Here is a 57,671-nt window from a genome sequence, read left to right on the forward strand (position 1 = left end):
AGGGCACTAAAGTTTTACAATCATTTGATATTATTAAAGTATTAGTTGTTATCTTAATACTTTTTACAAGCCACTGGATTATGAGAAATACCTCTATGAAGGCTGTTTCTAAAAAATCAAATCCAATTTTGTTTGGAGTGTTTTGGGCTATTTTGGTTTTCCTAATTGTTATTGCCCAAGGCAGTGGCGAACAATTTATTTATTTTCAATTTTAAAAAACCACTTCATGAAAAAATCACTTTTACGTTTATGTTTATTTCTTATATCAACTACTGTTTTTTCACAAATCTATATCACAAATGTTACCATTATAGATGTTGAGAATCAAAAATTAATTCCCAGTCAAACTGTTGAAATTACAGGTAATAAAATTTCAAATATCCAATCCAGCAAAAAAGTGAAAATCCAAGAATCATCCACAATTATTGATGGCACCAATAAATTTTTAGCGCCTGGTTTGGTTGATGCTCATGTTCATTTCTCTCAAAGTGGTGGTTTATATACAAGACCAGATGTCATTGACCTAAAAAATGAATTGTCTTATGAAACAGAAATAGCTTGGACACATGATAACATGGAAGATGTTTTAAGACGATATCTTAAAAATGGTATTACTAATGTTATTGATGTGGGTTCTACCTTTAACTTTTTAAAGCAACGTAAAGATTTTGAAAATTCAGACCACTCACCAATCATAAACATGACTGGGCCATTACTCACTACTTATGAACCAGCAGCATTTAAAGGATTAGAGAATGATAACCCGTTTATCTTGGTCAAAACTGAAGAAGAGGGTATAAAAATGGTTCAAAAAGAACTAAAACACAATCCCGATTTTATTAAAATTTGGTATATCGTAGGAGCGGATGGTTTAGATATAGAAACCAGTGCACGTAAAAATCTACCAATTATTAAAGCCATAATAGAAGAATCACATAAAAACAATTTAAAGGTCGCTGTTCATGCTACACAGCGTATTACAGCACAACTAGCAGTTGAAAATGGCGCTGATTTTTTGGTTCATAGTGTTGATGACGAGTTAATAACAACTGAATTCGCTAACCTTCTTAAAAAGAATAACATTATTTTATGTCCTACGCTTATAGTGCATGACAGGTATTTGAAAACATTTGCTCAAGATTATAGCTTTGACAATCATGAATTAATGGAATCCAATCCTTATCAATTGGGTTCTTTAATGGATTTATCACATATAGACAATAAGGAATTGGTTGACGGATATAAAACTATGGCCAGTTCACAACAATCGAAAACCCGGTCTGAAAACATGAACTCCAACATGATGACCAATCTAAAAACATTAGTTGATGCCGGTGTTACAATTGCTACAGGAACTGATGCTGGAAACATAGGGACTATGCATGCTTCATCATACCAAGCAGAAGTTTTAGCCATGAAAGAAAGCGGTATGACCAATTGGCAAATTATAGAAGCTTCTACCATAAATGGTGCAAAGGTATTAGGTCACGAAAACAATCTTGGTTCTGTAAGTGTTGGCAAACAAGCAAACTTGATACTTTTAGATAAAAACCCCATTGAAAACATAAATAATTTAACGACTATTGACCAAGTTATTAATAAAGGCCAGGTATTTAAGGTAGATTCAATTGTTGAAGACACACCTGAAGTATTAGCACAAAGGCAATTAAATGCTTATAACTCAAGGAACATTGATGCTTTTTTAGAGCCTTATGCTGATGACGTTGAAGTTTATAATTTCCCTGATAAATTATTATTTAAAGGAAAAGATGCCATGCGCTCTGGTTATGAAGCTATGTTTGAAAACACGCCTAATTTACATTGCGAGTTAGAAAACAGAATTGTTCAAGGCAATGTGGTTATTGATGAAGAACGTGTTCGGTTTGGAGACAGATTCATGGAAGCCACAGCCATTTATCACATTGAAAAAGGAAAAATCAAAAAAGTTTATTTCGTCAATTAATGCAATTTCTTTCTTGTCATAATTATTAGTTAAAGCGCTCCTTATATGCTTTCAGATATGCTAAAGCCCGTATCTTTGTAGCAAATAATTGTTATGGACGGTTTTAGTATAGTTATGGCATTTGCAATTATCCTGTTTGCAAGATTGGGAATGCGGCTGATAACTAAATATTTTGAAATGAAGCGTGAGGAAAAGGAAGAAAAACAGTCTTAAATAGTTACTCTCTTAATTTCCCTGTAAAAACGCTGGCCTTTGAATTAAAGGGGTTCCCAGAAGATCTTCTTAAAAGCACAACCTGTCCACAATGCCAAACAGCATCCTCAATAGGTCCATTAATTTGATTCCAAAATGGAAATTCCCGATCGCTGAAAATAAGTTTGTATTGACTAATATCATCGCTATTTCTTAAAATATCGGCTGCAGTTTTAAAATTCATCAACGTGGCTTTTCGCATGTTTTCAAAACTCATAGCTAATTCATCATTTTGACTATTATCTTTCTTTAGCGTCGCATTCACAATAACTTTAGACAGTCCATAAATATGCTCGATGGTTTCCATAGAGGAACGCGCATCATCATTAGGTTTAAAATTCAAATCCTCTGTTCTTAAACTCTCTGTTGCCCAATAATACCGAAAACCTAAACCATCAATCGCTCTTGCCGCTACAGTTCCAGCCGTAAAGGATTCAGGGTATTCAGGAATTTCGTAGTAAGGTAGTTGATTGTCATTGGTCTGCGAGATAGCACTCATGAAGATGAAGAAAAAACATGTGCCTATTATATTTTTTATCATTGTTTTATAATTTTAGTGGTTTTTGATTTAAAGCCATCTCCTTCAAAAACAAAAAAGTAAATACCCTTGTCAAGAGATTCAACATTGATAATTGAATTTTGGTCACCTTCAAGCATTTCAGAAAACATTAATCGACCCTGTAAGTTATACACATTAACCTTGAGGTCTTTAATAGTATTTATCTTCTCTACGGTCAATTTATTAATCATTGGATTCGGGTAAGTTTTTATTTTGGATGATTTAAACTCCATAACATTAAGCCTAACACTACCATAGATAGCTTGATCTCCATTTGAAGCAGTAATAATAAGCGTACTCATACCAGAATCATTGGTGATTTCATAGGTAAATGGATCAGATTGATTACTGCCATAAAAATTAAAATATGATGACTCGTAAACATTGTTTTCGGTTAGATTACAATTAATTAAGGTAATTCCAATCCCAATAAATGTGAACGTAGATTCGGCATCATCAAAATTAAGCGTACCGAAAAAATCATTACAAACTACGGAATGAAAATCTTGTCCATCAAAAAAATCTAATGTAATATCCGTAACTTCAACATTCACAGGAGGAATGTGATCCTCTCCATTTACAATCACATTATATAAATACCAAGTGTTATCATCTAATTGTGGGTCTTGGGCAAAACTCTTGACCGAAATAAAACATATGAATATGAGTAATAGTTTTTTCATGCCATCAGTCTTTTATTTTTTCATTGTTAGAAATTGGTGATATGCCGTATTTATCAATCAAATACACCAAACTGGTCATAGTAGCAGCTCCTAATTCCAGCTCACGTTTGTTCACATGCTCAAAGGTGTCATTGGCAGCATGATGATGATCAAAATAACGTTGTGAATCCGGACGCAAACCAGCACAAACATTGGTTTCGGTCTTTAACGGACCAACATCGGCTCCACTGCCACCTTGCTCAAAATAGTGTATTAAATACGGCTTAAATAATGATTTCCAGCTTTCAATTTTATTAAAGACGGCATCAGAACAATCAAAACTAAAACCACGAGGCGTAAAACCGCCAGCATCACTTTCTAATGAAAAAATATGATTCTCTCCTTTTTGCTTGGCTACTTCAGCATATTTTGTGGCACCTCTTAAGCCATTTTCTTCGTTCATAAACAAAACGACTCGGATACTTCGCTTTGGCTTTATGCCACTTTCCTTTAACAAGCGTAACACATCCATGGACTGCACACAACCAGCACCATCATCATGAGAACCATCTCCCAAATCCCAGGAATCCAAGTGTCCACCAACAATTATGTATTCATTTGGATATTCGCTTCCCGTTATTTCGCCGATGACATTATAAGATTGTACTTCTTTAAGCTGTTGACAGGTTTGATTGAAAAAGAATTTTAAGTTTTTATCTAAAGCCAACATGCTACTTAATTTTTCAGCATCATTGGTGCTGATTGCAGCCGAAGGAATACGTTGTGAATTAGGTAAGTCGCCATAACTCATACTCCCTGTGTGAGGTAAATCGTCTAAACGTAAATTCATAGATCGCACAATTACACCTACAGCACCCAATTTTCCAGCTTCCATAGCTCCAGAATATCGTTGATTGACACAACCTCCATATGCTTCAAACGTTTGGATTAAATCGGCTTGCATAGGTCGGTTAAAGAATACGATTTTGCCACTTACCTTTTCCTTACCCATGGCTTTTAATTCATCAAAATCCTGAACCTCAATTACGGGCGCTTTAATTCCTCCAAACGGTGTTGCAATAGAACCTCCCAGCGCACAAATGTTCACGGTAGTAGTCACACCTGTATTCGATTCAATAAAAGCATATTCTTTCGTTCCACGAACCCATTTAGGAACCATTACTGGTTGCAACCAAACTTTATCAAGTCCTAATTTTTCAAGTTCTTCTTTAGTGTATTGAACCGCTTTTTCAGCATTGAGTGAACCCGAAAGCCTGCCTCCTATTTGATTGGATAAATAATCAAGCCATTCATAGCTTTTACCATTGGTCAATGACGTAGTATAAATAGTTCTTAAAGTCTCTGTATCTGATTGTGCTTGAATATTGGCTGCCAGCAATAAAAGCATCAGCCCAAGAAATTGCTTCATGAATTTTAATTTATAATTATGAAATAAAGATAGGCTTTCTAGTAGACATCAATTCTAAAAGAAACCTTAATTTATTCGTTTTGCAGTTGCGTTCTGTAAATTTCAATATTAGCTTTCACTTCATCATCCAATTCAGGCTCTTTGATATCCTTATAGGTTTTCAAGGTGTCCAATAGAACTCTGGCGACTATATATCGAGCTGTCGCTTTATCATCTGCTGGTATGGTATACCAAGGCGCATGCGGTTTAGATGTTCTATTTATGGCATCTTCATAACATTCTTGATAGGCATCCCAAAGCTCACGTTCTTTTAAATCTGATGGTGAAAACTTCCAATTTTTATTAGGTTTATCCAATCTTCTCAACAACCTATTTTTTTGTTCATCTTTGGATAGATGTAGGAAGAACTTAAAAATAATGGTGCCGTTTTCAGCAATGTGCTTTTCAAAATCATTAATCTGCCGAAATCGTTTTTCCCAGAATTCGTCATTTATATCATCCAATGAGTTTACATGAGGCAGGTGTTCTCCCAAAATATATTCCGGATGTACCCGAGTTACCAATACATTTTCATAATGGGTTCTATTAAAGACACCGAACTTCCCTCGAGCGGGAAGGGCTATATAATGTCTCCAAAGGTAATCATGTTTCAACTCCAATTCGGTAGGAACCTTAAAACTATGCACGACCACACCTCTAGCGTTAAGATCTTTAAAAACTTCACGAATCAAACTATCCTTGCCAGCAGTATCAGTACCTTGAATACAAATTAATACGGCATATTTACCATGAGCATACATGGCGTTTTGAATTTTGCCTAATTTTTTACAGACATCCTCCAATCCATCTTCTATTTTCTTTTCCGAAGCATCCAAATCAAAAGATGTTGGTAGGTTTTTTATTTTAACAGGGGTCTCAATTTTAAACTCTTGAATATTGATATCTTTCATAAATGCATTTTAATGGTTCATAAATATAATAATTCTGAAATCTATAATTAAATACCCTTGTTAGGGCATCAATCGAATGATATTTTAAAAATAAAAAGCACCTATTTTAGGTGCTTAATGAGTGAATTATAATAACTTATTTAGAAGCAAACATCTTAACATCTGCTTCACTGACTTCTTTGCCTCCGAGGATAATTAACCGTTCAACCACATTTCGTAACTCTCTAATATTACCCGTCCAATCATACTCTTGTAACAACTTGATTGCTTTATCAGAAAAAGATTTTTTAACTGTTCCTTGCTCTTGAGCTATTTTATCGGAAAAATGCTCAACCAACAACGGAATATCCTCTCGCCTGTCGTTTAATGCTGGGACCTTAATCAAAATAACAGCCAACCTGTGATATAAATCCTCACGGAAATTTCCGTCTTCAATTTCTTTCTTTAGGTTTTTGTTTGTGGCAGCAACGACCCGAACGTCAACTTTTATGTCCTTATCATTTCCAACGCGCTGTATTTTGTTTTCTTGTAAAGCTCTTAAAACTTTGGCCTGAGCGGATAAGCTCATATCTCCAATTTCATCTAAAAAGATTGTGCCGCCATTTGCCGCTTCAAACTTTCCTGCACGATCTTTAACAGCACTCGTAAAAGCACCTTTCACATGACCAAACAACTCACTTTCAATCAATTCAGCTGGAATTGCAGCACAGTTAACTTCAATGAGTGGTCCCTTTGAACGTTCACTTTTTTGATGTAACCAATGAGCAACCAACTCCTTACCTGTACCATTAGGCCCTGTTATTAAAACACGTGCATCTGTCAAGGCCACCTTGTCTATCATTTCTTTGATTTGATTGATAGCATCACTCGCTCCAATCATCTCATAGTTTTTACTGACCTTTTTCTTGAGCATCTTGTTCTCTACAACAAGTTCCTTTCTGTCTAAAGCAATGCGGACAGTATTCAACAAACGATTTAAATCGGGTGGTTTTGAGATATAGTCAAAAGCACCCAAGCGCATCGTATTGACGGCTGTATCCAAATCGCCGTGACCAGAAATCATCACGATTGGTATTTCAGGTTTTATCTTTTTAACGGCTTCCAGAACTTCAACACCGTCCATTTTGGGCATCTTAATATCACACAAGACCAAATCATAATCCTCTTTTTTTATAGCCTCAACTCCTTGGAGGCCATCTTCAGCTTCCTCAACTTGATAGGTATCACTTTCTTCTGATAATATTTTAACTAACACACGACGAATAGCCGCTTCATCTTCTATTACTAATATTTTAGGCATTGTTTTTTATTTCTTATTTTCAATAATATGAATGTCCCTTTGTGGAAATGGTATGGTAACATTATTTTCCCTGAACAATCTATCTATTTCAAAACGAATATCACTTCTTGGAAATTGTGCTTTAAAACTGTCATTAATTGTAAAAATGACTTTAAAATTTAAGGAACTGTCTCCAAAATCCGTAAATAAAACAGTAGGTTCGGGATAGTCAATAACATCTTTATGGGAACTTGCCGCTTGCAATAACAATTTCTTTACCAACTGTACATCACTACCATAAGCAACGCCCACGGTAACACTTTCTCGAGTTGACACGCCATTTTGAGTCCAGTTGTACAGGCTATTTGTTAAATATAAATGGTTTGGTATAATAAGTACTTTATTGTCTATGGTTACCGCTCTGGTTGTTCGTAATTTAATTTCTTCAACACGACCCACCTTGTCTTCAATCTCAATAATATCACCAACATGAACGGATTGATCAATCAAAATAAAGACACCTGAAATAATATCTTGGAACAAGGTTTGCAATGCCAAACCAATACCGATCAATAATGCTGCCGAAGCTGCAAATATGGCTGTAACATTAACACCTACCGAATCAAATACAATCAATAAAACAACCAAATAGACTACCCACCTTGCAAAAGAAAAAACTGTATTAAACTTGGCTTTATCATCTTTAGGCAAATTCCTTGTAAACAAACGTTTAACAATATTTAATACAACCGTTGTCACCAAATAGATGACAACAACCAATAGGATAAGACCGATTGTTATTTTAATGGTTTTATCCTCATTGACGTAAAGTACTGTTCCTAAAAAGTCAACAAAAGTTTCCCAAATGGAACTTTCTTTTACAATATCCTCTATATCGGTTAGTTGATTTTGCATAGTCTATCAATATTTAATCCACTTTATAAGTTCTTTGTAGCTTGGTTTTTTTCCATACATTAAAATTCCAACTCTATAAATTTTTGCAGCAAACCAAACTGTAAACATAAATGTTCCCAACAATAGTAACAAAGACAACAATTGTTGCCAAATAGGAACTCCAAATGGTATCCGCATAAGCATGACCACAGGTGAGGTAAACGGAATAAAGGAAAATACCGTTGAAACTGTTCCATGTGGATCTTCGATTACTGTAAAAATACCAATATAAACAGCCAAAATCAAAGGCATCAGAATAGGTAACAAAAACTGTTGTGTATCAGTTTCATTATCAACAGCTGCCCCAATAGCAGCATATAATGAACTGTAAAGCAAATACCCGCCTATAAAAAATAGAATGAATGCAAAAATCAAGTTGGTAATCGGTAAATTATTAAAAGCCACAATGATATTTTGCATTTCCATAGTCATGTTATTATTATTCATAGCCTGATTCATCAATTCTTCTCTAGGCAATTGAGATTGCATGAGATCCAAACCAAAAACAGCTGATACAATGGATAGCAATACACCACCCAGCAGGATCCAAATAACAAATTGAGTAATTCCTGCCAATGACGTACCTATAATCTTTCCCAACATGAGTTGAACGGGTTTTACCGAAGAAATAATAACTTCAATAATCCTGCTCGTTTTTTCTTCAATAATACTTCTCATAATCATATTACCATAAATTATGATAAACATAAAGAGTAAGTAACCAGCAGCACCACCGAATGCCAATTTCATAATGCTGTCAATCTTTGACGTTTTCTCGCCAGCAAAACTCTCCTGCTCAATATCAACTCTCACTTTCGCTGACTGGATCTTCTTGATATCAACGCCAACAGCTTCCAATTTTAAATCGGTTAAACGTTTTTCCAATTTACCCTCTAAATCAGAAATTAGGGTTATTGAAGGTGATTCTTCAGAATAGAACTTAATGTGTTTTGCTATGTCACTAATATCAAGTTGTTTTTCAACATATAAAAGTCCATAGTTTTCTTGTTCCTTAACTATGTCCATGGCATCATTGAGGGACACATTTTCTAAAACAGTGTACGTGATATTATCGGAATCTTCGAATATGGAACTGATTTTACCTGATTCATCCAAAATAGAAATATGTCGCTTTGAATTATTGTTTAATTGCGACAAATAAGCAACTACTGCTATTAAAGCAATCATGATAACTGGGCTCAAAATAGTCATAATCAAAAAAGACTTATTCTTAACCTTGGTTAAATACTCGCGCTTTATTATAAGTGGTAAATGATTCATGCTTAATGATTCTTGACTGCTTGAATAAATATATCATTGGCTGATGGCACCAATTCAACGAAATGAGAAACTTCTCCTTTTGAAGTTAAGTAACTTAATAAATCGTTGGGCGATAAATTATCAGTTAACTTGACCTTTAGTTTTAACTCATCACCTATAGTTCTAAAATCTGCAGGCGAAACCACAAACTTATCAGCAATTTCCTTTTGAAGACTGCTGTCATCATTGGTTCTAATACCTATTTCAAATGTATTGGTCTTAAACTGCTTTTTTATGTCGATTAGTTTTCCATCAAGAATTTTATTGGATTGATGAATTAATGCAATATGATCACATAATTCTTCAACGGACTCCATGCGATGTGTTGAAAAAATAACAGTGGCACCTTCATTTTTTAATCTCAAGATTTCATCCTTGATTAAATTAGCATTAATAGGGTCAAATCCAGAGAACGGCTCATCAAAAATCAATAGTTTTGGGTTATGTAAAACAGTTACCACAAACTGAATCTTTTGGGCCATACCTTTAGATAGCTCCTGAATTTTCTTATTCCACCAATCACCTATCTCCAATCTGTCAAACCAATACTTCAATCGTACTTTGGCCTCACTTTTACTCAAACCCTTTAATTGTGCCAAATACAATGCTTGCTCACCAACTTTCATAGATTTATACAAACCTCTTTCTTCAGGCAAATAGCCTATATCCCTGACATGGTGTGGCTGTAATGGCTCATTATCCAAAATCACGTGGCCACTATCGGGCATAGTGATTTGATTAATAACTCGAATAAGGGTTGTTTTACCAGCACCATTTGGTCCTAACAGACCAAAAATACTTCCTTTTGGAACAGCTATAGAAACGTTGTTTAAGGCTGTAAAGTGTCCAAATTTTTTGGAAACAGCATGCGCTTCCAATAAGTTTTCCATACTGGTTTTATTATGATTTAGTTGGATGTAAATATATTAAATGTAAGCCGCAAACTAAATTTATTTATCTTTTAATTGGGCTCTAAAAAAACAAAACCCATCCTAAAAAATTAATTAAAGGATGGGAAAAAATTGCTATGAAAAAGAAAAATTACCACTATTATTAAATAGTGATGAATCAAATATAGTATTATTTTCTGATATAGAGGCCAAAAGCTAAAAAATATCTTTAATAAAAATCTTACAGATATTCTTTAGATAATTGAATTACAGATGTTTTGGACTCAATAATTATTTTATGAAAACATATCTTTCACCTTTTCAAAGAATGATTTATCACCACTTTCAGGTTTTGGATCAAAATGATCATCCTCACGCATAGCTTCAAAAAATTCCTTTTGCTGCTTATTCAATGTTTTTGGTGTCCAGACATTTACATGGACCAATAAATCGCCTTTACCATAGCCGTTTATGGAAGGTATTCCTTTTCCTCTTAACCTTAATATTTTTCCTGATTGTACACCTGCTTCAATTTTAATACGCACTTTTCCAGTAACCGTATCTATTTCTTTAGAAGTACCTAAAACAGCATCTGGAAAGCTGATATATAAATCATAATGTAAGTTGTCACCTTCTCTTTGAAGCGTTTCATGAGTTTCTTCTTCAATAGCTACCAATAAATCTCCAGAAATTCCATTTCCTGGGGCTTCATTCCCTTTTCCAGTAACTTTTAACTGCATACCATCAACCACACCTGCAGGAATTTTTATAGAAACCGTTTCTTCCTTAACAATCATGCCTTGAGCATCTGCATCATGAGGTTTTTTATCGATAGTTTGGCCAGCACCGCCACAAGTATTACAGGTTGTAGCCGTTTGCATACGACCTAATATGGTATTTGTAACGCGCATAACTTGACCAGAACCATTACAGGTTGGACAGGTTTTATAGGTTGTTCCTGAAGCTTGAACTTTACGTCTTACTTTCACCTTCTTCTCAACACTATTGGCAATTTCTTCCAAAGACAGTTTCACACGAATTCTTAAGTTACTCCCTTTTACACGACGTTGACCGCCACCAAAGCCACCGCCAAACCCAGAGAATCCGCCGCCACCAAAAGCTCCACCAAAAATATCGCCGAACTGACTAAAAATATCATCCATATTCATGCCGCCACCACCAAAGCCACCAGCACCTTCAAAGGCTTGGTGACCAAATTGGTCGTAACGCGATTTTTTATCAGCATTACTCAACACTTCATATGCTTCTGCAGCTTCTTTAAATTTAGCTTCAGCTTCCTTATCATCTGGATTTTTATCCGGATGATATTTTAAAGCCAGTTTTCGGTAAGCTTTTTTAATGTCTGCTGGGCTAGCACTTTTATCAACACCTAATACTTCGTAAAAATCTCTTTTTGCCATGTCCTTATTGTCCTATAACTACTTTTGGAAATCTGATTATTTTGTCTCCTAATTGATAACCTTTTTCAACAACATCAATAATTTTACCTTTTAAATCATCTGTTGGTGCTGGAATTTGTGTAATGGCTTCATGCACATCAGCATTAAAATCATCCCCACTTGTTACAGTCAAAGGCTTCAAACCTTTTTGTTCCAGAGTATTCATCAATTTTTGGTAAATTAATAGTACGCCTTTACGAAGTTCTTCGGCTTCCTTGTCCTCTTCAATATGGGTTAAGGCGCGCTCAAAATCATCTAAAACAGGCAACATGGCCAACATAACATCCTCACTGGCTGTTTTAAACAAGTCTATACGCTCTTTGGCTGTACGTCTTTTATAATTTTCAAATTCCGCAAACAATCGCAGAAATTTATCCTTTTCTTGCTCTAATGATTCTGTAAGCTTTTCTTCAACGGTTGATTCATCCTTCTGCAATACTTGCTCTTCAACCTGCTCTGAAGATTCTACTTCTTTATTATCTTTTTTGCTCATTGCTTTACAATCAATTATTTTAACATAAAAACGATGGCAAAAGTACTGCCATTATGATTAAAATGTCAAAATGTCACCAATTATTTTTTAAGTTTTTTTTAAACAAATCTTACTAACAAATGATTATTTTTGTTGCTTAACACTAAAAGAAATTATTATGACAAAAAGATTTTTGACCTTTGCAGGTATCGCTGTATTCGCACTTGCATTAACCAATTGTAAAGATAAAGCCAAAGAAGCTGAAACAACAGCTGCTGAAGAAACTGCGGAAATGACGGCTGTTTCAACAAAATATTTAGCTGATGCTGCCAATTCTACTATTATGTGGAAAGGATTTAAGCCAACTGGCACGCACACAGGTACTATTTCTATCGAAAATGGTGTTTTGACCATGAAAGGTGATGCTATAGAAAGCGGTACATTCTTAATAGACATGAATTCTATTACAGTAACTGATATTCCAGCAGAAAAAGAAGGAAATGCTAAATTGACTGGTCACTTAAAAAGTGATGACTTTTTTCATGTAGAACAATATCCTTCTTCAGCATTTACAGTTACTGGTTTTGAAATGAAGGACGGAAAAGGGATGCTTTCAGGAAACTTAAAAATGAAGGATGCTGAAAATAACATTACGATTCCTGTTACCATCACTGAAAATGGTGACACGGTTACTTTAACCAGTGAAACGTTTACAATTGACCGTTCTAAATGGAATGTAAAATATGGTTCTAAATCCTTCTTCGATGATTTAGGTGACAAGTTTATCAATGATGAATTTGAATTACAAATTACATTGGTTGCTAACAAAGAATCTTAAAAAATAAAGAGCTTGAATTTAAAAGCCGCTTCACATGAAGCGGCTTTTTTTATAATAGAAAACCTTTTGCTTCTTAACACAAAAGGTTTTCAGTTTAGTGTTGTTACGCCCTAACGTAACGATTTCAATTAATAGCCCACTAAAAATCTGTTGTAAGAGCACTTGCTCCCGGAAAGTCATAACTATGGGTTGGCTCACAGTTACAATTATCCATTGGTATATCAAACACCAAGAATTTTTGTTGTGCGCGTTCTGCTACATAAATAGCTCCCTCTTGAGCACGCACAACAACATCAACTGGATTACCCAATTGCGTTAAATCACCTGCAATGCGAATCTGATCAGACAAACTAATAGTCCCACCATCGCCTGCTTGCATAAATTTATTTTTAAAATCGGTTATAACCACCAATGCACCATCATCAGGCGAACCCGCTGATCCAATATCTGTCAATACCATGATATCTGATGATTCATCATAATTCAATCCGTGTGTACGCACCAACCCTTCTATAGCCACTTCACTGGTTGCAGGTAAATCACCGCTTGGCGCATTGTGGAAGTTTTCAAAATAAGCCAATACGTTTGAGACATCTTCTATAGCCCAAAGATCTTTACCTGTAGATTGGATTCCCCAAACTTCAAAACCAACATCATAATTTCTAAAATCACTGATCTGTCTGGTGTTAACGTGGTAACTCGATAACCTGCCTGGTGTTACATCATCTACAACAACCACTTTGTTATTGTAATAGGTAGCTTCACGGCCGTTTGTAAATGAAGTCGGCCCCATAGCTGTTGGCATGACCATATCACCTGTCATGGCGTTACTAATATTGGATATAGCTACCAATCTTGAATCGCTTCTATTAACATGATAAATCGCATCGCGGCTACCATCATATACAACGCCGTCAGCATCAGCATAAGGGAGTCCAATCATTTTAGAGGACCCATTTTCAATGTTGAATATTCCCAACATCCCTGACGTGTTTGAGGAGACATACACGGAAGAACCCGTTTTTGAAGCTTTTTTGAGACTTGATATGTTGGAAGGTTGATTTGTGGCGTCAATCGATTCCGTTTCGCAACCAGTTGCAAAACATAGCATTATGGCACAGGCCAATAGAGATACTTTTTTCATAATGTTTGGTTTTAGGATTAATAATTAATCTGGCAACAAGTACCATTGCCAACACTTACGAAAAAACTTTTGGGAGGGTTTTAAAAAATGTATTATTTTTTTCAATAAAGCTTAATAACCCTATTTTTAAAGGGATTCAAAGCTTTATAAAACTAAATTTAAACTTCAAAACGCTTATCAAAATGGTTTTTTAATAACGGAATTTGGACAAAAAGCATCAATCCAAAGAACAAGATTGAATACAACACCGTTTTGGATACACTCATTGAAAATAGGCTTTCCATAAATTTAAAGTTAAATAGCTTATTGAAATTTATTGTCTGTAACCAACCGGACTCTTGAGAAGATGCATTAGTAAAAATGAGATACACAATCAAGATAAAAGCTAAACAAATACCAATCCAGCCTTGTTTTGATATTAATGGTTTGTATTCAGTTATATGATTAGATGAAATACCATGTACACTTTGCATTACGGAATCCGTGAAATTGAAAGACGGTTTTTCAACGGTGCTTTCTTTCATTAACTTGTCCGTTACTTGCTCTATCTTTTTATCTAAATGCTTTTCCATACGATTCAATGATTTCTGGTTCTAATTGCTGGCTGAAAATAACCGCCAGCTTTTTACGGCTTCTGAATAATTTCACTTTAACATTATTAGCTGCCAGACCCGTAATTTTTGATATTTCTTCTAATGACTGCTCCTCAAAATAATACAAGGTCAATAAAAAACTATCCTCACTGGGCAATAATTGCAAACAGTTCTGAATGGCCTGCGCTCTTTCTTCCTGTTCCATCCTATCCAGCGCATTATCAATTGTTTTGATATGACGCTCGGTAAACACATCAATAGGAATATGAGTCTGACTCCGTTTATGTTTCTTAATTCGATCTAAACAGGTATTATAAGCAACCCTATAAACCCATGTTGAAAATTTAGAATCCCCTTTAAACTTACTTAGGGATTTGTAAATTTTAATAAACGAGTCTTGAGACACCTCTTCCGCTTCCTCTCGATTCTTCAGCATTCTTAATGCCAAGGTGAACACCATATCTTTATAATTATCAACCAATACAGCAAAGGCATTGGTATTACCTGCTATAATGTCATTGATTACAGTCTGTTCGTTGTTGGTGGTCATCTGTTTTTTAGACGACATCTCATGTGTAGCGGTTACATCAAAAAATGAAAAATAATTTAAAAAAGTTGTAACCATAAATTACAAGTTGTCGTCATAAGCTATGAACACATTAAAAGTAATCAATTAAAAACAAACACTTATGGGATCAGAATTAATAATAATACCGGTTATTTTCGGGGCAGTATTTGGAGTATTTTACTTATACTTCTCTACTAGAAACAAAGAACGCTTGGCTCTAATAGAAAAAGGTGCCGATGCCAGTATCTTCATGAAAGGTAAGCAGCATACGGCGCCAATCTGGAAAGTCATTATCTTAAACTTGGCTTTACTGTTAATGGGCATTGGATTGGGAACCTTTATTGCCTCCTTACTGGATAATTACACCACTTTGGATAGCGATGCTATATATCCTGCTACCATTTTCTTTACAGCTGGAGTGGGATTATTTATCGGTTTCAACATGACCAAAAATTTGGACAAAGACTAACCAATTACAATTAAACACTCCTTGAAGCTACAGTCATTTAGATTGTAGCTTTTTTTTTGCTATAGATTGAATAATAGAATGTGTATCTTTAGCTTTCAAATTTTGATTTTAATACTTTATGAGAACCCTTTTAACCTTTTGTTGCCTCCTTTTTGTTTTAACATCTTGCAAGGAAGAAAAAACTACAGAAAACACCGAAACAACCATGACCATGCCAAATGAAGCTTTTGATACCTTATTGGACAACTATTACGAAGATGGATTGAAATTAAACCCAGTGAGTGCAACCTATGCTGGAGATAATCGTTATAATGACCAATATCCCAATACCCTATCTGACGAACATATTTTAAAGCGCAAAAACTATTACAGTCAATACTTGAATGACCTCATGGCATTTCCAGACAGCACCTTGACTGATAGTCAAAAAATGTCTAAAGCTATTTTAAAATGGGAAGTTGAAATTGCCTTGGAAGATTTTAAATTCAAACAGCGTGAACTGGTGCCAATCGATCAAATGTGGTCCCCTCATCTTTCTGTGGGTCAATTAGCAAGTGGTGCAGGTGCACAACCTTTTGAAACAGTTGAAGATTATTACAATTGGTTAAAGCGTTTGGATGGTTACACCGAGTGGCTACAATCCGTTAAAAGTAATATGGAAAAAGGGATTGCCGAAGGTTATGTATTACCAAAATCATTAATTGTCAAAGTATTGCCACAAATAGAATCTGGTGCTTCAGAAGATATTGAAAACCACCTATTCTACTCACCTATCAAAAATATGCCAGATAGTTTTAGCGACGAAGACAAAACAACACTAAAAGAAGCTTATACAGCCAAACTGAATGACAAAATTATTCCTGCTTACAAAAGTCTTTATGATTTCTTAAAAACGGATTATCTCCCTGCTGGTCGGGAATCCTCTGGAATTGACGATACGCCTTATGGAACGGCCTATTACAACCACATGATTAAGTTGTTTACGACCACCAATATGACAGCCGATGAAATCCACAAACTTGGTTTAAGTGAGGTAGCGCGTATTTCAGCGGAAATGGAAAAAGTGAAGGAACAAGTTGGTTTTGAAGGCGATTTAAAAGCGTTTTTTGATTTTGTTAGAAATAACAAGGAATTGATGCCGTTTACCGAGCCTCAACAGGTTATTGACAATTTCAATGCGATTCATGAAACCATGAAACCACAGATAGAAAAATTGTTTGACGTCAAACCGAAAACACCTTTTGAAGTCCGTCGTACCGAGGCTTTCCGTGAAGCTTCCGCTAGTGCGGAATACAATCAAGGGTCATTGGATGGCACCAGACCGGGTATTTTTTATGTACCTATTCCAGATGTGACGGCTTACAATACCTTTAGTGATGAAGCCTTATTCCTGCATGAAGCTATTCCAGGCCATCATTACCAAATTTCGTTGCAACAAGAAGATACCGATTTACCAGAATTCAGAAAAACCCTGTGGTACAGTGCCTATGGCGAAGGGTGGGCTTTATACTCAGAATCACTAGGTAAAGAACTGGGTTTATACACCGATCCGTATCAATATTTTGGAATGCTCGGTATGGAAATGCATCGTGCTATTCGTTTGGTGGTTGACACAGGCATGCATACCAAAGGCTGGACACGTGAACAAGCCATTCAATATTCGTTGGATCATGAAGCGGAAGGTGAAGCCAGTATCATTTCTGAAATTGAACGCTATATGGCTATGCCAGGGCAAGCACTATCCTATAAAATCGGTCAATTAAAAATTAGAGAACTACGTGCCAAAGCCGAAAAGGAATTAGGCACTAAATTTGATATTAGTCAGTTTCATAACGAAGTCCTGGAGCCTGGTTGCGTGCCTTTAGCACTATTGGAAGACAAAATCAATGCGTGGATTTCGGCAAACAAATAATATGATTTTAAAAAGAATTGCCCTATTAAATTTTGTTCTGTTAACATGGGTTTCCTATGCGCAAAAAACAACTATTCTAGACCAAGCGTCTAAAACACCCATTGCCTATGCCACCATTTCATTTGGTGACGGACAAGGTATTTTTGCTGATGACGAAGGTGCTTTTGTGTTTACTAAAAAACTCTATCCCGATGTCGATACCCTGTACATTTCGGCATTGAGTTATAAGAATGTAACCATTCCAACTGCAGAATTACCAAAAACTATTTTACTGGAAGAGGAAATCAGTCAATTAGATGAAGTGGTCCTGATTGCCAACAACCGGAAATTTAAGGAAGAAACTATGGAACCGTATCTGGATGATGATTATTACCATTGCTGGTTGCCAACCATAGAATCGGAGATTGCGGTTTATTTTTCCAATCCCAATGACAAACTTAAGAAATTAAGTACCGTTCATTTTCCCATCACTCTAGAGTCTCGGGACTGGGAACAACGCAAAAAGAAAAACGCCGACAAAAAACCGTTTTCAACCTTGTTTAAGGTCAAGTTTTATAAAAACAACAACGGCAAACCCGGCGAGGTTTTGGTATATGATAATATTGTATTTAGAGCCACTGAAAAAGATGGCGATTCCTATGATTTAGATGTGACTGACAACAATATCATCTATCCCGAAAATGGATTCTTTGTATCCTTACAGGTATTGGGTTACACGGATGAAGCTGGCAAACTGTTGCCCAACAAAAAATACAAGGAACTAAAAGGTCGGGATGGTGGTATCGTAAAAATACCCACCAATTTCAGACCGTTATTACCATTTACCAACGAGATTGAAACCTACAACACCTTTATAAAACGTGTGTTTATAAGTGGCAACGACTGGGTGCAGTTTAAACCCGGTAGTATGGACTCCAGTTTGCTTAAAACCGGACTCACCAATTACGGCATTGGTATCACCTACAAGGTTTATAAAGATGAATAACCCCTGGCATCTATATGCCATGGCAGCACTGTATATAGTGGCAGGCATCATGCACTTTGTCAAACCCAAAATGTATATGCGCATTATGCCACGGTACTTACCAAACCACAAAACCTTGGTGTTTTTAAGCGGTTTGGCCGAAATCATTCTGGGTGCTGCACTACTATTTAAAGAAACAAAGGCTTGGGCTATTTACGGCATTATGTTAATGCTCACGGTATTTTTGTTGGTCCACTTCTATATGCTATCAGGCAAAAAAGCCAGTGCAGGCATTCCCAAATGGATTTTAATACTCCGTATACCATTACAGTTTGTCCTGATGTATTGGGCTTATGGGTATTTGTAATTTGAATTTATCAAAAAAATTAAACTTGTATTGAACTTACCTGCATTGAGGTGTCACATTGAGCAAGCCTGCATCGAGCGAAGTAGAGATGTCGAAATGCTCTCGAAACGCGTTTCAGTATCTAAAATCACTTGTACCAACTACCAAACCACTCCAATTATTCATAAAACCGGCTCGGGTTGTAAGATTTTTAGCTATTTTTAGGGGAATAAATATAATGGGAATAAACACAATGGTGTTTATCCAATTGTTGTACACAATTATGACAAAATCAATCTACATATTACTATCATTACTAATTTCAGGAAATATTTTCTGTCAAAATTCAATAATTAGCGAAAGTGATATTCCAAAACTTGATTCTATCATAAGAAACTTGGAAAAGAATTACAATCAAAGTGAAACACCTAATTTTTACTCACTACCACAGACATCAGCTAGTTATTTCGAAATCAAAACTAAAGACCCAAAAAATTTTCTTGCTGAATTAAAAAAATCAGAGAATCCGGAACAACTACAAAATAAATTCAAAGGACTACAAGTTGACAATGATTTACTGGTAATAAAAAACGTTTATTCTGATTATAAAAATGAAAAGAAATTAGAAATAAAATCTTTTGAAATTGCGAACAATCAAAACCACGGCATTAAACTATCATTTAATGATTCCCTTAACCAAAATAACTTAAAACATTTTCACTCAAGTTATACAAACAAAAGGGATAGCATAACCACAATTCGTGGCTTTTATTTGAATAATGAATTTAAATCAATTAAACTTCCAAAAAGACTTTCGGATTGGATTAACTACGCTGATTTAATAGTAAGACCAGAAACCTCTATTTTTTATGATAGTGACAATAAATCAAAGGGATTTAGAGCATATAAAAGAACTATCATTGACTCATTAGTAAATTATTACGAACTAAAAACCAACAAACCACCTTACAAAAAAGAGCAAGATTTCATTACCCGAAGAAAGGAATTAAATGATTGGCAATCTAAAAAAGAAAAATTTGCAGATAGTCTTTATACTAATGACCAAAATTTCAAAAAACTCTTATTTGAAGCGTTAGAATATGCAGAAGAAAATAAAGTTTCTAATGGAGATTTAGAGGACTTTACCGCACATTTAATTTCCAAAAAAAGAGCTTTGGAATTAATGAGACAAAATAGACAGGTTGGAACTTGCAGTTTCGATAATGGTCCAATCATTCAACAAAAAAGGATTGCAAGTTTGGCTTCCAAAACTCAAAATTGGGACGTTTTTATTAAGTCATTCTTAAATGTGATGAATGATAACGTTTCCAGAAATGCAAATAGTAATATTGCTTCAAACGCTAGAAAAACTTATATCGAAGAGCTTGCAAAACTTGATTTAGATATTGATAAAATCTTATTGGGTTCCAATGTTAGAATTGAAGATGCAACTCGAAAACACTATTTTTCAGATGGTAGCAAAATCGCAAAAGCATATGCTAACCTAAATTCTGACAAACAAGAATATTTCGAGAATAAAACTTTCGAAATAATTAAAGACAAAGAAATTGATGCTTTCAATAAACTTCATTTTTATAATACGCTCAAAAATTTCCAATACTTCGTTAAAGACAGTATCAAAAAAAATCAATTAGAAAAACATATTGAAAATCTAATTCCATTCCTTCCAAAAGAGATAAAATCAAGAATTGAAAACCCCAACAAACAATTATACGATTTGCTTTATCGTGAAAAGCAAACGTTGGATAGCTTTGAAATCAAATCCTCAATAATCGCAAATATTTATTCTTACAGTTTCGGCGGAGACTGTTGGCAAGCGGAACTTATTGACAAAAACTCTGATGGAAAAATTATTTACGACTTAACAATGGCAATCGGAGATGAAATAACGCCACTTCAAAATTTTATTGACAAAAAAAGCAATTTGAAATCTAGTGTTGAGGAACATTCATTCTTACAGAAAATTATCAATGATAATAAAGAGAATAGGGTTTACATAAAATTCACAACCGACAAGTCATTTGTTAATCACAGAAACAGAGTGACCGAAGATATGCCAAAGGAATTAGTAGACGAATTGGACTTTGAAAATGCAATTTCTCTATATGTGTCATTTCCGAAAAGAAAATATGTGCGCTTTGTTTTATTAAATAATGGAAACTTATTGATGTTAGGGATTCCAAAGGGTTTTGAATTGTTAGACTATAAGTTCGAGGAATTAGTGACTAAAGAAGAAAAATCATTCTTATCGACTTCTTATAAAAGTTTTAAATTGTTTGATGAGAAAGGAAAGATGTTGAATTAAAAATAACTGTGTACAACATTGGCTATAAACAATTGGGGCGAAAGTGATAAAACGAAATAACAAACATGTTCCACTTTTGATTGGTCATGTTAGACCTTTGATTGACCATGTTCTACTTTTGATTACTCATGTTCCACTTTAGATTGACTATGTTCTACTTTTGATTGACCATGTTCTACTTTTGATTAGTCATGTTCCACCTTTGATTGACCATGTTCCACTTTTGATTGAATATGTTCCACTTTTGATTGACTATGTTCTACTTTAGATTGACCATGTTCCACCTTTGATTGACCATGTTCCACTTTAGATTACTCATGTTCCAGCTTTGATTGGCTATGTTCCACTTTAGATTACTCATGTTCCAGCTTTGATTGGCTATGTTCCACTTTTGATTAGCTATGTTCCACTTTTGATTGACCATGTTCTTCTTTAGATTGACCATGTTCTATTTTAGATTGGTCATGTTCCACTTTAGATTGGTCATGTTCAACCTTTGATTGAGCATTCTATAGTTTTGATTAACCGTTCCCGACTTCTGATTAAGCATTCCAGAGTTTTGATTAAGCATTCCAGAGTTTTGATTAGCCACTCCAGAGTTTTGATTGACCGTTCTAGAGTTTTGATTAAGCGTTCTAGAGTTTTGATTGGTCGTTTCAGACTTTTGATTGAGCATTCTCGTAAAGTTTTGCAACATGCCAACCCACTTGAATATTAATCCATAGAAGTAAGGGTTGAAAAACTACAGCAAATCTTCCAAAGCAGGTTTTAAATTCACAAATTGAAACTCAAAACCAGTATTTTCAATTTTTTTAGAACTCACCCGTTGGCTTTCAAATAAGAGAATATGCATCTCGCCCAATACCAGTTTCATCATCACTTTTGGGATATTGGGTAATATTAAAGGGCGTTTTAAGGTACTGGCAACCGCTTTTGTCAGTTCCGTATTACTCACCGGATTTGGTGCTACGCCATTAAAGACACCAACCAATTGATGCTGTGCTACATACATAAAGATACCTGCCAAATCCTCAACATGTATCCAGGATTGCCATTGTTTACCACTGCCAAAAGCTGCTCCCATTCCAAACTTGGTGGGCTTGACAATCTGTGGCAAGGCACCTTCTTGGGCATCCAACACCAAACCAATACGCACTTTGGAAACTGTGATATCCAACGCTTTAAAGGCATCTGTTTCTGCTTCCCATTTTTCAACAACGGCTCCCAAAAAACTATTGGAATATTTTGGAAAGTCCTCTTCGTAATAATTCGTCAAAGAATCTGGGTACGCACCAATGGCACTCGCCGAAATCAACTGTTTAACAGTATGTTTTGTAGTAGAAAGTTTGCTGTAAAGCAATCTTAAGGTGTCAATGCGACTATCCAAAATCGTTTGCTTGTAGGATTCCGTCCAGCGTTTGGCAATACTGGCACCAGCCAGATTGATGATGGTGTCCACACCATCAAAACAGGCTTCATCGATTACCTGATCTTTGGGGTTCCAATAAAAGCCTTTGTAAGTATTTGAGTTTTCGATTTTAGATTTGGAAGTCGTTAAATAATGAACCACCCAACCCTTTGCCAAGCATTGCTTTACAATAGCTTGACCAATTAAACCCGTTGCTCCTGTAATAAGAACCTTCATAAACATTTTTTGTAAAGATACGGATTAGTTTACCCAAAGAGCATTGGTTTAATTAAGGTTTAACAGATTTAACGGTTGTTAACAGTAAATCAAATACTCCGCTTAAATTTAGCTAATTCTTAATTGCTCGAAGCATTTGGCTCGCAAGCTCACCGAATGTTAAGAGCTTTTTCTAGCTCTTAACATTTCTCTCTTACCAGGAGGGCCAGGTAAGCGTTCTACCTCAAAACCTACGGCTTGCATGGCACGTCTCACGCTACCTTTAGCCGAATAGGTCACCAAAACACCTTGAGGTTTTAATGCCTGGTACATTTTTGAAAAAATGGATTCGGTCCACAAATCAGGTTGCACGCGTGCGCCAAAAGCATCAAAATAAATTAGATTAAAAGTATCTGTATCGGAAATATCCTGAAAAAATTGCTGACGTTTGGTTAAGGTGAAATTGGGTGATATCGATTTAGGAACTTCCCACTCCTGCGCATGCATACTTAAAAACGTTTGGCTATCATTTCCAAACAGTACATCATATTGCAATTGATTAATCTCGTCTTGCGAGACAGGATAGGCTTCGACTCCCACATAGTTAATAGATGCATCTAGTTTTTGAGCTTCTTGAAAAGTCAGCATCGCATTGAGCCCCGTTCCAAAACCCATCTCAAGAATAGATACAGGTTCGGAAATCTTACCATGATCAATCACATGTCGCAAACCATGCTTAATAAAGACATGAACCGCTTCTTGGTATGCACCGTGAATGGAATGGTACTGCTCGTTCCAATCTTCAATTTGTATGGTCTTGGAACCGTCAGCAGTCGTAATGATTTTACGTTTCAACCTATTTAATTAGTAGCTTTTGAATACGTGGAATTGGGCCTGTACATTCGGTTTGATGACAGGAAATACAAACATTTACAGCATTATTAAATCGCTCTTCCACAGGAACTTCAGAATCCTCATTGAAAATTTCGCGTTCGGCATTTAAAAACACATTGGAAAAACTCTCAAAAACCTCATTACGATCTTTAAAATCAGACAACTCGGCTGTATGGATTTTCATGAAATCCATCGGGAATTCGGTTGGTGTTTTGCCGTCCAGAATATCTTGTTTAACCTTGAGGTTGTGCGCATACATCTGGTTCATGAGATTGGCCATTTCAGACGGCTCATACATATCATAAACAATCTTGTCATTATCAGAAGTCTCTACAGGCTCTTCAGCCTTATTTTGACAACTAAAAGCAACAACCAGAAGACATAATATTACTGTAAATTGTTTCATTTATTCTTCAATCAATAGCACACCATCGGCCATAAATGAATAGGTACGCTTTGGTTCGGTAATAGCGGCTATTTCTTCTTCAGATTTTCCTGCGTCTTCAGCATAGTGACGTTGCTCTTCAACAGAAACTTCAGAAACATAAGCTTGACCTCTCATAATAACGTCTTTACCTGCTATGTTCTTTGGCATAAAGAAACCATAATCCTTAAACTTCACCATCACTTCTTCATCATTACCTAAATCTACACGCATCCAACAACCTTTGGCCTGGCAAACCTCATTGACTTTTCCAACCAATTTAGCAGCTGTGCTATCTCCTACTTGCATAGCCTTAAATTTTTCTGACATTTCCGCCATGCTCACAGCATCATCGGCTTCAATTTTTTCACCAAAAGAAGCATAAGCAACCTCTTGACTTTCAGTTTCAGTAACTTCAGTAGTCTCAACTTCAGTAGCTTTAGGTTCATTCTTACAAGAAACCACTAAAAATACTAGCAATAAAAGGGACAATATGTTTTTCATAATTCTAAATTTATTTTTTAAAAATTTGCCCAAATATACAATTTATTTAAGGAAATATTATGTTTTTTATAAGGGCTAAATTAAGTACTTTTGCATGACCAAAAAACGTAATTAAAATGATAGAAGCAGACATTCACGAAATCGATATAGTAAAAGCAGAAAAAACAAAAATTCATGATGTAGATTTTGACAACATCAATTTTGGTCGGATTTTTACAGACCACATGTTTTTGTGCGACTTTATTGATGGAAAATGGCAGCAGCCTCAAATAATGCCATACCAAGCTATGTCCATTGATCCTTCAGCGCGCGTGTTTCATTACGGCCAAGCTGTATTTGAAGGCATGAAGGCCTATAAAGATAACAATGGTGAGGTTTTTCTATTCAGACCAGAAGACAATCATAGTCGTATTAATAAATCATCTGCCAGAATGGCCATTCCAGAATTTCCTAAAGAATATTTTATGAATGGACTGTTAACACTTCTTAATCTCGATAAAGAATGGGTTAAGCCAGGTGTTGGTAATTCTCTATACATTAGACCATTTGCCATAGCAACTGATTCGGCTATTGCAGCGGCGCCTTCAAGTAATTATAGATTCATGATTATTTGCTCGCCAGCCAAAGCATACTATACTGGAAAGGTACGGGTATTGATTGCTGAAAAGTACAGCCGTTCTGCCGATGGTGGTGTTGGTTTTGCAAAAGCAGCAGGAAATTATGGTGCGCAATTCTATCCAACCAGCTTGGCTCAAGCCAAAGGATTCCAACAAATTATTTGGACGGATGCTAATTCACATGAATATTTGGAAGAAGCTGGTACCATGAATATTTTCTTTAGGATAAATGATAAATTAATAACTGCTCCTACCAGTGACAGAATATTGGATGGTATCACCAGAAAAAGTGTTATTCAATTAGCCGAAGACAATAATATTGATATGGAAGTAAGACGTATCAAAGTGGAGGAAATAAAAGAAGCTGCCAGAAATGGCTCCTTAAAGGAAATTTTTGGTACAGGAACAGCCGCAGTCATTAGCCCAGTTTCTGCCTTTGAGCATGCTGGAACGACTTATGAAATTCCAGATTTAGATGATTCTTATGCAGCGATGTTCAAAAAACAATTGCTCAATATTCAACATAATCTATCAGAAGATAAACATGGATGGCGATATCCAGTAAAATAGAAAAAAGCAGCCAAATGGCTGCTTTTTTTAATTATTTATTGAGAATTTCTTCAATATGAGGTTTAAAGTAATTAGGGCCTTTTAGAACCTTACCATCCTCCCTGTAAATAGGCTCGCCATTTTCACCCAACTTGCTCATGTTACTGCGTTGAATTTCGTCAAAAACTTCTTCAATTTTATGCTGCAATCCATGTTCAATAATGGTTCCACATAATATGTAAAGCATATCACCCAAAGCATCGGCAACCTCAACTAAATCATTGTTATTGGCCGCTTCTAAATATTCTTCATTTTCCTCACGCATTAATTTATAACGTAACATGTTCTTTTCCAGACCCAAATCGGCTTTCGGAGTCTCTCTATGCCCAATTTTAAAGGCTGTGTGGAATGCTTTAACAGCTTCAATTTTATCCTTCATCAATATATTTTAATTAAATTTGCATAAAATTAAGGATATGTTCACAAAAGGTCAATTAGTTTTTGGGATTTTATTTGCCATTGTTTTTGTAGTGGTACTCATTTACGCCTACAGAAAGGATATCCAACTTCACAAAAAGTACTATAAAGGCAGTATTTGGGTTTTGATTGCTTTTATTTCCTTTATATTGTTATTAGTTACCATTAAATGGTTGTTTCAATAAAATAGCTACAACACTCTAATTGAAACCATACCGTTAATTTCATTATATTTGATATACTTAACAATCAAACTAATGAAAGCAATCAAATACCTTCTCTTTGCCATATTAATTCTAGTAATTGGTATATCTATCTATATTGCCGTTCAACCCAATTCATTTGAGGTGAAAAGAACACGGACTATTAACGCTCCTTCAGCTGTTATTTACAATAATGTTATTGATTTTAAAAATTGGGAAGCTTGGTCGAGCTGGGTAGAAAAAGATCCTGAAACGGTTATAACTTTGGGTGATACCACTGCTGGTGTTGGAGGTTCTTACAGTTGGGTAGATTCTCATGGGTTAGGAAAAATGACCACATTGGCAACCAATCCAAACCAATCCATAGAACAGGAATTACAGTTTGAAGATTTTGAACCTTCTAAAATCACTTGGAATTTTGAACCAACTGATGATGGTAAAACCAATGTCACATGGAAAATGAACAGTGAAAAAGTGCCATTTATGTTCAAAGCAAATGCACTATTAAAAGGTGGATTTGATAATATGATAGGTCCCGATTTCGAACGTGGATTGGAAAAATTAGATAGTCTCATTGTGGAATCTATGATGAAATATTCTGTTAAAGTAGATGGTATAGCCAATCATGGTGGCGGTTATTTCATTTACAATACGACATCGTGTAAAATGGATGATATTGAAGCAAAAATGACCGAAATGTTGTCAAAAATTGGCAGCTACGCTATGAAAAATCGGATTGCTATGGCTGGAGCACCTTATGTTAATTACCACAAATGGGATGAAGCTAACAATGCGGTTATATTCTCATGTTGCATTCCCACTACCAATCAAGTAATTACTACCGAAAGCGATATTTTAAGTGGTCAACTAGAGCCATTTAAAGCAGTCAAGACAACCTTAAAAGGTAATTACACCAACTTAAAAGAGGCTTGGGATGAAACTTTTAAATATATTGAAAACTATCAACTGGTTCCCAAAGAAACTGGGCCTATGCTTGAAGTTTATCTAACCGATCCAGAATCCAAACCCAATCCAGCCGATTGGATTACGGAAATTTATATTGCAATTGAGGAATAAATGAAAAACCTGCTTCTCGTTTTTCTTGGTGGTGGCGTAGGAAGTGTTTTACGATACGTCATTGGTAAGTTCTTAAATAGTCATGAATCTGGCATTCCATATGGTACGTTCGCTGCTAATATTTTAGGTAGTTTTCTCATTGGAATCATACTAGGTTTGGCAGCAAAAAACGACACCCTTAACTCCAACCAAACGCTGTTTCTAGCAACAGGTTTTTGTGGTGGATTTACCACATTCTCAACATTTGCTTATGAAAACCATATTTTATTGAAGTCTGGTGATTTTACCAGTTTTGCAATCTATACCATTGCAAGTTTTATTTTAGGTTTTCTGGCTGTATTTTTTGGAATGTATGTCGTAAAGTTTGTTTAATGTTTTTTAAATGTTTTAACGCCTGCTTCAATTTTGGTGTCTAAATAATTCTCTCTGGGAACAATGGGACAGGAATATTTTTCGTTGTAAGCACAATACGGATTATAAGCCGTGTTAAAATCAATGGTTAAATTATGCCCCTTTGGAATACGACATTCCACATAACGGCCTCCAGCATAGCTTGTCTCACCATTGGTGCTATCTAAAAAAGGCAAAAACAAATAATCCTCATATCCAGGTTCCGACAATAACCCAATATTCTGATAGATATTCAACTGATGATTTTCACCATGAAGTTTAAATGAAACAACCCCATACTTGACATATTCAGGCAAACGCTCTGTTGTAGTTTTCATTTTAAACGGTTTTTCATTTGGGGTCCTTGTTAATGTTGCATGAACCACATAAATGGAATCAAACTTAAAAAAATCGAGTCCCTTAAATGTCTTTCGATCCTTATCTTTTAAAGGTGATTTTGAAGCATCTTTAAAATTGGCATTCATTTCACGTTGCCAATCGGTTTCTCCTGTAATAGGCTCTTTTTTTTGAGCGCAAGCACTTACGGAAATAATCAAAAAAAGGACAAAAAGTTTTTTCATTTTTTATTTTTTTCGTTTTCAAAAATACAACTTAAAGTTTTTTTACCTAGTTTTGGTTAACAAATAGAAAAATTATGCAAAACTGCATCGTAACATATACTAAAAGACAGACCTCTTGGATTGAGAGTTGGGCTAGCTATATATTATGATGATATAAAAATACAAATAAACAATATAGAAAAGTCCGACGATATCGTCGGACTTTTTACTTTTATAACAATCAATCAAAATGAAAACTTTATTCAACAATTACTTAAACACGTTTAAAGGACTTTCTCGAGAAGTGTGGTGGTTAGCACTAATCACTTTAATCAATAGAGCTGGAACCATGGTTATTCCATTTCTATCACTCTACCTCACAACCGACTTAAACTTTACATTAAATCAAGTTGGATGGGTTATGTCAGCTTTTGGATTTGGATCTGTAGTTGGCTCATGGTTAGGTGGAAAACTGACAGATACCATAGGCTATTATAAAGTTATGGTTAGAAGTTTGTTGACAACGGGTATTTTATTTATTGGTTTGCAATTTTTAAACACATTTACTGCCATTTGTATAGGCATCTTTTTGGTTATGTTGGTTGCTGATATGTTTCGTCCAGCTATGTACGTGGCATTAAGCGCATACAGCAAACCTGAAAACAAAACGCGTTCCGTAACATTGATTCGCTTGGCAATAAATTTAGGTTTTTCAGCAGGTCCTGCTTTAGGAGGCTTAATTATTATAACCATGAGTTATAGTGGTTTATTTTGGGTTGATGGCATTACCTGTATTCTGGCTACCATTTTATTGATGAAAGTATTGAATCCTAAAAAAGCGAAAACAACGGACAACGTCATCAATGAGAATCCGCAATCAGCATACAGCGATAAAGCATTTTGGATTTTTCTAGCATCCATGACGGTATTTGGTATTATATTTTTACAATATTTTTCTACTATGCCAATTTACTATAAAGATATCCATGCTTTAACAGAATTGGAGATTGGGTTGTTATTAGGATTGAATGGTGCCTTTATTTTCATATTGGAAATGCCATTAATTAAATGGTTGGAAAACACAAAATATTCTAAAACGTTTCTCATGTTAGTTGGAGCTTTTTTAACAGCAGCAAGCTTTTTGGTCCTAAATCTTACTTCCTGGGTTGGTATCTTGCTAGTGGGTATGTTATTTATGACGGTTGGTGAAATGATAGCCTTTCCATTTTCCAATGCATTTGCCATGGAACGTGCCAAAAAAGGGAATCAAGGAGAATATATGGCTTTATACACCATTTCATTCTCGATAGCCCATATTTTTGGACATAATGCTGGTATGCAATTAGTAGATCACTTGGGATTTGACAATACCTGGTACATTATGACAGTACTTGGTATAATTTGTGCTTTTTTATTATGGATATTAAAGCGATATTTAAAAGCTAAAAATGAATTGAGTCATGAATAGACCTTGGGAAAACTCACCGATATTTCAAAAAGCAGAAAGTATCAGAAAACTTGCTGATTCTATTGTTGAGATAGCCATGGAGTCCGAGATGTTTTTTGAAACTGAAGAAGATGGCAAAATGATTGATAATAGCATAAATTATCTCGTTGATAATTCACTCATCATTCCTGCGAATATTGCCGAAGTTTGGGATGAGGAAACACCCTATGATTTAAAAATGGAGAATGCTACGTCTATTAGAATGGCAGCCAGAGAGATTCTATCCTCCTTAATGATACTTGAAGACTTTGGCTTTAAGGATATCGAATACCTTAACGTGCTTCGTGAAGAAATGGAAGAATTTCGCGTGTTATTTGCCGAGTGGGTTAAAACATTTGACCCTTGGAACTATATTATTGACCGTTGGGGTTTGTTCAATCCGCCTGGAGTAAACTATGACGATCCAAATCCCGATGATGACATTCATTTTAATGGCGATGAAGATGATATTGATGAGGACTAACCTTATTTTAATGGCTTAACCGGATTGTGCTTCACAACATGTGATAGCACAATCTGCGTTTTCGCTTCACCATAAACAATTAATTGATCTATGAATGTTTCCAGATGTTTTTGGTTTTTTAAAACCACTTCCATGACAATGTTCTCGTTTCCGGTAATTCGGTAACAATTGATAACCTCATCATAAGTCTTAACCTTTTCCAAAAAGGGCTTTAACATACCCATAAAAGCACGAATGGTAATAAGGGCTTTTAACTGATAACCAGCCTCAAAGGGTGAAACAGTTGTATGATAATCCTGAATAATTCCCAAATCTTCCATTTTCTTGATACGCTCTGAAACAGCTGGCGAACTTATCCCAACCTGTCGTCCAATTTCTGCATTGCTCATACGCGCATTTTTTTGCAAACAACCAAGAATCTTCCAGTTCAACGAATCAATACTCATTTTAAATAAAAATGTCTTAAAATAATTAATAATTAAACCAAATATACAATTTTACATTAAATATTAAAGAATAAATTCAGCATTAGTAAGTAATTTTGATAAAATTGCTATTATAAACATGTTATCAAACGCGCCATCAAACTTGTTCCATTCGCCTATATATCAGAAGGCTATGGAAATCATTATCCTATCCAGAAGCATTTCTACTTATTTAAATCAAGATTTAAATGGATTACTTCCTAATGGTGCAGAAGACGACCATATTTACTTTTCAGGAGATATTGTGCAGCAATCCGTGTCATTGGCTCCTGAAATTGAAAAAGCAGAACAGGAACGCTACACAGAAAAAAAACACAAGCACATTGCCTCTATTAAGCGTCTAACATCGCTCTTAAACAAAAATGTAAAACGTTTGGAAAACTGCAATAGTAATGGTAAGGATTACCTGCCTTTGTTACGTTCTGAACTACAAAAATTCAAAAAATTACAACACACCTGGATGTTGACTCTTTAGTGCGCTTTTCCTATATTTAACATGAATCTTTAACAGATATCCATGAAACATATCTTATGGGTTGTTTTAACGACAATTAGCCTTTCTGCGTTTTCCCAACATATTAAAATTGACAAGAAAAAACTGGAATTTCTAAAAAACGAAACCCATGTTCTGGTTAAATTCAAGTATGATAATCTATCATTTAATGCTGATAATCTTTCGGAAATAGTTTTTATTGATTATTTCGAGGAAAAAATGGCCTCCAGACAAAAGGATAGCACAGGTTGGACCCATGCCTATTTTAAACATAAAGACTCTTTATGGCAAGAGGCTTACGTTTCCAAGCTCAATGAAACATTAGAGCGTTATCAAGCGCCAATTTTTTCTTTAGATGAATCCTTGAGCACGAATTATTACATGCTGGTTGAAGTGTCATGGATTTATGCAGGATATGATATAGGCATTGCAAAATCGCCTTCAAAAGTTAAATTAAAACTTCACATCTTTGAACAGGATACCAAAAAGAAAATGACAACCATTCCTGTCGGGATAACCACAGCCGATAATGACAAGGAGGACAACGACAGTGAATGGACCTATTTGAGGCGTATTCAAAATGCCTTTACTATTTCCGGGTTTAAATTGGGTATTGCTCTAAAAAGAGTGTTTGATAAAAAATAACACTACATATTACGACGATACTGTCCACCTACTTCAAATAACGCATCCGTAATTTGTCCTAAAGAGCACACTTTGCAGACATCCATTAGTGCTTCAAATATGTTTTGATTGTTAATGGCTGTTTGTTGTAAATTTTTTAATAAGGCTGTCGTGTCATTTCCTTTATGTAAGTTCTCCAGCGTTTTAATTTGATATTGCTTTTCGGCTTCAGTCGCACGAATGACTTCGGCAGGTTGAACCGTTGGTGACCCTTTTGAACTTAAAAATGTATTAACTCCAATGATTGGGAACTGCCCATTATGTTTCAAGGTTTCATAGTATAAACTTTCTTCCTGAATCTTGCTACGTTGGTACATCGTTTCCATAGCTCCCAACACACCACCGCGTTCTGTGATTCTGTCAAATTCCATTAATACAGCCTCCTCAACCAAATCGGTTAATTCTTCAATAATAAACGAGCCTTGTATTGGATTTTCATTTTTGGCCAATCCGAGCTCTTTATTAATAATTAACTGGATAGCCATAGCACGACGCACAGATTCTTCAGTAGGTGTTGTAATGGCCTCATCATAAGCGTTTGTATGCAATGAATTACAGTTGTCATAAATAGCATATAGTGCCTGAAGTGTTGTACGAATATCGTTAAAGTCAATTTCCTGCGCGTGTAAACTGCGTCCAGAAGTTTGAATATGATATTTAAGCATTTGTGCTCTTGGATTGGCATCATATTTATACTTCATGGCTTTTGACCAAATTTTTCTCGCTACGCGACCAATAACGGCATATTCAGGATCAATACCATTAGAAAAGAAGAACGATAGGTTTGGTCCAAACTTGTTAATGTCCATCCCTCGTGATAAGTAGTACTCCACATAGGTAAAACCGTTTGATAAAGTTAAAGCCAGTTGCGTAATAGGATTGGCTCCTGCCTCTGCTATATGATATCCTGAAATGGAAACCGAGTAAAAATTACGGACATTGTTGTCAATGAAATACTCTTGAACATCACCCATTAATCGCAAGGCAAATTCAGTTGAAAAAATACAGGTGTTTTGAGCCTGGTCTTCCTTTAAAATATCCGCTTGAACCGTTCCTCTAACTTGCGCAATGGTTCGTGTTTTAATCTCTTGATAAACATCTGCCGGTAATACTTGATCTCCCGTAATACCCAATAACATTAGACCTAAACCATCATTGCCTTCTGGTAAGTCTCCATTGTATTTTGGTCTTTCGACACCTTTTTCCTTGTATATTTTAGCAATCTTGGCTTCTACTTCTTTTTCAAGTCCATTTTCCTTGATATAAATCTCACATTGTTGATCAATGGCTGCGTTCATAAAGAATCCTAATAACATTGGAGCTGGACCATTAATGGTCATGCTCACAGAAGTCATAACATCGGCTAGATTAAATCCGGAGTACAATTTCTTGGCGTCATCTAAACAACATATACTGACACCAGCATTACCAATTTTACCATAAATGTCAGGGCGTAAATCAGGATCATTTCCATACAAAGTCACACTATCAAAGGCTGTAGATAAACGCTTGGCTGGCATACCTTGGCTCACATAATGAAAACGCTTGTTTGTTCTTTCGGGTCCACCTTCTCCAGCAAACATACGTGCTGGATCTTCTCCGGTACGCTTAAAAGGATATAATCCTGAAGTAAATGGAAATTCACCAGGCACATTTTCTTGTAATGTCCATCTTAAAATATCGCCCCAGGCCTGATACTTTGGTAGAGCCACTTTAGGTATTTGCAAATGTGACAGTGACTCTGTATGGGTTTCTATTTTAATTTCCTTATCACGAACTTTAAAGGAATAGACTGGGTTTTTGTATTTGTTGACTTTATCATCCCAACCTAATATAACTTCCCAGTTGTATGGGTCTAAATTTAATTTAACACGGTCAAACTCACCAACCAATAACTTTACAAAATCTGGTTGCTTGCTAGATTCAATGGATTTTGAATCGATTCCCGCTTTGTCTAAAACTGGCGTTTTACCGACAACTGTTTCTAATGTTTTATAAATCCCATATAGTTTTTGAGCGACCTCAACCTGTTCATTGGCTGTTTTGTCATAGGAACGATTATTTTCTGCTATTTCAGATAAATAACGCGTTCTAGAAGGCGGAATAACAAAAATCTTTTCACTCATTTCATTTGAAATATGAAAAGTGGATTTTAAATCGGTTTTTGTTTTTTCCACTAATTTATCCATAACGGCTTTATACAATGTATTCATCCCTGGATCATTAAATTGAGAGGCTATTGTTCCATAAACCGGTAATTCCTCTTGAGGGATGTCCCAAAGATTATTATTACGCATGTATTGTTTTTTGACATCGCGTAAGGCATCCAATGACCCACGTTTGTCAAATTTGTTGATGGCTACCAAATCTGCAAAATCAAGCATATCGATTTTCTCCAATTGGGTTGCCGCACCAAATTCAGGGGTCATAACATATAGTGACACATCAGAATGTTCAATAATTTCCGTATCCGATTGACCAATACCCGATGTTTCCAAAATGATTAAATCGTATTCAGCGGCCTTGAGCACCTCAACCGCTTCATGTACATATTTGGATAAAGCCAGATTGGATTGTCTTGTTGCCAAACTTCGCATATAAACACGTGGTGAATTAATGGCATTCATGCGAATTCTATCGCCTAATAAAGCACCTCCTGTTTTCCTTTTTGAGGGGTCTACTGAAATTAACCCAACCGTTTTTTCTGGAAAATCTATTAAAAATCGGCGTACTAATTCATCAACCAAGGACGACTTACCTGCACCACCAGTTCCCGTTATTCCTAAAACTGGTGTTTTGGAATTTTTATTTTTGTTATGAATTTTATCCAATGAATCTTTAGCGACTTCAGGAAAATTCTCAGCTGAAGAAATCACTCTCGCAATAGCCTTTGGATTTTTCTTTTCTAAACTATCTACTTCACCATTTAAAGAGTCACCAATCGCAAAATCAGACTTCTCAACCAAATCATTAATCATACCTTGTAAACCCATTTCACGACCATCATCAGGAGAATAAATACGGTCAATACCATAATCCATAAGTTCCTTAATTTCAGAAGGCAAAATCACGCCACCACCGCCGCCAAAAATTTTGATATGGCCTGCACCACGTTCGGCCAACAAATCATGCATATACTTAAAGTATTCAGTATGACCTCCTTGATAAGACGTTAAACAAATAGCATTGGCATCTTCTTGAATAGCCGTATTGACCACTTCCTCTACACTGCGATCATGCCCTAAATGAATGACCTCAACACCAGTTGCCTGAATGATACGTCTCATGATATTAATGGAGGCATCATGTCCATCAAATAATGAGGCTGCGGTGACTATTCTAACTTTATGCTTTGGTTTATAAGGTGCTACTTGTTTCATGAATTATGAATCTGACTTTTTAGTGCGGCAAAATTACGAAATATTCAAAAAAATATTCCTGTTTTTAATAATTATCTAACAGTCTAAAGCTCAAAAAGACTGCCTTCTTTTGGAAAGCGAAAACCTAGATTCTGAAGACTATCCTTCAGCGGGTGAGAGTCTTTAATAGCTGGATTGGTATGATTGAAATGTATAAAATGAATCTTGTTTTTGGTTTCTAACGATTCATTTTCGAATAAAGATGTTGTTTCAGTGGTAAACGGATGTGGAATTTTACTCATATCACGCTCCAATTCTCCATCAGCAAAGAAAGAAGCATCTAAAAAAGCATAGTCCACTTTTTTGACCTCATCAATGATATTTCGATTCCATGCATTCCATTTATCAATATCTGGTATGAATAAAGCCGATTTATTTTTCCCTTCAATTTTATAACCTACTGTTTCAGAATATTCATCGCGATGTGGTACCAATAAGGGGGTGACTTTTAAGTTGGTATTTAAAACGATTGTCGAATCACTTTGCAAGGGTTTTAAATCAATATTATCCAACGTTATTAGTTGGCTCCACGGACCATTATTTTCTAGATAAGATTTCATTCTTGGCATGGTATAAACAGGGATTCTATTCGCACCTATGGCTTCTCTGCCAAAATACATCAAACCCGTGTAATGCCCAATGTGTGCATGCGTTAAAAAAACGCCATCAATTAATTTATCATTTTTTAAATGCTTTTCTTTTAAAATTTGAACTTGTTCTGTTATATCTGGAGTGGCATCAAATAGCCACTTACCTTTCTTATTTAAATCTACTAAACCTAGACAAGAAACTAGCTTCCTATCCTCCAAACCTCCATAAAAAGAAGCACAACATTTTTTTTCACATCCTATTTGCGGATAACCAGCATCTTGAGCAATACCCAATACGGTAATATACTGCCTTGAAGTTTCATAAGGTTCTTTAACATTTAGTATTGTTTTTTTATCACAGCCAATGAATAACATAAAGATAATTAGGCATAATAATTGAATAGGTTTCATAGGATTACTTTTATCTTTGTTAAAGATAATAAACCCAATACTATGATGCGTAAATTGTTAGCCTTTGTACTTATTTTAAATCTATCCGCTTGTGCTGAACTGCAGGAGGTTGTCAATCAGTTACCAGAAAACACGACTGGAATAAGCAATGCCGAAATTGCTTCTGGATTACGTGAAGCTTTGGACCAAGGAATTGACAAACAAGTCAGCAAGCTCTCTTTAAAAGATGGATATTTTAAAAATGAATTAGTCAAAATTTTACTTCCGGAAGAACTTCAGAAAGTGGACAAAGCACTTCGCGATATCGGTTTGGGCAATTTAGCAGATGAAGGCCTTAAGGTATTAAACAGAGCTGCAGAAGATGCTGTTGGAGAGGCGACCCCAATTTTTGTAGATGCTGTAAAAGGCATCACATTCAATGATGCAAAAAATATTTTACTTGGTGATAATAGAGCAGCCACTACGTATCTAGAAAATAGGACGCAAACGAGTCTCTACAACAAATTTCACCCTGTAATTAATGAATCATTCAGTAAGGTTGGCGCAGATGCTATTTGGGAAAATTTAATCAATAAATACAACGCTATTCCATTCACAGCAGATGTCAATCCTGACCTAACTGATTACGTTACAGGAGAAGCCCTAAAAGGTGTTTACAAAATGATTGCCGTTGAAGAACAAGAAATTCGCACTAAAATATCATCAAGATCAACAGATTTATTGCGTAAAGTATTTGCGTTACAGGATTAATACTAATTAACATTCTTTCGGTATAAACCGTCAAAAGCTACGGTAATATCTTTGTTATTGGTTATGGTCTCCCAAAACTGATGCACAGAACCGTCTTTATTCAATGTCCAGGTAATTCTATGGTAAATGGTATCTCCTTTTTTGTTGGTTTCATCATCTGTTCTCATAATCATCTTATCACCTTCACGGTTCCCTTTAAGATGTAAACTGCCTCCTAAATTATCAATCCAGATTTGTTCCCACTGGCCAGTTTTGTAATTATAAAAATTATTACTCGTGCCTGTAACTTTTCCATTGGCACTTTTCCAATTTTCCTGTAACAAACAATTATTTTGACTTTTCGTAATGGTATTGGTTCCTGCCTGGGATCCATCTGGATTGATAACAGTCCACTCACCAATCCAAAAATCAAATTCAGAATATTTTTCACTACAGCAGTTACAAGTATTTCCTTGTGCTTGTATCGATAAGGTAGCTAAACAAATTAAAAAAGACACAAATAATCTCATGATTTTCAAAAATTTAAAAACTCAATTTATTAAATGAATCTTAATAAATTACTAATATTAACATAACATTAGATTTTAAATAAATCACCAAATTTGCAGTGTTCTCATTAAAGTATTTACTTCCACATAATCAGGACGAGTAAGAGTTAGTTAGTTAAAAAAATCGGTGCTTTTTCAAGGCCGATTTTTTTTGTAATTTTTTTTGATTTTTAATTTGCTGAATTACAATATTTTAAATATATTTATTTTTCTATTATGACTTAAATGAAAAGTTTGTCTGAAATAACCAACCATCGTAAAAGACTTCAAAAACGCTACAAGCAATTGATGGAAAATGCCTATAATTTAAGACAAACAGATTCTGCTGAAAGTGATATTTCAGAATACCAAGCCATTAAACTTTTAGATGAATTAAATCGCCTGAATTACCTGCACAGAGATTTTACGCAATCGCTTACTTAAAATGTCTATTTAGAAATATCTTGTCGCAGTTTTTTGAAGTAATCAAAAGATTGCAACAATCTACTTCCGTACCATGAAAACATTTCACCATCAACTATTATGATTTTCGCATTGGGAAAATAAGGTTTAATTTGTGAATAATGTGCTTCCTTAAATGGATATGGTTCACTGGAAAGAAAGACATAATCGATTTCTGAATATTCTTTATTCAAGTGAATTTCTGGGTAACGTAACAAGTTCGCAAAATAATTTTCAAACCCATTCAATTCCAACATGTAGTTAATAAACGTATCCTTTCCAACAACCATCCAGGGATCTTTCCATATAAAATATGAAACGATGGGTTTGGGTTGTGACTTTGTAAATAATTCAAATTTGGATTGCGCATTTTGAATACGCTTTATTAAGCTACTCGCCTTCTCTTCAATCTTAAATATTTGGCCATACATAGCAATCAATTCCAAACAGTCTTCAATAGAATTGATATCGCTAATATGGACAGAAGCAATAGCTTCTAATGAATTGACAATTTCTATCGTATTTTCCTCCTTGTTACATAATATAATATCTGGTTGTAGTTCTTGAATTTTATCAACATGAACCTGTTTAGTGCCACCTACAATGGTTTTATCCTTAAAAAGATTTTTTGGGTGAACACAAAATTTAGTAACACCAACTAATAAATTTTCCAAACCTAAATAACAGAGCAACTCTGTTTGACTGGGTACCAAAGACACAATACGTTTAGGCGTTTTATCTATATGGATAGTTCTCTGAAGTTGATCTTTGACTTGCATTTTGAAACTACTTTAAAATAGTTTCCATGTCGCGTTGCAATTCTTTGGCCTTTATCGCAGCTGCTTGTGCAAAATCCTCTTGATTTGACGCATAAATAATCCCCCTTGATGAATTGATCAACAAACCAACCTGCTCATTCATTCCATACTTGCAAACGTCTAGTAAGCTTCCTCCTTGTGCTCCAACACCTGGAACTAATAAGAAACTATCTGGAATTATTTGTCTAATTTCAGTTAAATATTCTGCTTTAGTGGCGCCAACAACATACATTAAATTATTGGCGTTCTTCCAGGTTTTAGAAGTTTGTAAAACCTGTTTGTACAATTCTTTTCCTTCCAATGATTTAGTTTGAAAATCAAAGGCTCCTTGATTGGACGTTAATGCCAGTAAAATGGTATGTTTGTTTTCGAATGCCAAAAATGGCTCTACCGAATCTTTACCCATATAAGGAGCAACCGTCACACTATCAAAACCTAAATCCTCAAAAAATGCTTTGGCATACATACTACTGGTATTACCTATGTCTCCTCTTTTCGCATCTGCTATTGTAAAAATTTCAGGATAATTGGTGTTTATGTAGTTTATGGTCTTCTCCAAAGCCTTCCAACCTCTAATACCATAAGCTTCGTAAAAAGCGGAATTGGGTTTATAAGCCACACATAAATGGTGAGTAGCGTCTATTATAGCTTTGTTGAAGGCAAAAATAGGATCATCTTCCTTGAGAAGATGCTGTGGAATTTTAGTCAAATCGACATCAAGACCAATACAAAGAAATGATTTCTTTTTTTTGATTTGTTCAGTTAATTGTTGTGTTGTCATGTTATAAAAAAAGCCTCAAAAAGAGGCCTTAAATTAAATATGTTCGTCGCTCGCTTTTAACTTTTCAGTGTTTTCAGCAAGCATTAATTCATCAATTATTTTTTGAAGGTCACCATTCACAATGTTTTGCAAATCATATAGTGTCAATCCGATTCTATGATCAGTCACACGACCTTGCGGGTAATTATAAGTTCTAATTTTGGCACTTCTATCACCCGAAGAAACCATACTACCACGCTTGGCAGCATCCTCTTCTTGCTTTTTGGCCAACTCCAAATCGTACAACCTGGAACGTAATACCTTAAATGCCTTTTCCTTGTTTTTGTGTTGGGATTTTTGATCCTGACATTGTGCTACCAATCCTGTTGGAATATGTGTTAAACGCACGGCCGAATAAGTCGTATTTACCGATTGACCTCCAGGTCCTGATGAACAGAAATAATCAATACGTACATCTTTTGGGTCTATTTCAATATCAAATTCCTCCGCTTCCGGGAATACCATACAAGTCGCTGCACTGGTATGAACACGGCCTTGAGTTTCAGTTTGAGGTACCCGTTGTACACGATGTACACCTGCTTCAAATTTTAAAGTTCCATATACGTCTTCCCCAGTTACTTCGAATTGAATTTCTTTAAACCCGCCATTAGTCCCTTCACTAAAATCAACGGTATCAACCTTCCAGCCTTTACTCTCACAGTACTTTGAGTACATTCTAAACAGGTCGCCTGCAAAAATACTGGCTTCATCACCACCTGTACCTGCACGTAATTCTACTACGGCATTTTTAGAATCTTCTGGATCCTTTGGAATTAATAAAAATCGAATCTCCTCTTCTAACTTTGGTATACCCTCTTTGGCTTCTTCATATTGCATTTTGGCCATTTCCACCATTTCTGCATCGCTACCATCAGCTAAAATTTCTTCAGCCTCTTTTAAATTATCTGTCAATTCAATATAGGCATCACGTTTATCCATAAGAACACGCAAATCCTTGTATTCCTTATTCAATTCAACATAACGTTTTTGATCGGAAATGATATCCGGTTGAATAATCAAATCGCTGACTTCATCAAAACGCTGCTTTATTATTTGAAGTTTTTCTAACATCTACTTTCTTAAATTGTGTGGCAAAAATACGATAATTTATGAATTGATTGTTTTTTTATCTCATATCAAAAAATCAAAAAAATAAACGCTAATTTTTTTCGTTTTCATTGAACATGCAACGCTTTGAGGCCATACTACTGTTTTACAGACCATATTTTCTGTGGTCATTAGGAATCAATATTGTTTTATTGATTTTCAGCCCGTTCATACCTCCGATTATTATTTCAAAATTACTACTGACAATTTTTCTATGGTATCTTGTGACTGAAACCAAAGCAAAACAGAAACTCATTTTTTATAAAAATTTAGGGATTTCAACTTTTAAACTTTTCGCCAGTATTTTTTTAATTGATATCTTTATAACACTTGTTTTTACCTTACTAATTAGTGAGTTTATATGATATTGGAAATTGACAATGTTGAACTAAATTACAAAAAGAAATCTGTCCTAAACGGTGTATATCTAAAGGCTGAAACAGGAAGCATAACAGGTATTCTTGGACATAATGGATGTGGAAAAAGTTGCTTGCTCAATATTATTTTTGGGTCACTTGAACCAAAGTATAAACTCATTCGAATTGACAACAAGCCCATTCTTGAGCCACTTTATCTCAATAATAGAATTGCCTTTTTATCGCAACACGATTTTATACCCAATAGAATGAAAATAGCTACTGCTTTTAAGCTTTTTAGGGTGAATTGGGATAATTTCACTTCAGAATTTCCATTGTTTGAAAAATATAAGCTTCAGCGTTTCCACAAATTATCCGGTGGCGAAAGACGAATAGTCGAAATCTATCTAGTTTTAAATAAAACCGCAGACATTATTTTATTGGACGAGCCATTCAATGGCGTTGCTCCACTATATATTGAAAAGATAAAAGCCTTTATTCATCATCAAAAGTATGATAAAATCGTAATTTTAACTGACCACCGATATAAAGAAGTCACAGACGTTTCGGACTCCATTTATCTCATTAAAAACGGCTGTACTAAACTGATTAACAAAATGAACGAATTGGAAGATTACAGATATGTCAATCAATTTTAGGGTGTCCATTAAAAATCAACAACCACGCCTACACCAAGCATTTGTTTCCATTGAACACTGGCACCTTCTTCTACGAATTCAGTTTCGGCCGTTTCAGGGTTTTGTACCTCTACCAGCATTTTGACGTCATTATCATACTTTAAATGCGACCCAAGAGTTGCTTTAATATAACTATTGACTTTAAAATCAAATATAACTTCCCAATCAACATCTATATTTCCAAAATCATTGATATAATCTGTATAAAAACTTACAAAGTTTTTAATTGAAACATTTTCAAATAAGGTTGTCTCATAAGCACTAGTCAAAAGCATCCCTAATTCCTTGCGCACACGCTCGCCTTGCTTGATTATATTACCCTCACTGTCATATTCAGCTGGCATGACCCCAAAAGAGCCAGCATTCGACAGGTCTTCATCCAAAACGAATGTGGTTTTTAAAGTTAATGGTGAAAAATAAGTGGATAGTTTTTCGATATTTTTACCATATTCTGCTCCTCCTCCAAGAAATAGGTAACCAGGTGCCATAAATCTTGAAATTGGATTCGAGGTGTTTGGATAGCTATATCCATTTGAAAATTGGGATTTAAAACTAAATCTTGCAGAATAATACCAATTGGTTAGTTTATTTTTTTGATATCCTAAATTTGACCTGACTTCAAAAACATCATCGGTTTTTCTTAATTCTTGATCTTGCTGTCCGTTAATACCATATCGTGCTGAAAAATTATTATCCCAAACAAAATGCCTGAACTCATACTTTAAAATGCTTGTATAAGCAAACAAAGCAGAAATTGAATTGGTTCCACCAGAATTCCAATTTACAAACGCGACTTCATTTATATCAACTCCCGCACGATTGGTTTGGGTCCAAATAGGCTCATCAATGTTAGTTTCTTTTTTAAAGAATAATGTATTTGGTTGGGCAAGAACATATTGAGAATAAACCAATACCAATACGACAAATACTTTTTTCATGCTAATAATCAATAATAAAAAAGGAGATTTTTAAACTAATAGATAAATTCACCAAATTCACTACGTATGGTTAATTTCGTTTTTGAAGATTTTTCAACTCGACCAATAATTTTTGCTTCTATATTAAAAGATTGCGATATTTCAACAATATCATTAGCTATTTCTTTAGCAACATACAATTCCATTCGATGGCCACAGTTAAATACCTGATACATTTCTTTCCAAGACGTTTTAGACTGTTCTTGAATAAGTTTAAATAACGGAGGTACCTGAAACATATTGTCCTTTATGATATGTAAATCTTCAATAAAATGGAGGATTTTAGTTTGTGCTCCACCACTACAATGTACCATGCCATGAACCGTATCATTGTGATATTTATCCAAAATTGCTTTGATTATTGGCGCATAGGTTCTAGTGGGAGATAGTACCAACTTACCTGCATCAATAGGTGCATTTTCAACTTTATCAGTTAATTGCATATTTCCAGAATACACTAATTCATTTGGAACAGAAGCATCATAACTTTCAGGGTATTTTTCAGCTAAATATTTATGGAATACATCATGTCTGGCAGATGTTAAACCATTACTTCCCATACCGCCATTATACTCTTTTTCATATGTTGCTTGTCCAAAAGATTCCAAACCAACAATCACATCACCATCTTTAATGTTAGCATTGTCAATAACATTTGAACGCTTCATTCTGGCTGTAACAGTCGAATCTACAATGATAGTTCTTACCAAATCTCCAACATCCGCTGTTTCTCCTCCTGTAGAATGAATAGTAACACCGAAATTTTTAAGCTCTTGAATTAATTCTTCGGTTCCATTAATGATTGCAGAAATAACTTCTCCTGGAATTAAGTTTTTGTTTCTGCCAATTGTCGAGGACAACATGATATTATCAGTCGCTCCAACACATAGAAGGTCATCGATATTCATGATCAGGGCATCTTGAGCAATACCTTTCCAAACAGATAAATCACCCGTTTCTTTCCAATACATGTAGGCTAATGAAGATTTCGTACCAGCTCCATCGGCATGCATAATCAGACAATAGTTGTCATCATTAGTTAAATAATCAGGAACTATTTTACAGAAAGCTTTTGGGAATAATCCTTTGTCAATGTTTTTTATGGCATTATGCACATCTTCTTTGGATGCCGAAACACCTCTTTGGGCATAACGTTTACTTACTTCTTGGCTCATGGAAACAAATTGAGTTGCAAAAATAAGAATTGTAATCTATTTAATTGGTTGTAATTGGATTTGATTTAATAACCGTTGGAATGTTTTTAAGAATTTTTTCTTTCTTTTTCTGACCGCCAAAATAAAAGTTTATTCCAAAGGCAATTCGCCAATAAATATCGTCAGCTTCTCCAAATACCTTTCCTTCCAATTCATCACTGGAAACCATATTGTAATCAGCGTATAATTTTAAACCAACCCCTTCATACGCAATATATTCTATACCAAGTCCTCCTTGAATTTTGGAATCCACTTGTGTAAAATAATTAGCAGCATTAATACCGCCACCGACATAAGCAAACGGCGAAATGCGCTCGTGTGGAAAGGGAAGTACTTCTAAATTTAAATCGAAAGACATGAAACCTTCATTAAAAACATCCTTGTACGCCAAGTTAAATTTATGGTATCCAATGTTGACATTCAGATAAGGAATGATATAACGTTTATAACCAAAGTGGGTGTAAATCTCAAACAGTGGATCATCTAAATCACCATTCATAACGGATGTCCCGATGCCTATATCAATGGTATTGGTTCCTCGGTAATCATAAAAATCTGTTTTTGGAAGTGTTGCAGATTGATTTTCTTGAGCTAGTATTTTGTTAATACCCATCAAGCTCATAAAAACGATTAATAGAACAAAATAATTGGCACGAAACTGCGAACGATTCATTTGGTTGTTAATCAATAGTTTAGTTACAATGTTGCAATATAGCAAAACCAAACATATCCATAAATATTCTAAAAAAAGATTTTAAATAAAAAAATCACAGCACGATGCTGTGATTGTTATAGAGAGAATTAAGTTTCCTTTTTAAAGTATGCTCTATCCTAAAACAGAATTATCACCTTCTTGCTTTACGATTTCTTGCGATGAAGTATCATCTTCATGAGTTTCGTTTGCTTGTGAAAAGATGAGGGTTGCCGCCATAAGCATAAGCACACTTATTATGAGCCTTTTCATGTTAACTTAAATAATGATTAATAGCATTACAAAAGTACTAATAATTCAAAATCATCACTAAATAGATAGTTCTTTTTCGTTAACATACTAAAATTATCAGATTAACGACAATCCAAAACAGGAAAGCCCTGAAAAACAGGGCTTTTTACATCAATTGTCTTGTTATTGTTTATTTCGTAAACAACAGCTCTCTGTATTTAGTCAATGGCCATAACTCATCGTCAACCAAAAGTTCCAATTTGTCACAATGATATCTTATATCATCAAAGATAGGTTTGACCTTAAAGCAATAAGCATCTGCTTTCTTGTCAATATCTTCAATGCCATTGGCTTTCTTACGTTCATTAGTCATTTTAGTCACATTTGAATTTATGGAAGCTATATGACCTGAGATCTCTTCAATCAAATTCAATTGTTCTTGAGCTAATTTTTTAAAGCCTGTACCATATATCTCCTTTAAGCCTTTTACATTTTTAATTAGAATGTTTTGGTAACGCACGGCTGTGGGAACAATGTGATTTCGAGCTATATCACCAAGGACACGCCCTTCAATTTGAATACGTAAAACATACTCTTCCATTTCAATTTCATAACGCGCTTCAGATTCCACTTTATTCATGACTCCTAAATCCTCAAACAACTTAATGGCTTTTTTAGAAACTTTAGCCTTAAGAGCCTCTGGTGTCGTTTTGTTATTACTCAAACCTCTTTTTTTAGCTTCCTTTTCCCACGCTTCACCATAACCATTACCTTCAAATAAAATATTACTTGACTTTTTAATATACTCCCTTAGAATATTAAATATGGCTTCATCTTTTTTGAGGCCTTTTTTATCAACCAGAGCATCGACCTCATTCTTGAACTCCATGAGTTGTTTGGCAACAATCGTATTTAAAACCGTCATAGCGTTTGCACAGTTGGCTTTTGAGCCGACAGCTCTAAATTCAAATTTATTTCCTGTGAAAGCAAATGGCGATGTTCTATTTCTATCTGTATTATCTAAAAGTATTTCAGGAATTTTACCTACTACATTTAGCTTTAAATCGGTTTTTTCCTCTGGAGATAATTTACCATTCGTAACATTTTGCAATTCATTAAGCACGTTGGTCAATTGTTCGCCGATAAACACTGAAATGATTGCAGGTGGTGCTTCATTGGCTCCTAAACGATGGTCGTTACTTGCAGAAGCAATGGCAGCACGTAATAATTCCTCATTATCATGAACAGCTTTAATGGTATTAATGAAAAATGTCAAAAATTGTAAGTTACTCATTGGTGTCTTACCTGGACCTAATAAATTAACCCCTGTATCCGTTCCTAAACTCCAGTTATTATGTTTTCCAGAACCATTGACTCCAGCGAATGGTTTTTCATGAAACAATACTTTAAAATCATGTCTTTCGGCAACTTTGTCCATAACATCCATAAGTAGTGAGTTATGGTCTACTGCCAAATTTGCTTCGTCATATACTGGTGCCAACTCAAACTGATTTGGCGCCACTTCATTATGTCTTGTTTTCACAGGAATACCTAAAAGCATGCATTCATTTTCCAAATCTCTCATATAGGCCATTGCACGGTTTGGAATCGTTCCAAAGTAATGGTCATCCAACTGTTGTCCTTTTGCTGGCGAGTGCCCAAGAAGTGTTCGACCAGTCAAAACTATATCGGGTCTTGATGCCACCAATGAGCTATCAATTAAGAAATACTCTTGCTCCCAACCTAAAGATGCATTAACCTTTTTTACATTTTTGTCAAAATATTTACAAACATTTACTGCTGCCGTATCAACTGCCTGTAAAGCTCTTAATAATGGTGTTTTATAATCCAAGGCTTCACCTGTATAGGCCACAAAAACTGTAGGAATACAAAGGGTTGTTCCAAAAATAAACGCAGGTGATGTTGGATCCCATGCTGTATAACCGCGTGCTTCAAAAGTATTTCTAATGCCTCCATTTGGGAAACTAGAAGCGTCAGGCTCTTGTTGTACTAACTGACCACCACCAAACTTTTCGATAGCGCGGCCATTTCCAATTGGCTCAAAAAAAGCATCATGCTTTTCAGCAGTAGCTCCAGTTAAGGGTTGAAACCAATGCGTGTAGTGAGTGGCACCTTTTGATATGGCCCATTCTTTCATTCCTGTCGATATATGATCGGCAACAACACGATCGATTTTTGATCCATTTTGAACAGCGTCCATTACGCTATTGAATGCTTCTTTGGTCAAATATTGACGCATCGTGTCTTCATTGAAAACATTAGATCCAAAAATTGTAGAGCGACGCTCATTTTCTTCTATATGAACCGGTTTTCTAGTATACGATTCTTTGATGGCATGAAATCTTAAAGTTGACATAAAATTAAATTTAGGTTTCGTTTTAAAGGGCAAAAATAAAATAAATAAGTTATATAATAAACTTACCCCCTATTTTTTTAGGGTTAAATATCAACAATTGTGAATAAATCAAAAACTACCCCTAGATTTTATCACCTAGAAATGTAACATAGACAAAAACAATGTAAGAAGCCAATATCAGCATACCTTTCCATCTACCGAGTGTTAATTTTTTTGGCAAAAAGGCTAACGGCAAAAGAATAGCCGCGAAACCAAGCATCCAAAAAATGTCTTGACTCAATATGTTGGGATTATTAACAGCGATGGGATGTATGATAGCTGTTAAACCTAAAACTGAAGCGATATTAAATATGTTGGAACCAATTAAATTCCCCAATGATATGGCCTTCTCTTTTTTCAATGCTGCAATGACTGATGCCGCCAATTCAGGAACACTTGTACCAATGGCGACCATGGTTACTGAAATAACACGTTCTGTGACACCAAAAGAAAGTGCTACTTCCTTGGCACCATCAACCAACCATTCACTACCATAATATAAAGCCAATCCACCAATAATTAACCAAGCGATAATTTTAAAATTGGAAGTCGACTGTAAAGCTTCGTCTATCTCCTCGGAAGCCTCAACTCCTTCCTTAATGGATTTTCTTATTAAAATATACAAGAAAATCATCAGCGAAAAAACTAGCGCCAAACCCTCTCCAAAGTTTATGACCAAACCACTTTTTAGAATAAAATATAAAGCAATGGACAACAGCATCATCATAGGCCAATTCAACTTATAGAAATCCTTACTAATGGCCAATGGCGAAATAAATGCAGTAACACCCAATACCAAACCAATATTAGCAATATTAGATCCAATGACGTTGCCCAATGCAATATCCGGCGAACCATCCAATGCGGCTTGTAAACTGACCAAAAGTTCTGGAACAGATGTGGCAAATGACACAACGGTCATACCGATTACAAGTTTTGAAATATTAAACTTAAAGGACAATGCCACAGATGAACGTACCAAAAACTCACCCCCTACAACCAATAAGACAAGGCCAAAAAACACCCAAACAAAACTCATAAAAACTATTTTTTGCGAAGATACCATTTCATTTCATTTTACAATAAAAACTAAAAATTTCGTTAAATAACTATATAGATAGTTGTATAACTATAAAAATAGTTATATGTTTGAAGCAAATTCACATATCATGCAAAAACTCACAAATAAGGAAGAAGAAATCATGCAGATATTATGGAAGCTGGAAAAAGCTTTTGTAAAAGATGTATTAGCCGAAATAAAAAAGGACAAACCCCATTATAATACCCTTTCAACAATTATAAGAAACCTAGAGGAAAAAGGATATGTTAGTTATAACGCCTATGGCAAAACGCATCAATATTACCCAATTATAAGCAAGGAGGTTTATAAAGAGAAGTACATGAATACGGCTATTGAAAACTATTTTAATAATTCTTATAAGAACGTAGTATCCTTTTTTGCCAAGGAGGAAAAGATTAGCGTAGATGAACTTAAGGAAATTATTGCCATCATAGAAAAAAACAACTAATATGGATTACTTACTAAAATCATCAGCTATAATTGCTTTGTTCTACATTAGTTACCGTTTGTTTTTAGAGCGAGAAACATTTTTTGAATCCAGCAGATGGTACTTGTTGATCGGTTTGCTAACGGCAGCCTTTCTGCCTAGTGTTGTTATACCCATATATATTGAATACACGCCGGCAGTCAGTAGTACGCCAGTATATTTCACTGAAGTGATTTCAAATCCGCAAAGTCAAAAAGGATCTGTTGATTGGTTAGAAATAGGAAGTATGATATATTTAATTGGCATTATCTTTTTTGCAGGAAAACTGACTATTGAACTATTGTCATTACATAAACTAATTAAATCTAATTCTAAAGTCCGTGTCGGTCGATATTCTCTTATTGAAGTATTAGAAAAAATTGCACCCTTTTCCTTTTTTAATTGGATTGTTTACAATCCTAAACAATTTAAAAAACAAGAACTCAATTACATTATTAACCATGAAAAAATCCATGCCAAAGAACATCATACCATAGACAATTTACTGGTACAAATTTGCTGTGTTATATTTTGGTTCAATCCGTTAATCTGGCTTTACAAGAAAGAACTTCAGCAAAATCTGGAATTCATTGCCGATCAGAAAGCCCAAACTATTTCAGACTGCAAAGAAAGTTATCAAAAGCTCTTATTAAAAGCCAGCGTGCCTCATCAACATCTGGCTATAACTAATAATTTTTACAATTCATTAATCAAAAAACGAATAATTATGTTACACAAATCAAAATCAAACAAACTGAATGCATGGAAATATGCTCTAATAATTCCGATACTGGCTATATTTCTGATGAGTTTCAACACCAAGGAAGTCTACATTGCTAGAGAAACTGAAGCGCTTCCTATAATTCAAAAGGATTTTATAATCACTTCAACCAGTTCAGAAGCTGACTTGAAAATGATTACAAACTATTTTAAGAATAAAACGGTTCAAGTGAAATTTTCAGATATTGAACGTAATTCAGATAATAGCTTGAAGGCATTAACATTAAATACCAAGTACAAAGACGGTAGCGATTTCATCAAACGGATGCGTGTTTCTAATTTTGATTCCAACGTTATTGCGCCTTTTAAAATTTCTTTTGATTCTAAACAAGAAGATATTACTCTAAACATTTTAGAAGAAGATTCCGAGGCTCAAATAACCAAACAAGAAATCACTTTAGCGCCAGACAAAACGCTTGCCAAGTTTGACAATGCCAATTCTAAAGACAACGCCCAACGAGAAGACCAAAATCTCGGTGAAAATCCGTTGTATGTTATTGGAGGCAAAACCTACAAAAAAGAAGACCTTCCTGGAAACAAATTCACAACCAAGGGTCGTATTGAGGTTTTAAACAAACCTGAAGCTACAAGACGTTTTGGCAAGCCAGGAAAAGATGGTGCTATCATATTAAACGGCACAACAACCTTTTCAGAACCTAGCCTAGTGAGTTTCCCAAATAAAATTACCGTCACTATCACCAAAAACTTTACTGAAGCTGATTTAAATTTAGCCAAAGCCCAATTGGAAAAAGAAGGATTAAAAGTGAAATTTAAAGGTGTTAAACGAAATAATTTAGGCGAAATAATTGCTATTAAAATTGATGCCAGTTCAAATGATTCCGAAGCTAACTACAACTTAAATGGCGACGACCCTATAAACCCAATAAGCATTTCGTTTGATGCCGATGGCGATAATATTTCTATTGGAAATGCCAGCGCACAAAAACCAAGCACCTTTACATTTAGAAGTCATGAAATCAGAGACAGATCAGCTAGAGCCAGAGAGCGAGCTTCAAGAGATAGAGATAGGGCTCGATACGAATCCAGAAATAATGGGTTTACTTATTCCATAAAAGCACATGATTGCAGCGAAGATTGTGAACACAATAATCATGTTGAGTATGAATTCCACAGTGATGATAATCACGATGATGATCACGAAGTTATTTTAAGAAGTGGCAAAGCCTATGTCATTAAAAACAGTAACTCAAACAATGGTAAGCGCGTAGTGACCATTACCAATGAAGATGGTGAAGATGAAATTATAGAGTTGAAATCGGACAATAATGTTTATGCTTTGAAAAAATTCCCTCATTCAACGCAACACGTTAGATCTTCTGGATCAAATAATGTATTCTTTGAAGCAAAACCAGGAACAACAGCAACTTGGGTAAGTGATGAAGATAATGATAAAGTAGAATATAAATTTTTAAACAAAGACAAGGGCAACTTTTTATTCATTTCAACAGATGACAACGAGAAACCCTATATTTTGTTGGATGGTAAGGAAATTACTCAAAAACAAATGAACGAATTAGATTCTGATTCTATTAAAAGTGTTAATGTTTTGAAAGGCGATAGTGCTACCAGTAAATATGGCGATAAAGCAAAAGATGGCGCCATCATTATTACAACTAAAGAATAGTTTGCCACGCAAAGAGCATAAAAAAAATCCCAAGTACATCTTGGGATTTTTTTTTACTGTATGATTAGTTTCTTGACAACCCGTTTCTTCTCTGATTCAATCTTGACGAGATATATGCCGCTCGGTAAATTAAGATTTACGTTTGACCTATTCGATTGAGCAACCCAAGTCATTATTTCTTTTCCCTGTATTGTTAGAATTGAAATATTAGCCTTTTCTTCTAACCCATTAATAAACATCTGATTTTTTGCAGGATTTGGAAAAATTGAAACATTATTCCATTGGTTTTCAGCAACACTTAACGGTTGCTCCCAGGTCTCCCCGACCATATTGCCCCAGATGTACTCTACTAAATCAGGTTGATCAATAAAAGGGTTTCGGTTAAATTGCCAATTATAAATAACATTGTTACGGTTCATTTCAAAATCATCTGGCGGATCATTTCTATGCCAATCCAACAGTGTTGCCAAATCACCAAACTGTCCAACCATGCCATCAGGGAAACCATTAACTATTTCCAAACCATTGTAGCGCACAGCTAAATAGAATACTCCTCGAGCCACATCACCCTTAAATCCACCCAAAGTTCCAACAGGACCATTATATTCCCCGTAAAACTGATTACCGCGACTACTATTTTCTGGTCCATCAACTGCTCGAATACCATGAGCGTCTGAATTACCATGACGCAACGAATCTGCCTTTGTTTCCCAGTACACATCAATGCCATCAGCGATTTCATCTTCCTCGATACTAAAATAGCCTGCTCGCGAACGTGGAAAGGTATGTTCTCGATTCCAGGCACCTACATTATTTGATGTTGTTTGAAAATCTAATTTAGCACGACCTTGTTCTAAATATACCAACCAAACTTGATTACTATTTTCGGGGTTCTGGTCAGCTTGTTTTAAAATATCCACACAATCAGCATAGGTTTGCGCTCTTACAACAGCAGGATTAGCAATAATGTCTTGTAATGCTTGTCTCAAATCAGTATCAGCCAAACCATCCAAACTGTCATAATAACCAACTGGTTGCGTGCTTTCTACTACTCCATAAGTGGGATTAATAGGTGTCCCAAAATTGGCAACTGCATAATCATCATCTACCGCTCTCACAACCACATCATTATTCATGGCTATATAAGGCACTTCCAAACCAAAGAAGCTTATGACAATTTCTTCATCACCTTCGTCCACATCATCATTAACTATGGTAATCGTTGTTGAAACTGAATTTTGACCGCTTAAAATTGTTAATGTCGTGTCACCATTATAATCCGACATATCAAACCCACCATTTAACAAGCTAAAACTAAATTCATAATCGGCAGTCACATTATCTTGGGCTGTAAAAACAATATCAAACGACTCACCTTCATTATATTGTGATTGTGATGTAGAAATAGTTATGGGGTTCAATGCCACACCACTTCCATCATTTAAAGCTCTGGGTGTTGGCGAGGCAACGGTATATGAACCATCATTATTTCGTTGAATGGAATTGGTATTGTTGCTTGAACCTTCATTTATCTGTTCGGAAACACCTAACAACGCCATCAATTCAGTATCGTCAGCATCTGTAGTGTCATAAACCAACGCATCAATCAAGTTTGTTTGCGTTGCTAAAGTCCCTTCTGGAAAATCAAAATCACTTGCCTGATAAATAGCGACAGCATCAGCTCCATTCTGAATCACATTTGCACCAATTAAAAGTTGCGGAAACGGTTCAACTGTATTACTTCCAATGAGGAGCAAACCATTGACATCTGTTTGATAACCATCCAAATCTATGGTCATATAACTAGAATCGCCTCCGGAATCTGAACCATTAAAAAAGACAACTACATAGCCGTCCAATGAAAAATTGGGCGTATCCGATTTCAATTCTAAAAATTCCTTGTCATCAACACCTGGCGTATCACAATCCAATTCATTAATAACTATTTGACTAAACGATTGCTGAAACACAAAAAATAGTATGACAGCACAAAAAACATGTTTCATGATAGGAGAATTTATGCAAAAGTAATCATCTACTTGTCAATATTTTGCCTTAAGGATTAATAAATCATTATTTTAACATTCAGGCATTTATTAAAATGGTCTTATATTTGTAATAGTATATGAAAAAACAATTTTTCAAATTTCTAGCCAAGGTCAACAAAGCTGTATTGCCAAGTTATACCAAACAGCGTTTGGATTTGAGCAAAGCCACCAAACTACAAATGGCTATTTTTGGTTGGAAATTGTATGTTACCAAAAATGCTCTGGATTAATTTAAATTTTATTTGGCAGATTATCTAAAAAAGGAATATATTTGCACCCACAAAAATGGCCACGTGGCGCAACTGAATAGCGCACTTGATTACGGCTCAAGAGGTTGCAGGTTTGAATCCTGCCGTGGTCACGAATAAATAATTCGATTAAAAAAACGCCAAGTTTACTTGAGCGTTTTTTTTATTTGAATTGTTTTCAAAGTGGAGCTTTGCCAGGTTATGGCATCTTGAGAAACAATCCTGCCGTGGTCACGAAAACAAACGCAATTAATAAATATTAGTTACGTTTTTTATTTTAGACTTCTTCATTTTCCATTAATATACAATTAATAGAATTATTTTCAATATCTGTTATGTAACATAAGTAACTGAAAATCATTTTTTCATGTAGTAAGTTTATCCAAACGAAAAACTAATATAACATGAAAATAGAACAGATTTATACAGGATGCATCGCACATGCAGCATATTATATTGAAAATAATGGCGAAGCAGCCATTTTTGATCCTTTAAGAGAAGTACAACCCTACATCGACAGAGCCACAAATGACAAAGCCAAAATTAAGTACGTTTTTGAAACCCATTTTCATGCCGATTTTGTCAGTGGTCATTTAGATTTGAAAAAGAAGACTGGTGCACAAATAGTTTTTGGTCCAACGGCAAAACCTAATTATAATGCCATAGTGGCCGAAGATGGCCAAATATTCCATGTTGGCAATTATAAAGTGAAGGTCATTCATACACCTGGACACACTATGGAAAGTACTACGTATCTCTTAATTGATGAAAACAACAAGGAACATGGCATCATTACAGGTGACACCTTATTTATTGGCGATGTTGGTAGACCAGATTTAGCGCAACACGTCATTGCCGATTTAACCGAAGAAAAATTAGCAGCTCACTTGTATGATTCACTTCGCAATAAAATAATGCCTCTAAGTGATGATTTAATTGTTTACCCCAATCATGGCGCTGGTTCGGCATGTGGAAAAATGATGAGCAAGGAAACTACAGATACTTTAGGAAACCAAAAGAAAACCAATTACGCCTTAAGGCCTGATATGACCAAAGATGAGTTTATTAAAGAATTACTGACAGGCTTAACAACACCTCCTGGTTATTTTCCGCAAAATGTACTTATGAATATTCAAGGGTATGAAAGTTTAGACACGATCATGGATCGCGCCACAAAGGCATTGAGCCCTGAAGAATTTGAATTACTTGCCAATGAAACCGAAGCTTTGATGCTGGATACTCGAAATGCCGATGATTTTGCAAAAGGCTTCATACCAAATAGTATTAATATTGGTTTAGAGGGCAATTTTGCTCAATGGGTTGGCGAAATGATTCCAGATGTCAAACAAGAAATACTCCTCATAACCTATCCAGGCAAAGAAGAAGAAGCTATTACCAGATTAAGCCGTGTTGGCTATGACAATACCATTGGTTATTTAAACGATGGATTTGATTCTTGGCAAGAAAGCCATAAGGAAGTGGATACTGTATCTAGAATTTCTCCGAAGGAATTCGAGAACATGTATTCTGAAAACCCAATGGTTATTGATGTCAGAAAGAAAAGTGAATTTGATTCAGAACATGTTATAGATGCCATAAATGTGCCACTAAATGAAATAAATCAACATTTATCTACATTCCCAAAAGACAAGTTTTTTGTGTTGCACTGTGCTGGTGGTTATAGAAGTATGATTGCCGCATCCATTTTAAAACAACGCGGTTGGGATGATTTTGTAGACGTTACTGGCGGGTTTAATGAGATGAAAAATACTAACATTGAAAAATCGGACTATGTTTGCCCTACAACTATGTTATGATGGTTAGTGTTTTAAAGCGATCAAATTCTATTTGGTCGCTTTTTTTTGTTTCTAGACACATCATCTTAACTAGCTACTGTCTATTAATAAAGCAATCATAATCATGGTTTTTAGGACTTTGTAACATTTGTTACTGAATTACAAATGCAAGTCTTTTATTTTTAGAAAGTTAATCAAAACAAAACATTATGAGCAAACATCATAAAATATTAATAATTGGTGGCGGAACAGCAGGTATTATGGTTGCAGCCAAGCTACTAAAAACTAACAATCAGTTAGATATTGCCATTATTGAGCCTGCAGACACCCATTATTATCAACCAGCATGGACATTGGTTGGAGCGGGAACTTTTGATTTCAAGAAAACCGCCAAACCCATGCGAGATGTTATGCCTAATGGCGTCACATGGATTAAAGATTTTGCAACGGGTTTTAATCCCGAAGGTAATATTGTTCAAACCGAATCGAATGGAGACATTAGCTATGATTATTTGGTGGTTGCTGCAGGACTCGTCATGGCACCTGAATTAATTGAAGGCCTTCCCGAAGCGCTCGAAAAAGGAGTTGTTTGTAGTAACTATACCGATCCAGAACACACCTGGGAAGTTATTAAAAACTTCAAAGGTGGAAATGCCATATTCACGCAACCTACCACACCCATTAAATGTGGTGGTGCTCCACAAAAAATAGCCTATTTAGCGGCTGACTATTTCCAAAAAAATGGTTTAAAAAATAAGAGCAACGTTATTTTTGCAACTCCTGGAAGCGTAATTTTTGGTGTCAAACCCATTAGGGAAACACTAATGGACGTCATTCACAATTATGGCATACATTTTAAACCGTTCTATGCACCTTTTAAAATTGATTCCGATAAAAAGATTGTTTATTTTAGAAATGCGGCTCCCGAAGAAAATAAATGTGTAATCATCGAAGATAATGAGTTAGGTGAAAAAATGAGCGGTGATACCGTTATTGAGATGCCATTTGATATGTTACACTTGGCACCTCCACAAACGCCTCCTAAATTTGTAAAGAACTCGGTTTTAGTCAATGATGCTGGTTGGTTGGATGTTGATCATCATTCACTTCAACATAATAAATACCCTAATATTTTTGGACTTGGAGATGTTGCCGCATTACCAACAGCCAAAACGGGAGCCGCCATTAGAAAGCAAGCCCCTGTAGTGGTTGATAATCTATTACATTTAATGGCCAATGAAGCTGCCAGCAATCACAATTACAACGGCTATTCTTCATGTCCGTTGGTTACAGGTTATGGGAAAATGGTTCTAGCTGAATTTGATTATGATAGTAATTTTACGCCAGATCCAAAATTAAAGCAAATGTTGATTTTTGATAGCTCAAAAGAACATTGGCGCTTATGGATGTTGAAAAAGTATGGCTTACCATATTTGTACTGGAACAAAATGTTAAAAGGTAAAGACGTTTAGTTTTTGGTTAAACTAGTTAATAGTGATTGGAAGAAACGCTCAAGTAAATTTGGGCGTTTTTTTTTGTATCAGATAATTTCCGCACTTAAACCAGCTTCCAGCAACATAGAGCAACGCGGTTTTAGATCATCATAGACACCTGTTTTTACCGTGCATTTTCCTTTGTAATGCACAATAATGGAACATTGTTCGGCTTGTTCTGGCGTATGGTCACAGGCATACATCAACGTTTCAATGACATGATCAAATGTATTGACATCATCATTATATAAGATAATTTCATTTTGCTTTAGAACATCTTCTTTCAAAGAAACATCCTCTAAAGT

At 35.2% G+C, this 57,671-nt stretch carries 60 protein-coding genes and 1 tRNA gene (2 of these 61 running past the window's edge); 25 read left to right on the forward strand and 36 right to left on the reverse strand.

Going from position 1 to position 57,671, the window contains the following annotated elements:
• Positions 1 to 215, forward strand: the end of a protein-coding gene (locus tag C1T31_RS07445) for an MBOAT family O-acyltransferase (RefSeq protein ID WP_103051867.1). It extends 1,201 nt beyond the left edge of the window; only the last 215 of its 1,416 coding nucleotides appear in the window; its start codon lies off the left edge, out of view; the stop codon is at positions 213 to 215.
• Between the two features lie 11 nt (positions 216 to 226).
• Complete coding sequence (locus tag C1T31_RS07450) at positions 227 to 1,963, forward strand: amidohydrolase family protein (RefSeq protein ID WP_103051868.1); 1,737 nt, start codon at positions 227 to 229, stop codon at positions 1,961 to 1,963.
• Positions 1,964 to 2,180: 217 nt separating this feature from the next.
• Here C1T31_RS07450 and C1T31_RS07455 read toward each other — a convergent pair whose 3' ends face one another.
• From C1T31_RS07455 to C1T31_RS07500, 10 genes are all read right to left on the reverse strand, one after another.
• On the reverse strand, positions 2,181 to 2,756 hold the full coding sequence (locus C1T31_RS07455; protein WP_103051869.1) for a hypothetical protein: 576 nt from the start codon (positions 2,754 to 2,756) through the stop codon (positions 2,181 to 2,183).
• Entirely contained in the window at positions 2,753 to 3,457 is a 705-nt protein-coding gene (locus C1T31_RS07460; protein WP_103051870.1) for a T9SS type A sorting domain-containing protein, read from the reverse strand. Before C1T31_RS07460 ends, C1T31_RS07455 begins: the two co-directional genes overlap by 4 nt.
• A 4-nt stretch (positions 3,458 to 3,461) precedes the next feature.
• Complete coding sequence (locus C1T31_RS07465; protein WP_103051871.1) at positions 3,462 to 4,865, reverse strand: M20/M25/M40 family metallo-hydrolase; 1,404 nt, start codon at positions 4,863 to 4,865, stop codon at positions 3,462 to 3,464.
• Positions 4,866 to 4,936: 71 nt separating this feature from the next.
• Positions 4,937 to 5,815 (reverse strand): PPK2 family polyphosphate kinase, encoded by an 879-nt coding sequence (locus C1T31_RS07470; RefSeq protein WP_103051872.1) that lies wholly within the window; start codon positions 5,813 to 5,815, stop codon positions 4,937 to 4,939.
• Positions 5,816 to 5,951: 136 nt separating this feature from the next.
• Positions 5,952 to 7,115, reverse strand: coding sequence for a sigma-54-dependent transcriptional regulator (locus C1T31_RS07475; protein WP_103051873.1), 1,164 nt, complete (start codon positions 7,113 to 7,115; stop codon positions 5,952 to 5,954).
• Positions 7,116 to 7,121: 6 nt separating this feature from the next.
• Positions 7,122 to 8,009 (reverse strand): mechanosensitive ion channel family protein, encoded by an 888-nt coding sequence (locus C1T31_RS07480; RefSeq protein WP_103051874.1) that lies wholly within the window; start codon positions 8,007 to 8,009, stop codon positions 7,122 to 7,124.
• Positions 8,010 to 8,015: 6 nt separating this feature from the next.
• On the reverse strand, positions 8,016 to 9,329 hold the full coding sequence (locus C1T31_RS07485; protein ID WP_103051875.1) for an ABC transporter permease: 1,314 nt from the start codon (positions 9,327 to 9,329) through the stop codon (positions 8,016 to 8,018).
• Positions 9,330 to 9,331: 2 nt separating this feature from the next.
• Positions 9,332 to 10,258 carry an ABC transporter ATP-binding protein gene (locus tag C1T31_RS07490; RefSeq protein ID WP_103051876.1) on the reverse strand — a complete coding sequence of 309 codons (927 nt, stop codon included), beginning with the start codon at positions 10,256 to 10,258 and terminating at the stop codon, positions 9,332 to 9,334.
• 296 nt (positions 10,259 to 10,554) lie between these two features.
• Positions 10,555 to 11,679: a molecular chaperone DnaJ gene (gene dnaJ, locus C1T31_RS07495; protein ID WP_103051877.1), complete on the reverse strand. Its 1,125-nt coding sequence runs from the start codon at positions 11,677 to 11,679 to the stop codon at positions 10,555 to 10,557.
• Between the two features lie 4 nt (positions 11,680 to 11,683).
• Positions 11,684 to 12,211: a nucleotide exchange factor GrpE gene (locus tag C1T31_RS07500; protein ID WP_103051878.1), complete on the reverse strand. Its 528-nt coding sequence runs from the start codon at positions 12,209 to 12,211 to the stop codon at positions 11,684 to 11,686.
• Between the two features lie 157 nt (positions 12,212 to 12,368).
• Between C1T31_RS07500 and C1T31_RS07505 the strand changes: the two genes are divergently transcribed.
• Positions 12,369 to 13,028 carry a YceI family protein gene (locus tag C1T31_RS07505; RefSeq protein ID WP_103051879.1) on the forward strand — a complete coding sequence of 220 codons (660 nt, stop codon included), beginning with the start codon at positions 12,369 to 12,371 and terminating at the stop codon, positions 13,026 to 13,028.
• A 139-nt stretch (positions 13,029 to 13,167) separates the two neighbouring features.
• Here the strand turns inward: C1T31_RS07505 and C1T31_RS07510 are convergent, their stop codons facing one another.
• From C1T31_RS07510 to C1T31_RS07520, 3 genes are all read right to left on the reverse strand, one after another.
• Entirely contained in the window at positions 13,168 to 14,172 is a 1,005-nt protein-coding gene (locus C1T31_RS07510; protein ID WP_103051880.1) for a hypothetical protein, read from the reverse strand.
• A 158-nt stretch (positions 14,173 to 14,330) separates the two neighbouring features.
• On the reverse strand, positions 14,331 to 14,744 hold the full coding sequence (locus C1T31_RS07515; protein WP_103051881.1) for a hypothetical protein: 414 nt from the start codon (positions 14,742 to 14,744) through the stop codon (positions 14,331 to 14,333).
• Complete coding sequence (locus C1T31_RS07520) at positions 14,725 to 15,315, reverse strand: RNA polymerase sigma factor (RefSeq protein WP_103051993.1); 591 nt, start codon at positions 15,313 to 15,315, stop codon at positions 14,725 to 14,727. Before C1T31_RS07520 ends, C1T31_RS07515 begins: the two co-directional genes overlap by 20 nt.
• 139 nt (positions 15,316 to 15,454) lie before the next feature.
• On the opposite strand from C1T31_RS07520, the gene C1T31_RS07525 reads away from it, so the two are divergent.
• The 5 genes from C1T31_RS07525 (at position 15,455) to C1T31_RS07545 (ending at position 21,350) form a co-directional block, all read left to right on the forward strand.
• Positions 15,455 to 15,802 carry a DUF6249 domain-containing protein gene (locus tag C1T31_RS07525; RefSeq protein ID WP_103051882.1) on the forward strand — a complete coding sequence of 116 codons (348 nt, stop codon included), beginning with the start codon at positions 15,455 to 15,457 and terminating at the stop codon, positions 15,800 to 15,802.
• A 118-nt stretch (positions 15,803 to 15,920) separates the two neighbouring features.
• Positions 15,921 to 17,714 carry a DUF885 domain-containing protein gene (locus C1T31_RS07530; protein ID WP_103051883.1) on the forward strand — a complete coding sequence of 598 codons (1,794 nt, stop codon included), beginning with the start codon at positions 15,921 to 15,923 and terminating at the stop codon, positions 17,712 to 17,714.
• A gap of 1 nt (position 17,715) precedes the next feature.
• Positions 17,716 to 18,699 (forward strand): carboxypeptidase-like regulatory domain-containing protein, encoded by a 984-nt coding sequence (locus C1T31_RS07535; RefSeq protein WP_165780087.1) that lies wholly within the window; start codon positions 17,716 to 17,718, stop codon positions 18,697 to 18,699.
• A complete protein-coding gene (locus tag C1T31_RS07540; protein ID WP_103051884.1) occupies positions 18,692 to 19,045 on the forward strand; it encodes a DoxX family protein in 354 nt (117 codons plus the stop codon). The genes C1T31_RS07535 and C1T31_RS07540 overlap by 8 nt, the downstream gene beginning before the upstream one ends.
• A 262-nt stretch (positions 19,046 to 19,307) precedes the next feature.
• The gene (locus C1T31_RS07545) at positions 19,308 to 21,350 is read left to right on the forward strand and encodes a hypothetical protein (RefSeq protein WP_123912642.1); all 2,043 of its coding nucleotides are present in this window, start codon (positions 19,308 to 19,310) and stop codon (positions 21,348 to 21,350) included.
• 259 nt (positions 21,351 to 21,609) lie between these two features.
• Here C1T31_RS07545 and C1T31_RS13990 read toward each other — a convergent pair whose 3' ends face one another.
• The 6 genes from C1T31_RS13990 to C1T31_RS07570 all read right to left on the reverse strand — a co-directional run bounded on the left by C1T31_RS13990 (position 21,610) and on the right by C1T31_RS07570 (position 24,796).
• Entirely contained in the window at positions 21,610 to 21,795 is a 186-nt protein-coding gene (locus C1T31_RS13990) for a hypothetical protein (protein WP_123912643.1), read from the reverse strand.
• A gap of 3 nt (positions 21,796 to 21,798) precedes the next feature.
• Positions 21,799 to 22,026 (reverse strand): hypothetical protein, encoded by a 228-nt coding sequence (locus C1T31_RS07550; RefSeq protein ID WP_103051886.1) that lies wholly within the window; start codon positions 22,024 to 22,026, stop codon positions 21,799 to 21,801.
• 66 nt (positions 22,027 to 22,092) lie between these two features.
• On the reverse strand, positions 22,093 to 22,995 hold the full coding sequence (locus C1T31_RS07555) for a TIGR01777 family oxidoreductase (RefSeq protein WP_103051995.1): 903 nt from the start codon (positions 22,993 to 22,995) through the stop codon (positions 22,093 to 22,095).
• Between the two features lie 159 nt (positions 22,996 to 23,154).
• On the reverse strand, positions 23,155 to 23,829 hold the full coding sequence (gene mnmD, locus C1T31_RS07560) for a tRNA (5-methylaminomethyl-2-thiouridine)(34)-methyltransferase MnmD (RefSeq protein ID WP_103051887.1): 675 nt from the start codon (positions 23,827 to 23,829) through the stop codon (positions 23,155 to 23,157).
• Between the two features lies 1 nt (position 23,830).
• Positions 23,831 to 24,274, reverse strand: coding sequence for a hypothetical protein (locus C1T31_RS07565; RefSeq protein ID WP_103051888.1), 444 nt, complete (start codon positions 24,272 to 24,274; stop codon positions 23,831 to 23,833).
• Complete coding sequence (locus C1T31_RS07570) at positions 24,275 to 24,796, reverse strand: DUF4920 domain-containing protein (protein ID WP_103051889.1); 522 nt, start codon at positions 24,794 to 24,796, stop codon at positions 24,275 to 24,277. It abuts the gene before it with no gap.
• Between the two features lie 116 nt (positions 24,797 to 24,912).
• On the opposite strand from C1T31_RS07570, the gene C1T31_RS07575 reads away from it, so the two are divergent.
• The gene (locus C1T31_RS07575) at positions 24,913 to 25,983 is read left to right on the forward strand and encodes a branched-chain amino acid aminotransferase (protein WP_103051890.1); all 1,071 of its coding nucleotides are present in this window, start codon (positions 24,913 to 24,915) and stop codon (positions 25,981 to 25,983) included.
• 31 nt (positions 25,984 to 26,014) lie between these two features.
• Here C1T31_RS07575 and C1T31_RS07580 read toward each other — a convergent pair whose 3' ends face one another.
• Complete coding sequence (locus tag C1T31_RS07580; protein WP_103051891.1) at positions 26,015 to 26,401, reverse strand: pyrophosphohydrolase domain-containing protein; 387 nt, start codon at positions 26,399 to 26,401, stop codon at positions 26,015 to 26,017.
• A 37-nt stretch (positions 26,402 to 26,438) separates the two neighbouring features.
• Between C1T31_RS07580 and C1T31_RS07585 the strand changes: the two genes are divergently transcribed.
• The 3 genes from C1T31_RS07585 to crcB all read left to right on the forward strand — a co-directional run bounded on the left by C1T31_RS07585 (position 26,439) and on the right by crcB (position 28,091).
• Complete coding sequence (locus C1T31_RS07585; RefSeq protein WP_103051892.1) at positions 26,439 to 26,624, forward strand: hypothetical protein; 186 nt, start codon at positions 26,439 to 26,441, stop codon at positions 26,622 to 26,624.
• A gap of 72 nt (positions 26,625 to 26,696) precedes the next feature.
• Positions 26,697 to 27,719: an SRPBCC family protein gene (locus tag C1T31_RS07590; protein WP_103051893.1), complete on the forward strand. Its 1,023-nt coding sequence runs from the start codon at positions 26,697 to 26,699 to the stop codon at positions 27,717 to 27,719.
• Complete coding sequence (crcB, locus tag C1T31_RS07595) at positions 27,720 to 28,091, forward strand: fluoride efflux transporter CrcB (protein WP_103051894.1); 372 nt, start codon at positions 27,720 to 27,722, stop codon at positions 28,089 to 28,091.
• Here the strand turns inward: crcB and C1T31_RS07600 are convergent.
• Positions 28,088 to 28,690 (reverse strand): DUF1684 domain-containing protein, encoded by a 603-nt coding sequence (locus tag C1T31_RS07600; RefSeq protein WP_103051895.1) that lies wholly within the window; start codon positions 28,688 to 28,690, stop codon positions 28,088 to 28,090. The two genes, crcB and C1T31_RS07600, sit on opposite strands and share 4 nt — an antisense overlap.
• Before the next feature lie 229 nt (positions 28,691 to 28,919).
• On the opposite strand from C1T31_RS07600, the gene C1T31_RS07605 reads away from it, so the two are divergent.
• Positions 28,920 to 30,137 (forward strand): MDR family MFS transporter, encoded by a 1,218-nt coding sequence (locus tag C1T31_RS07605; RefSeq protein WP_103051896.1) that lies wholly within the window; start codon positions 28,920 to 28,922, stop codon positions 30,135 to 30,137.
• Positions 30,130 to 30,639 carry a four helix bundle protein gene (locus C1T31_RS07610; protein WP_103051897.1) on the forward strand — a complete coding sequence of 170 codons (510 nt, stop codon included), beginning with the start codon at positions 30,130 to 30,132 and terminating at the stop codon, positions 30,637 to 30,639. The genes C1T31_RS07605 and C1T31_RS07610 overlap by 8 nt, the downstream gene beginning before the upstream one ends.
• Positions 30,640 to 30,641: 2 nt before the next feature.
• On the opposite strand, the gene C1T31_RS07615 is transcribed toward C1T31_RS07610, so the two are convergent.
• A complete protein-coding gene (locus C1T31_RS07615) occupies positions 30,642 to 31,085 on the reverse strand; it encodes an Lrp/AsnC family transcriptional regulator (RefSeq protein ID WP_103051898.1) in 444 nt (147 codons plus the stop codon).
• Positions 31,086 to 31,203: 118 nt separating this feature from the next.
• Between C1T31_RS07615 and C1T31_RS07620 the strand changes: the two genes are divergently transcribed.
• Together C1T31_RS07620 and C1T31_RS07625 are read left to right on the forward strand one after the other, a co-directional pair.
• Positions 31,204 to 31,599, forward strand: a complete 396-nt coding sequence (locus tag C1T31_RS07620) for a hypothetical protein (protein WP_103051899.1) — start codon at positions 31,204 to 31,206, stop codon at positions 31,597 to 31,599.
• Between the two features lie 42 nt (positions 31,600 to 31,641).
• Positions 31,642 to 32,262, forward strand: coding sequence for a hypothetical protein (locus C1T31_RS07625; protein ID WP_103051900.1), 621 nt, complete (start codon positions 31,642 to 31,644; stop codon positions 32,260 to 32,262).
• A 2-nt stretch (positions 32,263 to 32,264) separates the two neighbouring features.
• On the opposite strand, the gene C1T31_RS07630 is transcribed toward C1T31_RS07625, so the two are convergent.
• Together C1T31_RS07630 and C1T31_RS07635 are read right to left on the reverse strand one after the other, a co-directional pair.
• On the reverse strand, positions 32,265 to 35,681 hold the full coding sequence (locus C1T31_RS07630) for a methylmalonyl-CoA mutase family protein (RefSeq protein WP_103051901.1): 3,417 nt from the start codon (positions 35,679 to 35,681) through the stop codon (positions 32,265 to 32,267).
• Positions 35,682 to 35,764: 83 nt separating this feature from the next.
• Positions 35,765 to 36,721, reverse strand: coding sequence for an MBL fold metallo-hydrolase (locus C1T31_RS07635; protein ID WP_103051902.1), 957 nt, complete (start codon positions 36,719 to 36,721; stop codon positions 35,765 to 35,767).
• A 45-nt stretch (positions 36,722 to 36,766) separates the two neighbouring features.
• Here C1T31_RS07635 and C1T31_RS07640 point away from each other — a divergent pair, with 45 nt between their 5' ends.
• On the forward strand, positions 36,767 to 37,471 hold the full coding sequence (locus tag C1T31_RS07640; protein WP_394338507.1) for a DUF4197 domain-containing protein: 705 nt from the start codon (positions 36,767 to 36,769) through the stop codon (positions 37,469 to 37,471).
• A gap of 2 nt (positions 37,472 to 37,473) precedes the next feature.
• Here C1T31_RS07640 and C1T31_RS07645 read toward each other — a convergent pair whose 3' ends face one another.
• Positions 37,474 to 37,980 carry a hypothetical protein gene (locus C1T31_RS07645; RefSeq protein ID WP_243398906.1) on the reverse strand — a complete coding sequence of 169 codons (507 nt, stop codon included), beginning with the start codon at positions 37,978 to 37,980 and terminating at the stop codon, positions 37,474 to 37,476.
• 264 nt (positions 37,981 to 38,244) lie between these two features.
• Here C1T31_RS07645 and C1T31_RS07650 point away from each other — a divergent pair, with 264 nt between their 5' ends.
• Positions 38,245 to 38,442: a Lacal_2735 family protein gene (locus C1T31_RS07650; protein ID WP_103051904.1), complete on the forward strand. Its 198-nt coding sequence runs from the start codon at positions 38,245 to 38,247 to the stop codon at positions 38,440 to 38,442.
• A 5-nt stretch (positions 38,443 to 38,447) separates the two neighbouring features.
• Here the strand turns inward: C1T31_RS07650 and C1T31_RS07655 are convergent, their stop codons facing one another.
• Genes C1T31_RS07655 through prfA form a run of 3 tightly spaced genes read right to left on the reverse strand, consistent with a single transcriptional unit; the run spans position 38,448 to position 41,169 of the window.
• On the reverse strand, positions 38,448 to 39,239 hold the full coding sequence (locus C1T31_RS07655) for an ABC transporter substrate-binding protein (RefSeq protein ID WP_103051905.1): 792 nt from the start codon (positions 39,237 to 39,239) through the stop codon (positions 38,448 to 38,450).
• A gap of 7 nt (positions 39,240 to 39,246) precedes the next feature.
• Positions 39,247 to 40,059, reverse strand: a complete 813-nt coding sequence (pyrF, locus tag C1T31_RS07660) for an orotidine-5'-phosphate decarboxylase (RefSeq protein ID WP_103051906.1) — start codon at positions 40,057 to 40,059, stop codon at positions 39,247 to 39,249.
• Between the two features lie 33 nt (positions 40,060 to 40,092).
• Entirely contained in the window at positions 40,093 to 41,169 is a 1,077-nt protein-coding gene (gene prfA / locus C1T31_RS07665; protein ID WP_103051907.1) for a peptide chain release factor 1, read from the reverse strand.
• Positions 41,170 to 41,566: 397 nt separating this feature from the next.
• On the opposite strand from prfA, the gene C1T31_RS07675 reads away from it, so the two are divergent.
• Entirely contained in the window at positions 41,567 to 42,220 is a 654-nt protein-coding gene (locus C1T31_RS07675) for an ATP-binding cassette domain-containing protein (RefSeq protein WP_103051909.1), read from the forward strand.
• Positions 42,221 to 42,228: 8 nt separating this feature from the next.
• On the opposite strand, the gene C1T31_RS07680 is transcribed toward C1T31_RS07675, so the two are convergent.
• The 6 genes from C1T31_RS07680 to C1T31_RS07700 all read right to left on the reverse strand — a co-directional run bounded on the left by C1T31_RS07680 (position 42,229) and on the right by C1T31_RS07700 (position 48,848).
• On the reverse strand, positions 42,229 to 43,197 hold the full coding sequence (locus C1T31_RS07680) for a DUF3078 domain-containing protein (RefSeq protein ID WP_103051910.1): 969 nt from the start codon (positions 43,195 to 43,197) through the stop codon (positions 42,229 to 42,231).
• A 35-nt stretch (positions 43,198 to 43,232) separates the two neighbouring features.
• Complete coding sequence (locus tag C1T31_RS07685; RefSeq protein WP_103051911.1) at positions 43,233 to 44,411, reverse strand: AIR synthase related protein; 1,179 nt, start codon at positions 44,409 to 44,411, stop codon at positions 43,233 to 43,235.
• A gap of 40 nt (positions 44,412 to 44,451) precedes the next feature.
• Positions 44,452 to 45,138, reverse strand: a complete 687-nt coding sequence (locus tag C1T31_RS07690) for a Curli production assembly/transport component CsgG (protein ID WP_243398907.1) — start codon at positions 45,136 to 45,138, stop codon at positions 44,452 to 44,454.
• 138 nt (positions 45,139 to 45,276) lie between these two features.
• Complete coding sequence (locus C1T31_RS14050) at positions 45,277 to 45,414, reverse strand: hypothetical protein (protein ID WP_165780088.1); 138 nt, start codon at positions 45,412 to 45,414, stop codon at positions 45,277 to 45,279.
• A 169-nt stretch (positions 45,415 to 45,583) separates the two neighbouring features.
• The gene (locus tag C1T31_RS07695) at positions 45,584 to 47,770 is read right to left on the reverse strand and encodes a glutamine synthetase III family protein (RefSeq protein WP_103051913.1); all 2,187 of its coding nucleotides are present in this window, start codon (positions 47,768 to 47,770) and stop codon (positions 45,584 to 45,586) included.
• A 121-nt stretch (positions 47,771 to 47,891) separates the two neighbouring features.
• On the reverse strand, positions 47,892 to 48,848 hold the full coding sequence (locus C1T31_RS07700; RefSeq protein ID WP_103051997.1) for a calcium/sodium antiporter: 957 nt from the start codon (positions 48,846 to 48,848) through the stop codon (positions 47,892 to 47,894).
• A gap of 130 nt (positions 48,849 to 48,978) precedes the next feature.
• On the opposite strand from C1T31_RS07700, the gene C1T31_RS07705 reads away from it, so the two are divergent.
• Entirely contained in the window at positions 48,979 to 49,338 is a 360-nt protein-coding gene (locus C1T31_RS07705) for a BlaI/MecI/CopY family transcriptional regulator (protein ID WP_103051998.1), read from the forward strand.
• Position 49,339: 1 nt separating this feature from the next.
• Entirely contained in the window at positions 49,340 to 51,781 is a 2,442-nt protein-coding gene (locus C1T31_RS07710) for a M56 family metallopeptidase (protein ID WP_103051914.1), read from the forward strand.
• Positions 51,782 to 51,834: 53 nt separating this feature from the next.
• Here C1T31_RS07710 and C1T31_RS07715 read toward each other — a convergent pair whose 3' ends face one another.
• A complete protein-coding gene (locus C1T31_RS07715) occupies positions 51,835 to 53,787 on the reverse strand; it encodes an endonuclease (protein ID WP_103051915.1) in 1,953 nt (650 codons plus the stop codon).
• A 119-nt stretch (positions 53,788 to 53,906) separates the two neighbouring features.
• Between C1T31_RS07715 and C1T31_RS07720 the strand changes: the two genes are divergently transcribed.
• The 4 genes from C1T31_RS07720 to C1T31_RS07735 all read left to right on the forward strand — a co-directional run bounded on the left by C1T31_RS07720 (position 53,907) and on the right by C1T31_RS07735 (position 57,345).
• Entirely contained in the window at positions 53,907 to 54,059 is a 153-nt protein-coding gene (locus C1T31_RS07720) for an SsrA-binding protein (RefSeq protein ID WP_103051916.1), read from the forward strand.
• Positions 54,060 to 54,116: 57 nt separating this feature from the next.
• Positions 54,117 to 54,190 (forward strand) — tRNA-Arg (locus tag C1T31_RS07725).
• A 291-nt stretch (positions 54,191 to 54,481) separates the two neighbouring features.
• Positions 54,482 to 55,894 carry an MBL fold metallo-hydrolase gene (locus C1T31_RS07730; RefSeq protein WP_103051917.1) on the forward strand — a complete coding sequence of 471 codons (1,413 nt, stop codon included), beginning with the start codon at positions 54,482 to 54,484 and terminating at the stop codon, positions 55,892 to 55,894.
• A gap of 188 nt (positions 55,895 to 56,082) precedes the next feature.
• Complete coding sequence (locus C1T31_RS07735; protein WP_103051918.1) at positions 56,083 to 57,345, forward strand: NAD(P)/FAD-dependent oxidoreductase; 1,263 nt, start codon at positions 56,083 to 56,085, stop codon at positions 57,343 to 57,345.
• A gap of 68 nt (positions 57,346 to 57,413) precedes the next feature.
• Here C1T31_RS07735 and C1T31_RS07740 read toward each other — a convergent pair whose 3' ends face one another.
• A protein-coding gene (locus C1T31_RS07740; protein WP_103051919.1) for an ATP-dependent Clp protease adaptor ClpS crosses the window boundary here: on the reverse strand, positions 57,414 to 57,671 show its 3' portion. 18 nt of this gene lie beyond the right edge of the window; the window shows 258 of its 276 coding nt (coding positions 19-276); its start codon lies beyond the right edge, outside the window; the stop codon is at positions 57,414 to 57,416.

Origin of the sequence: Hanstruepera neustonica, from assembly GCF_002895005.1 — a bacterium.
Taxonomy (GTDB): domain Bacteria; phylum Bacteroidota; class Bacteroidia; order Flavobacteriales; family Flavobacteriaceae; genus Hanstruepera; species Hanstruepera neustonica.

What these genes read in the sequence shown, in the direction of transcription:
- C1T31_RS07450 (WP_103051868.1), top strand. Translation starts at nt 227, where the DNA reads ATGAAAAAATCACTTTTACGTTTATGTTTATTTCTTATATCAACTACT.
- C1T31_RS07455 (WP_103051869.1), bottom strand. Translation starts at nt 2,756, where the DNA reads ATGATAAAAAATATAATAGGCACATGTTTTTTCTTCATCTTCATGAGT.
- C1T31_RS07460 (WP_103051870.1), bottom strand. Translation starts at nt 3,457, where the DNA reads ATGAAAAAACTATTACTCATATTCATATGTTTTATTTCGGTCAAGAGT.
- C1T31_RS07465 (WP_103051871.1), bottom strand. Translation starts at nt 4,865, where the DNA reads ATGAAGCAATTTCTTGGGCTGATGCTTTTATTGCTGGCAGCCAATATT.
- C1T31_RS07470 (WP_103051872.1), bottom strand. Translation starts at nt 5,815, where the DNA reads ATGAAAGATATCAATATTCAAGAGTTTAAAATTGAGACCCCTGTTAAA.
- C1T31_RS07475 (WP_103051873.1), bottom strand. Translation starts at nt 7,115, where the DNA reads ATGCCTAAAATATTAGTAATAGAAGATGAAGCGGCTATTCGTCGTGTG.
- C1T31_RS07480 (WP_103051874.1), bottom strand. Translation starts at nt 8,009, where the DNA reads ATGCAAAATCAACTAACCGATATAGAGGATATTGTAAAAGAAAGTTCC.
- C1T31_RS07485 (WP_103051875.1), bottom strand. Translation starts at nt 9,329, where the DNA reads ATGAATCATTTACCACTTATAATAAAGCGCGAGTATTTAACCAAGGTT.
- C1T31_RS07490 (WP_103051876.1), bottom strand. Translation starts at nt 10,258, where the DNA reads ATGGAAAACTTATTGGAAGCGCATGCTGTTTCCAAAAAATTTGGACAC.
- dnaJ (WP_103051877.1), bottom strand. Translation starts at nt 11,679, where the DNA reads ATGGCAAAAAGAGATTTTTACGAAGTATTAGGTGTTGATAAAAGTGCT.
- C1T31_RS07500 (WP_103051878.1), bottom strand. Translation starts at nt 12,211, where the DNA reads ATGAGCAAAAAAGATAATAAAGAAGTAGAATCTTCAGAGCAGGTTGAA.
- C1T31_RS07505 (WP_103051879.1), top strand. Translation starts at nt 12,369, where the DNA reads ATGACAAAAAGATTTTTGACCTTTGCAGGTATCGCTGTATTCGCACTT.
- C1T31_RS07510 (WP_103051880.1), bottom strand. Translation starts at nt 14,172, where the DNA reads ATGAAAAAAGTATCTCTATTGGCCTGTGCCATAATGCTATGTTTTGCA.
- C1T31_RS07515 (WP_103051881.1), bottom strand. Translation starts at nt 14,744, where the DNA reads ATGGAAAAGCATTTAGATAAAAAGATAGAGCAAGTAACGGACAAGTTA.
- C1T31_RS07520 (WP_103051993.1), bottom strand. Translation starts at nt 15,315, where the DNA reads ATGACCACCAACAACGAACAGACTGTAATCAATGACATTATAGCAGGT.
- C1T31_RS07525 (WP_103051882.1), top strand. Translation starts at nt 15,455, where the DNA reads ATGGGATCAGAATTAATAATAATACCGGTTATTTTCGGGGCAGTATTT.
- C1T31_RS07530 (WP_103051883.1), top strand. Translation starts at nt 15,921, where the DNA reads ATGAGAACCCTTTTAACCTTTTGTTGCCTCCTTTTTGTTTTAACATCT.
- C1T31_RS07535 (WP_165780087.1), top strand. Translation starts at nt 17,716, where the DNA reads ATGATTTTAAAAAGAATTGCCCTATTAAATTTTGTTCTGTTAACATGG.
- C1T31_RS07540 (WP_103051884.1), top strand. Translation starts at nt 18,692, where the DNA reads ATGAATAACCCCTGGCATCTATATGCCATGGCAGCACTGTATATAGTG.
- C1T31_RS07545 (WP_123912642.1), top strand. Translation starts at nt 19,308, where the DNA reads ATGACAAAATCAATCTACATATTACTATCATTACTAATTTCAGGAAAT.
- C1T31_RS13990 (WP_123912643.1), bottom strand. Translation starts at nt 21,795, where the DNA reads ATGGTCAATCTAAAGAAGAACATGGTCAATCAAAAGTGGAACATAGCT.
- C1T31_RS07550 (WP_103051886.1), bottom strand. Translation starts at nt 22,026, where the DNA reads ATGCTCAATCAAAAGTCTGAAACGACCAATCAAAACTCTAGAACGCTT.
- C1T31_RS07555 (WP_103051995.1), bottom strand. Translation starts at nt 22,995, where the DNA reads ATGAAGGTTCTTATTACAGGAGCAACGGGTTTAATTGGTCAAGCTATT.
- C1T31_RS07565 (WP_103051888.1), bottom strand. Translation starts at nt 24,274, where the DNA reads ATGAAACAATTTACAGTAATATTATGTCTTCTGGTTGTTGCTTTTAGT.
- C1T31_RS07570 (WP_103051889.1), bottom strand. Translation starts at nt 24,796, where the DNA reads ATGAAAAACATATTGTCCCTTTTATTGCTAGTATTTTTAGTGGTTTCT.
- C1T31_RS07575 (WP_103051890.1), top strand. Translation starts at nt 24,913, where the DNA reads ATGATAGAAGCAGACATTCACGAAATCGATATAGTAAAAGCAGAAAAA.
- C1T31_RS07580 (WP_103051891.1), bottom strand. Translation starts at nt 26,401, where the DNA reads ATGAAGGATAAAATTGAAGCTGTTAAAGCATTCCACACAGCCTTTAAA.
- C1T31_RS07585 (WP_103051892.1), top strand. Translation starts at nt 26,439, where the DNA reads ATGTTCACAAAAGGTCAATTAGTTTTTGGGATTTTATTTGCCATTGTT.
- C1T31_RS07590 (WP_103051893.1), top strand. Translation starts at nt 26,697, where the DNA reads ATGAAAGCAATCAAATACCTTCTCTTTGCCATATTAATTCTAGTAATT.
- crcB (WP_103051894.1), top strand. Translation starts at nt 27,720, where the DNA reads ATGAAAAACCTGCTTCTCGTTTTTCTTGGTGGTGGCGTAGGAAGTGTT.
- C1T31_RS07600 (WP_103051895.1), bottom strand. Translation starts at nt 28,690, where the DNA reads ATGAAAAAACTTTTTGTCCTTTTTTTGATTATTTCCGTAAGTGCTTGC.
- C1T31_RS07605 (WP_103051896.1), top strand. Translation starts at nt 28,920, where the DNA reads ATGAAAACTTTATTCAACAATTACTTAAACACGTTTAAAGGACTTTCT.
- C1T31_RS07610 (WP_103051897.1), top strand. Translation starts at nt 30,130, where the DNA reads ATGAATAGACCTTGGGAAAACTCACCGATATTTCAAAAAGCAGAAAGT.
- C1T31_RS07615 (WP_103051898.1), bottom strand. Translation starts at nt 31,085, where the DNA reads ATGAGTATTGATTCGTTGAACTGGAAGATTCTTGGTTGTTTGCAAAAA.
- C1T31_RS07620 (WP_103051899.1), top strand. Translation starts at nt 31,204, where the DNA reads ATGTTATCAAACGCGCCATCAAACTTGTTCCATTCGCCTATATATCAG.
- C1T31_RS07625 (WP_103051900.1), top strand. Translation starts at nt 31,642, where the DNA reads ATGAAACATATCTTATGGGTTGTTTTAACGACAATTAGCCTTTCTGCG.
- C1T31_RS07630 (WP_103051901.1), bottom strand. Translation starts at nt 35,681, where the DNA reads ATGAAACAAGTAGCACCTTATAAACCAAAGCATAAAGTTAGAATAGTC.
- C1T31_RS07635 (WP_103051902.1), bottom strand. Translation starts at nt 36,721, where the DNA reads ATGAAACCTATTCAATTATTATGCCTAATTATCTTTATGTTATTCATT.
- C1T31_RS07640 (WP_394338507.1), top strand. Translation starts at nt 36,767, where the DNA reads ATGCGTAAATTGTTAGCCTTTGTACTTATTTTAAATCTATCCGCTTGT.
- C1T31_RS07645 (WP_243398906.1), bottom strand. Translation starts at nt 37,980, where the DNA reads ATGAGATTATTTGTGTCTTTTTTAATTTGTTTAGCTACCTTATCGATA.
- C1T31_RS07650 (WP_103051904.1), top strand. Translation starts at nt 38,245, where the DNA reads ATGAAAAGTTTGTCTGAAATAACCAACCATCGTAAAAGACTTCAAAAA.
- C1T31_RS07655 (WP_103051905.1), bottom strand. Translation starts at nt 39,239, where the DNA reads ATGCAAGTCAAAGATCAACTTCAGAGAACTATCCATATAGATAAAACG.
- pyrF (WP_103051906.1), bottom strand. Translation starts at nt 40,059, where the DNA reads ATGACAACACAACAATTAACTGAACAAATCAAAAAAAAGAAATCATTT.
- prfA (WP_103051907.1), bottom strand. Translation starts at nt 41,169, where the DNA reads ATGTTAGAAAAACTTCAAATAATAAAGCAGCGTTTTGATGAAGTCAGC.
- C1T31_RS07675 (WP_103051909.1), top strand. Translation starts at nt 41,567, where the DNA reads ATGATATTGGAAATTGACAATGTTGAACTAAATTACAAAAAGAAATCT.
- C1T31_RS07680 (WP_103051910.1), bottom strand. Translation starts at nt 43,197, where the DNA reads ATGAAAAAAGTATTTGTCGTATTGGTATTGGTTTATTCTCAATATGTT.
- C1T31_RS07685 (WP_103051911.1), bottom strand. Translation starts at nt 44,411, where the DNA reads ATGAGCCAAGAAGTAAGTAAACGTTATGCCCAAAGAGGTGTTTCGGCA.
- C1T31_RS14050 (WP_165780088.1), bottom strand. Translation starts at nt 45,414, where the DNA reads ATGAAAAGGCTCATAATAAGTGTGCTTATGCTTATGGCGGCAACCCTC.
- C1T31_RS07695 (WP_103051913.1), bottom strand. Translation starts at nt 47,770, where the DNA reads ATGTCAACTTTAAGATTTCATGCCATCAAAGAATCGTATACTAGAAAA.
- C1T31_RS07700 (WP_103051997.1), bottom strand. Translation starts at nt 48,848, where the DNA reads ATGAGTTTTGTTTGGGTGTTTTTTGGCCTTGTCTTATTGGTTGTAGGG.
- C1T31_RS07705 (WP_103051998.1), top strand. Translation starts at nt 48,979, where the DNA reads ATGCAAAAACTCACAAATAAGGAAGAAGAAATCATGCAGATATTATGG.
- C1T31_RS07710 (WP_103051914.1), top strand. Translation starts at nt 49,340, where the DNA reads ATGGATTACTTACTAAAATCATCAGCTATAATTGCTTTGTTCTACATT.
- C1T31_RS07715 (WP_103051915.1), bottom strand. Translation starts at nt 53,787, where the DNA reads ATGAAACATGTTTTTTGTGCTGTCATACTATTTTTTGTGTTTCAGCAA.
- C1T31_RS07720 (WP_103051916.1), top strand. Translation starts at nt 53,907, where the DNA reads ATGAAAAAACAATTTTTCAAATTTCTAGCCAAGGTCAACAAAGCTGTA.
- C1T31_RS07730 (WP_103051917.1), top strand. Translation starts at nt 54,482, where the DNA reads ATGAAAATAGAACAGATTTATACAGGATGCATCGCACATGCAGCATAT.
- C1T31_RS07735 (WP_103051918.1), top strand. Translation starts at nt 56,083, where the DNA reads ATGAGCAAACATCATAAAATATTAATAATTGGTGGCGGAACAGCAGGT.